General features: G+C 69.9%; 52 protein-coding genes (2 of these 52 only partly in view). 22 read left to right on the forward strand and 30 right to left on the reverse strand.

Going from position 1 to position 55,885, the window contains the following annotated elements:
- On the forward strand, positions 1–636 hold the end of the coding sequence (locus ACLJPX_RS02960) for a M20 family metallopeptidase (RefSeq protein WP_410598598.1). Its footprint begins 798 nt before the window's first position; only the last 636 of its 1,434 coding nucleotides appear in the window; its start codon lies off the left edge, out of view; it ends in the stop codon at positions 634–636.
- On the opposite strand, the gene ACLJPX_RS02965 is transcribed toward ACLJPX_RS02960, so the two are convergent.
- Positions 572–2,155: an AMP-binding protein gene (locus ACLJPX_RS02965; protein WP_410598599.1), complete on the reverse strand. Its 1,584-nt coding sequence runs from the start codon at positions 2,153–2,155 to the stop codon at positions 572–574. The two genes, ACLJPX_RS02960 and ACLJPX_RS02965, sit on opposite strands and share 65 nt — an antisense overlap.
- A gap of 135 nt (positions 2,156–2,290) precedes the next feature.
- Here ACLJPX_RS02965 and ACLJPX_RS02970 point away from each other — a divergent pair, with 135 nt between their 5' ends.
- Positions 2,291–2,743, forward strand: coding sequence for a hypothetical protein (locus ACLJPX_RS02970; RefSeq protein WP_410598600.1), 453 nt, complete (start codon positions 2,291–2,293; stop codon positions 2,741–2,743).
- Here ACLJPX_RS02970 and ACLJPX_RS02975 read toward each other — a convergent pair.
- Complete coding sequence (locus tag ACLJPX_RS02975; protein WP_410598601.1) at positions 2,724–3,284, reverse strand: TetR/AcrR family transcriptional regulator; 561 nt, start codon at positions 3,282–3,284, stop codon at positions 2,724–2,726. The genes ACLJPX_RS02970 and ACLJPX_RS02975 overlap by 20 nt on opposite strands.
- Positions 3,285–3,410: 126 nt before the next feature.
- Between ACLJPX_RS02975 and ACLJPX_RS02980 the strand changes: the two genes are divergently transcribed.
- The 3 genes from ACLJPX_RS02980 to ACLJPX_RS02990 all read left to right on the forward strand — a co-directional run bounded on the left by ACLJPX_RS02980 (position 3,411) and on the right by ACLJPX_RS02990 (position 5,860).
- A complete protein-coding gene (locus tag ACLJPX_RS02980; RefSeq protein ID WP_410598602.1) occupies positions 3,411–4,115 on the forward strand; it encodes an alpha/beta fold hydrolase in 705 nt (234 codons plus the stop codon).
- A gap of 77 nt (positions 4,116–4,192) precedes the next feature.
- Positions 4,193–4,837 (forward strand): flavodoxin family protein, encoded by a 645-nt coding sequence (locus ACLJPX_RS02985; RefSeq protein ID WP_410598603.1) that lies wholly within the window; start codon positions 4,193–4,195, stop codon positions 4,835–4,837.
- On the forward strand, positions 4,838–5,860 hold the full coding sequence (locus tag ACLJPX_RS02990; RefSeq protein WP_410598604.1) for a LacI family DNA-binding transcriptional regulator: 1,023 nt from the start codon (positions 4,838–4,840) through the stop codon (positions 5,858–5,860).
- A gap of 31 nt (positions 5,861–5,891) precedes the next feature.
- Here the strand turns inward: ACLJPX_RS02990 and ACLJPX_RS02995 are convergent, their stop codons facing one another.
- From ACLJPX_RS02995 to ACLJPX_RS03035, 9 genes are all read right to left on the reverse strand, one after another.
- On the reverse strand, positions 5,892–7,199 hold the full coding sequence (locus ACLJPX_RS02995; protein WP_410598605.1) for a protein kinase domain-containing protein: 1,308 nt from the start codon (positions 7,197–7,199) through the stop codon (positions 5,892–5,894).
- A 57-nt stretch (positions 7,200–7,256) separates the two neighbouring features.
- Complete coding sequence (locus ACLJPX_RS03000) at positions 7,257–7,895, reverse strand: SGNH/GDSL hydrolase family protein (protein WP_410598606.1); 639 nt, start codon at positions 7,893–7,895, stop codon at positions 7,257–7,259.
- Complete coding sequence (locus ACLJPX_RS03005) at positions 7,892–8,653, reverse strand: sugar phosphate isomerase/epimerase family protein (RefSeq protein ID WP_410598607.1); 762 nt, start codon at positions 8,651–8,653, stop codon at positions 7,892–7,894. Before ACLJPX_RS03005 ends, ACLJPX_RS03000 begins: the two co-directional genes overlap by 4 nt.
- Positions 8,650–9,687, reverse strand: coding sequence for a LacI family DNA-binding transcriptional regulator (locus ACLJPX_RS03010; protein WP_410598608.1), 1,038 nt, complete (start codon positions 9,685–9,687; stop codon positions 8,650–8,652). Before ACLJPX_RS03010 ends, ACLJPX_RS03005 begins: the two co-directional genes overlap by 4 nt.
- A gap of 65 nt (positions 9,688–9,752) precedes the next feature.
- Positions 9,753–11,195, reverse strand: coding sequence for a chondroitinase-B domain-containing protein (locus ACLJPX_RS03015; RefSeq protein ID WP_410598609.1), 1,443 nt, complete (start codon positions 11,193–11,195; stop codon positions 9,753–9,755).
- Between the two features lie 13 nt (positions 11,196–11,208).
- Positions 11,209–12,510 (reverse strand): alpha-L-fucosidase, encoded by a 1,302-nt coding sequence (locus ACLJPX_RS03020; protein ID WP_410598610.1) that lies wholly within the window; start codon positions 12,508–12,510, stop codon positions 11,209–11,211.
- A gap of 28 nt (positions 12,511–12,538) precedes the next feature.
- Complete coding sequence (locus tag ACLJPX_RS03025; RefSeq protein WP_101608308.1) at positions 12,539–13,405, reverse strand: carbohydrate ABC transporter permease; 867 nt, start codon at positions 13,403–13,405, stop codon at positions 12,539–12,541.
- Positions 13,402–14,358, reverse strand: a complete 957-nt coding sequence (locus tag ACLJPX_RS03030) for a carbohydrate ABC transporter permease (protein WP_410598611.1) — start codon at positions 14,356–14,358, stop codon at positions 13,402–13,404. Before ACLJPX_RS03030 ends, ACLJPX_RS03025 begins: the two co-directional genes overlap by 4 nt.
- Complete coding sequence (locus tag ACLJPX_RS03035) at positions 14,355–15,683, reverse strand: extracellular solute-binding protein (RefSeq protein ID WP_410598612.1); 1,329 nt, start codon at positions 15,681–15,683, stop codon at positions 14,355–14,357. Before ACLJPX_RS03035 ends, ACLJPX_RS03030 begins: the two co-directional genes overlap by 4 nt.
- 181 nt (positions 15,684–15,864) lie before the next feature.
- On the opposite strand from ACLJPX_RS03035, the gene ACLJPX_RS03040 reads away from it, so the two are divergent.
- From ACLJPX_RS03040 to ACLJPX_RS03050, 3 genes are read left to right on the forward strand one after another with little or no spacing between them, the layout of a single operon-like run.
- Positions 15,865–16,872: a hydroxyacid dehydrogenase gene (locus tag ACLJPX_RS03040; protein ID WP_410598613.1), complete on the forward strand. Its 1,008-nt coding sequence runs from the start codon at positions 15,865–15,867 to the stop codon at positions 16,870–16,872.
- Between the two features lie 9 nt (positions 16,873–16,881).
- Positions 16,882–17,535: an alpha/beta fold hydrolase gene (locus ACLJPX_RS03045; protein WP_410598614.1), complete on the forward strand. Its 654-nt coding sequence runs from the start codon at positions 16,882–16,884 to the stop codon at positions 17,533–17,535.
- A complete protein-coding gene (locus ACLJPX_RS03050; RefSeq protein ID WP_410598615.1) occupies positions 17,532–18,554 on the forward strand; it encodes a hypothetical protein in 1,023 nt (340 codons plus the stop codon). Before ACLJPX_RS03045 ends, ACLJPX_RS03050 begins: the two co-directional genes overlap by 4 nt.
- A 336-nt stretch (positions 18,555–18,890) precedes the next feature.
- Here the strand turns inward: ACLJPX_RS03050 and ACLJPX_RS03055 are convergent, their stop codons facing one another.
- Positions 18,891–19,349, reverse strand: a complete 459-nt coding sequence (locus ACLJPX_RS03055; protein WP_410598616.1) for a DUF6130 family protein — start codon at positions 19,347–19,349, stop codon at positions 18,891–18,893.
- 158 nt (positions 19,350–19,507) lie between these two features.
- Between ACLJPX_RS03055 and ACLJPX_RS03060 the strand changes: the two genes are divergently transcribed.
- Positions 19,508–19,741, forward strand: a complete 234-nt coding sequence (locus ACLJPX_RS03060) for a hypothetical protein (RefSeq protein ID WP_410598617.1) — start codon at positions 19,508–19,510, stop codon at positions 19,739–19,741.
- A 76-nt stretch (positions 19,742–19,817) separates the two neighbouring features.
- Here ACLJPX_RS03060 and ACLJPX_RS03065 read toward each other — a convergent pair whose 3' ends face one another.
- The 4 genes from ACLJPX_RS03065 to ACLJPX_RS03080 all read right to left on the reverse strand — a co-directional run bounded on the left by ACLJPX_RS03065 (position 19,818) and on the right by ACLJPX_RS03080 (position 24,675).
- The gene (locus tag ACLJPX_RS03065) at positions 19,818–20,819 is read right to left on the reverse strand and encodes a LysR family transcriptional regulator (protein WP_410598618.1); all 1,002 of its coding nucleotides are present in this window, start codon (positions 20,817–20,819) and stop codon (positions 19,818–19,820) included.
- Complete coding sequence (locus tag ACLJPX_RS03070; protein ID WP_146044326.1) at positions 20,816–21,457, reverse strand: sigma-70 family RNA polymerase sigma factor; 642 nt, start codon at positions 21,455–21,457, stop codon at positions 20,816–20,818. Before ACLJPX_RS03070 ends, ACLJPX_RS03065 begins: the two co-directional genes overlap by 4 nt.
- Complete coding sequence (locus ACLJPX_RS03075; protein ID WP_410598619.1) at positions 21,442–22,788, reverse strand: alpha-lytic protease prodomain-containing protein; 1,347 nt, start codon at positions 22,786–22,788, stop codon at positions 21,442–21,444. Before ACLJPX_RS03075 ends, ACLJPX_RS03070 begins: the two co-directional genes overlap by 16 nt.
- Before the next feature lie 351 nt (positions 22,789–23,139).
- Entirely contained in the window at positions 23,140–24,675 is a 1,536-nt protein-coding gene (locus ACLJPX_RS03080; RefSeq protein ID WP_410599083.1) for a tannase/feruloyl esterase family alpha/beta hydrolase, read from the reverse strand.
- A gap of 135 nt (positions 24,676–24,810) precedes the next feature.
- Between ACLJPX_RS03080 and ACLJPX_RS03085 the strand changes: the two genes are divergently transcribed.
- Positions 24,811–27,522 (forward strand): helix-turn-helix transcriptional regulator, encoded by a 2,712-nt coding sequence (locus tag ACLJPX_RS03085; RefSeq protein ID WP_410598620.1) that lies wholly within the window; start codon positions 24,811–24,813, stop codon positions 27,520–27,522.
- A gap of 53 nt (positions 27,523–27,575) precedes the next feature.
- Here the strand turns inward: ACLJPX_RS03085 and ACLJPX_RS03090 are convergent, their stop codons facing one another.
- Positions 27,576–28,007, reverse strand: a complete 432-nt coding sequence (locus ACLJPX_RS03090) for an Ohr family peroxiredoxin (protein WP_410598621.1) — start codon at positions 28,005–28,007, stop codon at positions 27,576–27,578.
- A gap of 139 nt (positions 28,008–28,146) precedes the next feature.
- Here ACLJPX_RS03090 and ACLJPX_RS03095 point away from each other — a divergent pair, with 139 nt between their 5' ends.
- On the forward strand, positions 28,147–29,721 hold the full coding sequence (locus tag ACLJPX_RS03095) for a BTAD domain-containing putative transcriptional regulator (RefSeq protein ID WP_410598622.1): 1,575 nt from the start codon (positions 28,147–28,149) through the stop codon (positions 29,719–29,721).
- Here the strand turns inward: ACLJPX_RS03095 and ACLJPX_RS03100 are convergent, their stop codons facing one another.
- From ACLJPX_RS03100 to ACLJPX_RS03125, 6 genes are all read right to left on the reverse strand, one after another.
- Positions 29,722–31,320, reverse strand: a complete 1,599-nt coding sequence (locus ACLJPX_RS03100) for a glycoside hydrolase family 13 protein (RefSeq protein WP_410598623.1) — start codon at positions 31,318–31,320, stop codon at positions 29,722–29,724.
- A gap of 47 nt (positions 31,321–31,367) precedes the next feature.
- A complete protein-coding gene (locus ACLJPX_RS03105; protein ID WP_410598624.1) occupies positions 31,368–32,237 on the reverse strand; it encodes a carbohydrate ABC transporter permease in 870 nt (289 codons plus the stop codon).
- Entirely contained in the window at positions 32,234–33,208 is a 975-nt protein-coding gene (locus tag ACLJPX_RS03110; protein WP_101608292.1) for a carbohydrate ABC transporter permease, read from the reverse strand. Before ACLJPX_RS03110 ends, ACLJPX_RS03105 begins: the two co-directional genes overlap by 4 nt.
- Positions 33,186–34,565: an ABC transporter substrate-binding protein gene (locus tag ACLJPX_RS03115; protein WP_410598625.1), complete on the reverse strand. Its 1,380-nt coding sequence runs from the start codon at positions 34,563–34,565 to the stop codon at positions 33,186–33,188. Before ACLJPX_RS03115 ends, ACLJPX_RS03110 begins: the two co-directional genes overlap by 23 nt.
- A gap of 200 nt (positions 34,566–34,765) precedes the next feature.
- Positions 34,766–35,767, reverse strand: a complete 1,002-nt coding sequence (locus ACLJPX_RS03120) for a LacI family DNA-binding transcriptional regulator (RefSeq protein WP_101608290.1) — start codon at positions 35,765–35,767, stop codon at positions 34,766–34,768.
- A gap of 32 nt (positions 35,768–35,799) precedes the next feature.
- Positions 35,800–37,008 carry an MFS transporter gene (locus ACLJPX_RS03125; protein ID WP_410599084.1) on the reverse strand — a complete coding sequence of 403 codons (1,209 nt, stop codon included), beginning with the start codon at positions 37,006–37,008 and terminating at the stop codon, positions 35,800–35,802.
- A gap of 114 nt (positions 37,009–37,122) precedes the next feature.
- Between ACLJPX_RS03125 and ACLJPX_RS03130 the strand changes: the two genes are divergently transcribed.
- From ACLJPX_RS03130 to ACLJPX_RS03150, 5 genes are all read left to right on the forward strand, one after another.
- Positions 37,123–38,115, forward strand: coding sequence for a helical backbone metal receptor (locus ACLJPX_RS03130; protein WP_410598626.1), 993 nt, complete (start codon positions 37,123–37,125; stop codon positions 38,113–38,115).
- A complete protein-coding gene (locus tag ACLJPX_RS03135; RefSeq protein ID WP_410598627.1) occupies positions 38,108–39,190 on the forward strand; it encodes a FecCD family ABC transporter permease in 1,083 nt (360 codons plus the stop codon). Before ACLJPX_RS03130 ends, ACLJPX_RS03135 begins: the two co-directional genes overlap by 8 nt.
- Positions 39,187–39,978, forward strand: a complete 792-nt coding sequence (locus tag ACLJPX_RS03140) for an ABC transporter ATP-binding protein (RefSeq protein ID WP_410598628.1) — start codon at positions 39,187–39,189, stop codon at positions 39,976–39,978. Before ACLJPX_RS03135 ends, ACLJPX_RS03140 begins: the two co-directional genes overlap by 4 nt.
- 97 nt (positions 39,979–40,075) lie before the next feature.
- Positions 40,076–40,615, forward strand: a complete 540-nt coding sequence (locus ACLJPX_RS03145) for a hypothetical protein (protein ID WP_410599085.1) — start codon at positions 40,076–40,078, stop codon at positions 40,613–40,615.
- A 114-nt stretch (positions 40,616–40,729) separates the two neighbouring features.
- Positions 40,730–42,127, forward strand: coding sequence for a PepSY-associated TM helix domain-containing protein (locus tag ACLJPX_RS03150; protein WP_410598629.1), 1,398 nt, complete (start codon positions 40,730–40,732; stop codon positions 42,125–42,127).
- Here ACLJPX_RS03150 and ACLJPX_RS03155 read toward each other — a convergent pair.
- The gene (locus tag ACLJPX_RS03155; RefSeq protein ID WP_101608284.1) at positions 42,117–43,028 is read right to left on the reverse strand and encodes an SDR family NAD(P)-dependent oxidoreductase; all 912 of its coding nucleotides are present in this window, start codon (positions 43,026–43,028) and stop codon (positions 42,117–42,119) included. The two genes, ACLJPX_RS03150 and ACLJPX_RS03155, sit on opposite strands and share 11 nt — an antisense overlap.
- 82 nt (positions 43,029–43,110) lie before the next feature.
- Between ACLJPX_RS03155 and ACLJPX_RS03160 the strand changes: the two genes are divergently transcribed.
- Both ACLJPX_RS03160 and ACLJPX_RS03165 read left to right on the forward strand, forming a co-directional pair.
- On the forward strand, positions 43,111–43,686 hold the full coding sequence (locus ACLJPX_RS03160) for a TetR/AcrR family transcriptional regulator (protein WP_410598630.1): 576 nt from the start codon (positions 43,111–43,113) through the stop codon (positions 43,684–43,686).
- 17 nt (positions 43,687–43,703) lie between these two features.
- Positions 43,704–44,819, forward strand: coding sequence for a helix-turn-helix domain-containing protein (locus ACLJPX_RS03165; RefSeq protein WP_410598631.1), 1,116 nt, complete (start codon positions 43,704–43,706; stop codon positions 44,817–44,819).
- Here the strand turns inward: ACLJPX_RS03165 and ACLJPX_RS03170 are convergent.
- From ACLJPX_RS03170 to ACLJPX_RS03180, 3 genes are all read right to left on the reverse strand, one after another.
- Positions 44,816–45,757 carry an alpha/beta hydrolase gene (locus ACLJPX_RS03170; RefSeq protein WP_410598632.1) on the reverse strand — a complete coding sequence of 314 codons (942 nt, stop codon included), beginning with the start codon at positions 45,755–45,757 and terminating at the stop codon, positions 44,816–44,818. The two genes, ACLJPX_RS03165 and ACLJPX_RS03170, sit on opposite strands and share 4 nt — an antisense overlap.
- Before the next feature lie 64 nt (positions 45,758–45,821).
- Positions 45,822–47,129 (reverse strand): MFS transporter, encoded by a 1,308-nt coding sequence (locus tag ACLJPX_RS03175; RefSeq protein WP_410599086.1) that lies wholly within the window; start codon positions 47,127–47,129, stop codon positions 45,822–45,824.
- 112 nt (positions 47,130–47,241) lie between these two features.
- Positions 47,242–47,883, reverse strand: a complete 642-nt coding sequence (locus ACLJPX_RS03180; protein ID WP_101608279.1) for a TetR/AcrR family transcriptional regulator — start codon at positions 47,881–47,883, stop codon at positions 47,242–47,244.
- Between the two features lie 110 nt (positions 47,884–47,993).
- Here ACLJPX_RS03180 and ACLJPX_RS03185 point away from each other — a divergent pair, with 110 nt between their 5' ends.
- The 3 genes from ACLJPX_RS03185 to ACLJPX_RS03195 all read left to right on the forward strand — a co-directional run bounded on the left by ACLJPX_RS03185 (position 47,994) and on the right by ACLJPX_RS03195 (position 51,838).
- A complete protein-coding gene (locus ACLJPX_RS03185) occupies positions 47,994–48,842 on the forward strand; it encodes a shikimate dehydrogenase (RefSeq protein WP_410598633.1) in 849 nt (282 codons plus the stop codon).
- The gene (locus ACLJPX_RS03190; protein ID WP_410598634.1) at positions 48,832–50,568 is read left to right on the forward strand and encodes a bifunctional sugar phosphate isomerase/epimerase/4-hydroxyphenylpyruvate dioxygenase family protein; all 1,737 of its coding nucleotides are present in this window, start codon (positions 48,832–48,834) and stop codon (positions 50,566–50,568) included. The genes ACLJPX_RS03185 and ACLJPX_RS03190 overlap by 11 nt, the downstream gene beginning before the upstream one ends.
- A 73-nt stretch (positions 50,569–50,641) precedes the next feature.
- Positions 50,642–51,838: a DUF222 domain-containing protein gene (locus ACLJPX_RS03195; protein WP_410599087.1), complete on the forward strand. Its 1,197-nt coding sequence runs from the start codon at positions 50,642–50,644 to the stop codon at positions 51,836–51,838.
- A 590-nt stretch (positions 51,839–52,428) separates the two neighbouring features.
- On the opposite strand, the gene ACLJPX_RS03200 is transcribed toward ACLJPX_RS03195, so the two are convergent.
- From ACLJPX_RS03200 to ACLJPX_RS03210, 3 genes are read right to left on the reverse strand one after another with little or no spacing between them, the layout of a single operon-like run.
- On the reverse strand, positions 52,429–53,604 hold the full coding sequence (locus ACLJPX_RS03200; RefSeq protein ID WP_410598635.1) for a 4-hydroxybenzoate 3-monooxygenase: 1,176 nt from the start codon (positions 53,602–53,604) through the stop codon (positions 52,429–52,431).
- Between the two features lie 32 nt (positions 53,605–53,636).
- Positions 53,637–54,410 (reverse strand): IclR family transcriptional regulator, encoded by a 774-nt coding sequence (locus tag ACLJPX_RS03205; protein ID WP_410598636.1) that lies wholly within the window; start codon positions 54,408–54,410, stop codon positions 53,637–53,639.
- Positions 54,411–54,435: 25 nt separating this feature from the next.
- Positions 54,436–55,668, reverse strand: coding sequence for an SLC13 family permease (locus ACLJPX_RS03210; protein ID WP_410598637.1), 1,233 nt, complete (start codon positions 55,666–55,668; stop codon positions 54,436–54,438).
- Positions 55,669–55,739: 71 nt separating this feature from the next.
- Between ACLJPX_RS03210 and ACLJPX_RS03215 the strand changes: the two genes are divergently transcribed.
- A protein-coding gene (locus ACLJPX_RS03215; RefSeq protein ID WP_410598638.1) for an FAD-binding protein crosses the window boundary here: on the forward strand, positions 55,740–55,885 show its 5' end (the start). The gene runs 1,078 nt beyond the window's last position; the window shows 146 of its 1,224 coding nt (coding positions 1–146); it begins with the start codon at positions 55,740–55,742; its stop codon lies off the right edge, out of view.

Below are 55,885 nucleotides of genomic sequence, written 5' to 3' on the forward strand. Positions count from 1 at the left end.
GAGGCGCTCGCGGAGATCCGGATCGCCGGAAATCCGGGAGATCCTGCGCTGGAGGAAAGCTGGGGCGACACCGGGCTTTCGGCCGCCGAACGGCTCTACGGCTGGAACACCCTCGAAGTCCTTTCACTGGGAGCCGGCGACATCGACCGGCCCGTCAACGCCATCCCCGGCAAGGCCCGCGCGGTACTGCAACTTCGCTACGTCGCCGGGACCGAGGTCTCGGACGTCGCGGACACGATCAGGAAACATCTGGCCTCGCACGGGTTTTCGATGGTCGAGGTCACCGTCGAAGCGAGTTTCCAGGCCAGCCGCACCCCGGTCGGGAACCCGTGGGTGGGCTGGGCGAAGGGCGTCCTCGACGAGGTTTCCGACCGGCCGGTGGCGATCCTGCCGAGTTTCGGCGGCGGCCTGCCCAACCACGTGTTCACCGACATCCTCGGCATCGCGACCCTGTGGCTGCCGCATTCCTATCCGGGCTGCCTGCAACACGCGCCCGACGAGCATCTGCTCGCACCGATCGTCAGGGAAGGCCTCGTGCTCGCCACCACCCTGTTCCACGCGCTCGGCCGGTTCACAGCTCCCGCAACAGGTACCGCTGAAGTTTCCCGCTCGCGTTCCGGGGCAGCGCCTCGATGAACCGGACCCGCCGCGGGTACTTGTACGGCGCCGCTGTCGCCTTCGCGTGGTCCTGCAACGCCTGTGCGAGGCGCGATCCCCGCTCGGCACCGGGCTGAAGCACGACGAACGCCGTCACGACCGATCCGCGATCCGGGTCCGGCGTCCCGATCACCGCGCATTCCGCGACATCGGGATGCGTGAGCAGGACTTCTTCGACCTCGGGGGCGGCGATGTTGTACCCCGACGAGATGATCATGTCGTCGCTCCGCGCGACGAACGTGAAGTAACCGTCGGAGTCGCGGACGTAGGTGTCGCCGGTGATGTTCCAGCCGTCGCGGACGTAGTCACGCTGACGAGGGTCTTCGAGGTAGCGGCAACCTGTCGGGCCTCGGACGGCGAGGAACCCGGGAGTGCCGTCCGGCACGGGTGACCCGTCGACGTCGAGGATCACGGCCTGGTAGCCGGGTACCGCCTTCCCAGTCGCGCCGGGACGCGCATCGTCGTCTGCGGCGGAGATGAACACGTGCAACATCTCGGTGCTGCCGAGCCCGTCGATGAGCGGACGGCCGACGACTTCGCGGTACTGCTCGGCCACGTGGGCGGGGAGCGATTCGCCCGCCGACACCGCCCGGCGGACACCGGACAGGAGTCGTCCGCCGCCGGAGTTGAGGATCGCCCGGTATGCGGTCGGAGCGGTGAAGAGGACGGTGACGCCCTTCTCGGCGACGAGGGCGGCGAGCTCCGCCGGAGTGGCGCGTTCCACCAGGAGCGTGGCCGCGCCCGCTCGCAACGGGAAGACCAGCAGCCCGCCGAGGCCGAAGGTGAAGGCCAGCGGTGGCGTGCCACAGAACAGATCGCCGGACGCCGGGCGCACGATGTGCCGGGAGAAGGTGTCGGCGATCGCGAGCAGGTCGCGGTGGAAGTGCATCGTCGCCTTCGGGGATCCCGTCGTACCGGAGGTGAAGGCGAGCAGGGCGACGTCGTCGGCCGCGGTCGGGACGTCGGCGAAGGTCGCCGGATACCGGTCCGCGCGGGCGGCGAGGTCCGTCCCGTAGGACACGACGGGCAGTTCGGGCGGGAGTTCGTCCAGCAGGCGTTCGTCGCAGACGGCGATCGCGGGCTGCGCGCGGCCGACGATCTTGTCGAGTTCGGCGCGGCGCAGCATCGGCATGGTCGTGACCGCCACCGCGCCCGCCTTGAGCACGGCCAGCCACGCCGCCGCGAGCCACGGCGTGTTGGCGCCCCGCAGGAGTACGCGGTTTCCCGGAACCACCCCGAAGTCGTTGACGAGAACTTGCGCGATCCGGTTGGCGCGGGCCAGGACGTCGCCGTACGTCCACGTTTCGGCGGGGGACAGGAGGCATGGCCGATCCGGGCCGAAGCGCGCGACGGTGTCGTCGAGCAGCGCTGTCGCGGCGTTCAGCCTGTCGGGATAGCGCAGTTCGGGGAGGTCGAACTCCAGCCGGGGCCACTGGTCCGCGGGCGGCAGCCGGTCACGGCAGAACGGGTCGACGTGCGCGCTGGGAGAAAGCCTCATCGTCGCCGCTCCTCGGTCCGGCCGTGCCCCCTTCCGCGAAGGTAGCACTTGTTACGACCGTCGAGAAGGCGCGATGTCCTGTCCGTGACGACGGCGGCGGACAAGACAGGGACAAGAACGGGCAGAATGTCCCCTGTGGACGACGAACCGCCCGAACACGCGCGCTATGAACGCCATCGGCTCGCTTTGGCGGCGGTATCCGAGCACGACGAGGCCGCTTTGGTGGGCGCCGTGCTCGACGATCCCGACCGCGTGATGGTGGAAGCGGCGATCGCCGGGCACATCGATGCCAGGGCCGCGGCGCTGCACCCTCTGCCGTCGTATCCGGCCTGGTCGGAGACGATCGCGGAGCTGATCGAAGATCGCCCGTTCCTGGTGCGCAGGCTGGGGGAGTGGACGCTGTTCCGCGCGATCGTGCTCGGCGCGCCGTGGCGGACGGAAGACCTGACCGAAGCCACGGATTGGCTGCAGCGCAAGGTTTCCGAAAGCTCCGCCTCGGCGGAAGCGCTGGCCGTCCTAGCCGAGCGCGGCCGGACCAAGCGGGTCCGGAACGCGGCCGCGAGGAAGGTCAGCTCACGACGTCGGTGACCGCGCGGCGCAAGGTCGTGCGCACGGTTTCGGCGTCGTCGAGGCTTCCGCCGTGCAGCGCGCCGTCGCGAAGGAGGACGAGGGCGCGGGCGGCGTGCTCGGGGTCGGCATGACCGGCGTCGCGCGCCAGGTCGCGAAGCACGCCGAAGAACCAGTCCCGGTGGTCGTCGATGACCTGGCGGACCTGGTGCGCGGGATCGGGGTACTCGGCGGCCGCGTTGAGGAACTGGCAGCCGCGGAAGTCGTCGTCGAGCGTCCGGTCGCCGACGATGCCCAGCGCGGCGAGCAGCGCTTCGCGGGCGGGTTTGCCGCGCGTCACCGCGCCGACGCCCGCGCGGATCTGCTCGCTCGTGGCGCTCAGGTACGCGGCGACGAGGTCGTCCTTGGTGGGGTAGTGGCGATAGAAGGTCGCCCGGGTGACGGCCGCCTCGGAGACCAGGCGCTCCACCCCGACGGCGTGGATGCCCTCGGCGTAGAACAGGCGTGAAGCGGTCTCGAGCAGCCTGACCTTCGGGTGAACGTCCCGGTCGACAGTCGGCATGGCCCCACCTTAGAGAAAGAACGGTCATTCCACCAGGTCGCCTTCGTCACGTTGCGGAAGGCATCCGCGGCGAGCATGGTTCATGGAGAAAGACCGATCATTCTCCCTAGCTCTGAAGGAGCCACCATGAGCAACCAGAAGCCCACCGTCATCCTGGTCCACGGTGCTTTCGCCGACTCGTCCAGCTGGAACGGCGTCGTCCCGAAGCTGCGCGAGCAGGGCTACCGGGTGCTGGCGGCGTCGAACCCGCTGCGCGGGATCGAGTCCGACGCGGAGTACGTCGCCGACGTCGTCAACGGCGTGGACGGCCCCGTCGTGCTGGCCGGGCACTCCTACGGTGGCGTCGTGATCAGCCGTGCGGCCGCGGCGGCATCGAACGTGAAGGCGCTCGTCTACATCGCCGCCTTCCAGCCGGACGCGGGGGAGAGCGTGTTCGAGCTGTCCGGCCGGTTCGAGGGAAGCAAGCTCGGCCCGGACACCACGAACGTCCTCGCCTCGCAGGGTGAGCTCTCGATCAAGCCCGAGAGCTTCTCGGACGTGTTCGCGGCCGACGTCCCCGCGGAGACCGCCGACGTCATGGCGGTCACCCAGCGTCCGGTCACCGAGCGCGCGCTCGCCACGCCGTTCGACGGCGAGCCGGCGTGGAAGAACGTGCCGTCCTGGGCGCTGATCGCCGAGCAGGACCACGCGATCCCCGCCGCCGCGCAGGCGTTCATGTCCGAGCGCGCCGGTTCGGAGGTCACCCGGGTCGGGGCCTCGCACGCCGTCTCGGTGGCACGGCCGGACGTCGTCGCGGAGGTCATCCTCGCGGCGGCAGCCAAGGTCGCCTGACCTCGGCCGCTTGACAGGGGAAACCTCCGCCGGAGAGACTGCAAAAGCGTTTTTGCAGTCTCTCCGGGGAGAACCACGTGAAGGTCTTGGTGCTCGATTCGAGCCCGCGTCGTGAAGGCAATTCCTGGGCACTCGCCCAAGCGCTGGCCAAGGGGGCGGAAGAAGCCGGGCACACGGTCGGCTTCGCCCACCTCTCCGATTTCGTCGAGTCGCCGCTGGGGGACTGCCGTGGTTGCCGGCTGAGCGACCGGTCCTGCGGGATCGCCGACGGCTACGAGCGCCTGCTGTTCGACCACGTGCTCCCGGCGGACGCGATCGTGTACGCGACGCCGCTGCACTGGTACGGCATGACCGGGCGGCTCAAGTCCTTCTTCGACCGGCTTTTCTGTTACACGTCCGGCAGTTCGCCGCATACCGCCGAGGTCGTGCCGGGGCTGATGGGCAAACGCGCCGCGGTGCTGATCTCCTGCGAGGAGAGCTATCGCGGCGCGACACTCGGCCTCGAAGCCCAGTTCCAGGAGCTCACCCGATACCTCCGTCAGGACCTCGCCGGGATCGTGGTCGGCGTCGGCAACAGCCGGGGCGAGGTCGAGCGCGATCCCGCGCGGCCGCTGGAGGCGGCGGCCGACCTCGGACGTAGGCTGGGCGACGCCCACGTCACCGACTATCGGCTGGACACCGACCGGCCGAACCGCGTTTGGGGACCGCCCGTGGAGGCATGAGTGTCGCCGACCATCCGTGACGTCGCCGCCGCCGCGGGGGTCTCGATCACCACCGTGTCCCACGTGCTCAGCGGGCAGGGCCGGATCTCCGAGGACACCCGGCGGCGAGTCGCGCGGGCGGCGGCGGAACTCGGTTACCAGGCCAGCGTCCACGCCCAGCAGTTGGTCACCCGGCGCAGCCGGACCCTGGCGATCCAGCTCGCGAATTCGGTCGACGCGAGCAGCGCTTGTGCGCTCGTGCCGAACTCGGACTACTTCCTCGAAGTCCTCAACGGGGCGGCCGAAGCCGCGTCGAAACGGTCGTACGCCCTGCTTCTCACGCCGCCGGACGCCGATCTCGACCGGCTGAACGCCTTCGCCGTCGACGGCGCCATCCTCGTCGATCCCCGCGGCGACGAGCCGTTCTTCGCCACGGGCTGGTGCCGCGACCGGCCACTGGTGACCACCGGCCGCCCGCTGGCCGCGCCGTGCCCGGTACCGGTCGTCGTCGACAACGACCTGGTCGCGGCCGCCCGGCTGATGCTGGATCACCTGGCGGACAACGGTTACGAGCGACCGGCCATGATCACCACCGACACCAGCCGCTCCTACGCGGCCGACCTCGTCGCGGGATACACCGGCTGGGCGGAAGACCGGGGGCTGGAGCCGGTGGTGGCCGAGATCGACGAACCACCGACCACCGAAGGCACGGCCGAAGCCTTGGGCAGGCTGCTCGATCGGCGTGTGTGCCCGGACGCCGTTTTCACGACGTCGGAGAACCTCGCCCTCGGCGTACTCCACGAGGCTCGTCGCCGTCGGCTCGCGGTCCCGGGAGAACTCGGGATCTGCAGCGCGGTGGACAGCGGTTCGCTGCGGCTCACTTCGCCGCAGGTGACCGGGATGTTCGTCCACCCGCGTGAGGTGGGCGGCCGCGCGGCGACGGCGTTGATGGACCTCATCGAGGGCGGCACGCCGGAGGGTGGGCCGCGCCGGATCGAGGTGCCCGTGCGGCTGAACGCGCGGGAATCCACCAATCGCAAGTAGTCCTCTGGTTGCGATAGGTCCCGAGCTTGGCTCAGGAACTCCGGCACACCGCGACCGGCGCGTCCCCGCCGTCGTCGCCGGTGGTCGAGATGAAGCCGAAGGTGGTCGTCCCGCCGGCGGGCAGGACCGCGTTCCAGTCGAGTTCGGACACGCGCACGCGGTCGCCGTCCTGGGCCAGGGAACCGTTCCACAGATTGGCGATGCGGGTCCCGGGCGGCAGAGTCCAGCTCACCTCCCAGCCGGTGAGCCGTGTGTCCTGGGAGTTCCGCACGGACACCCGGATCTCCGAGCCGCCGGGCCAGCGGTTGGTCACCTCGTAGCTCGCTTCGCACACCGGCTTCTCCGCCACCGTGCTCGCGGGTGGAGCGGCCGCCGCCGGGGCGTCGGGGGTGTCGCCGTCGAACAGGAGGATCCCCGCCAGGACACCTCCCGCCACCACCACGCCGCCCGCGATGGCGAACGGCAACCGTGAGCGGCGGGTGGGCGCGGGAAGCCGTTTCGTGCCGGACAGGATCGCCGGGCGGCCGTCGGCGACCGCGGTGAGCATCCGCTCGGCTTCGGCCATGTCCGGCCGTTCCGCGGGATCGCGCCGGAGCAGCCGCAGCAGGACGTCCGTGAGCGGGCCGGTGGTCCGCGGCGCGGTGAACTCGCCGCGGGCGACCCGTTTGAGGAGCGCGATCTGGTTGCCGTCGGTGCCGAACGGCGGCGCGCCTTCCAGCACGGTGTAGAGTGTGGCACCGAGGGAGAAGACGTCCGACGGGTAGCCGGGCTCCTCGCCGTCGGCGACCTCGGGGGAGAGGAACGCCGGAGTGCCGACGACGAGGCCGCCGCCGGTCATGGTCCCTTCGCCGGTGGCGTGGGACAGGCCGAAGTCGGCGATCTTCGCCCGGCCGTCCTCGGTGATCAGCACGTTGTTGGGCGTGACGTCCCGGTGCAGGATCCCGTCCGCGTGGGCCGCGGCCAGCGCCGAGGCGATCTGCGCGCCGAGTTCCGCCACCCGGCCCGCCGGGAGCGGACCGTCGTCCGCGAGGAGGTCCGTCAGCGGCCGGGACGGCAGGAACTCCATGACCAGGAACGGGGTTCCGTCCTGCTCCGCGACGTCGTACACGGTGACGGCGTGCGGATGCTTGAGCCTCGCGGCGACCCTGGCCTCCCGCATCGCGCGCACGATCGAACGGAACGGGGCGTCGTCCGGCGAGTTGTCCGGCAGCAGTTGCTTGACCGCGACCGTCCGGCCGAGCCGTTCGTCCCGCGCCCGCCACACGACGCCCATCGCGCCCCGGCCGACCTTGCGCTCCAGCCGGTAGCGCCCGGCGACGAGCTCACCTTCTCGTGTCACGCCGCCCCCTTTGCGCCGAACACGGATCCGATGGCGGTCCGGTTCACGGGGACGACTTTATCGGCTAGGGCGTGGAGCCTCCTCGACCGGCGCACCGGCCGCCGTGAGCCAGGCTTCGGCGAGGAGCCGATGGCCGAGCGGGCTGGGGTGGACGCCGTCCGGGGCCAGCGTCGCTGCCCCGTGTTCTTCGGCCGCCCGCGGCATGAACAGATCCGCGCGGACCAGGCGAGCACCGAACTCGGCCGCCACTTCCAGCGCGACCTCGATCCGGGGCGCCAGATCGGCCACCCAGTCGCGTTGCTCCGGTTCCACCGGCAGCAGGAACGGGGTGATCACGTACAACTCGGCCGGAAGGTGCTGTCGTGCGCCTGACAGCAGCCTGCGGTAGGCGCCCCGGAACTTCCCGATCGGGCTCGGCAGGCCACGGTCGAAGGTCCGCCACGTGTCGTTGATGCCGATCTTCACGGTCAGCACCGTCGGGCGCAGCGCGAGGACGTCGGTGGTCCAGCGGGCTTCCAGATCGTAGATCCGGTTGCCGTTGAGTCCCTTGTTCAGCACTTCCGGCCCGTCGGGCAGGAACTCGGCGATCTGCCGGACATACCCCTTGCCCAGCGACGCGGGATCGGCGCGGTCGCGGCTGGAGTCGGTGATCGAATCGCCCGCGAACAGCAGCCGGTCGGCTTCGGTGAACCTCACGAGCCCGCCTCGATCAGCTTGCGCAGGGAGTCGGCCTCGCCGGGGATCAGGTCCGGATCGTTGTCCGGGACGAACTCCAGCAGCGCGTCGAGCGGCCGTCCCGTCTTCGCGAGCAGCCCGAACGCGCGCGTCCACAGCTCCGTCCTGGCGGTCAGCGGGTGCCGTTCGTTGCTGGGCCACCACGAGAACACGTGCACCGCGCGAACCCGGTCGAGGACCACTTCCAGCCCCGCCAGCGCCTGCTCGTCCGGAAGATCCTGCGGCGGCTGCCAGTAGGTGCCGAGGTTGTCGCGGCCGACCTCCTCCAGCAGTTGGACCGTCGAATCGGCGGTGTCGGTCAGTGTGCCGCCGTGGAACTCCAGCGCGACTTCCAGGCCGTGTTCGTTCGCGACGTCGGCGGCCTCGCGGAGACCGGCGACGACCTGCTCACGTTCTTCGGGGTCGACGTCCGCGGAGCCCGCTTTGCCCGCCCATACCCGGATTCGCGAGGCGCCGAGCCGGGCCGCGGTGGCGGCGATGTCGCCGAACTTCCCGGCCTCCATCGGGGTGGCGCGGAAGTAGGATCCGTAGGAATCGCAGGCCAGCCCGTGCCGTGTCATGGCCTCGAACGCGCGGTCGGCCGCCCAGTCGTCGCCGGGGCGGACATGGACGTCGGCACCCCACTCGATCACCTGCAGCCCCGCCTCCTCGGCACGGCGGGCGACCTCGTCGGCGTCCAGCCGCCGCAGCGTCACCGAACACAGTCCCGGGCGGATCATTTTCCCTCCAACAGTCGAGTACTTTCCCGCAGCACGACCTCGCCGGTGATCGGCAGGACGCGAGGGTTGTCGGCGCGAGTGTCGAGGACGAAGTCGAGCGCCCGCTCGCCCATCCGCTCGATCGGGACGCGCACGGTGGACAGCGAAGGCCTGATGTCGCGCAAGGTGATGATGTCGTCGAATCCCGCGATCGCGATATGTGCGGGGACGAGCACGCCGTGGTCGCGACAGGCGGCCATCGCGCCGACGGCCATCACGTCGTTGACCGCGAAGACGCAGCCGCGGAAGTCGTTCTCGATCGCCCTCACCATCGCCGCGTAACCGCCGTCGCGAGTGAACTCCGCGCGCAGTACCTGGCTCTCGGGCAACGGGATGCCCTGCCGGGCGAGGCCGTCACGGAAGCCGAGGACCCGGTCTCGCGAGGTCATCAGGCCAGGTGGCCCAGCGAGGACGAGGAACTCGCGATGCCCGAGTGCGGCGAGCTGCCCGGCCAGGTCCGCCGCCCCGGCCCGGTTCTCCAGCATGACGGTGTCGAACGGCAGTTTCCGCTGGCCGATCACCACGACCTGCCCGTCGGCGGCCTCGAAAGCCTTGAGTTCCTTGGTCAGATTCCTTTGCAGGGCAGTGTCCTCGTTGCGCGACCCGGCGAGGATGACCGCTCGCGCCCGTTGCCCGCGCAGCGTCGTGACGTACTCGAGCTCCTTCTCGGGGCGGTTTTCCGTGCTCGCGATGGTGACCGTCAGCCCGTGCCGGGCGGCCACGCGCATGACCCCGGACGCGATCGAGGAGAAGTACGGGTCGACGATGTCGTGCACCAGCAGCCCGACGACGTTGCCGCGGCCGCGGGCCATCGCCTGCGCGGGCACGTTCGCCGTGTACTGCAACCGTTCCGCGGCCCGCAGCACCGATTCCCGCAGGTCCCCGCTGACCTGTCTGGTCCCGCCGTTGAGCGCTCGCGACGCCGTCGCGAGCGACACTCCCGCCTCACGGGCGACGTCGGCAAGGGTGACCGAACCCGCGGCACGCTGCGGCATGGTTCCTCCTCGGGTGGTACGGGCTCACGCCGGCGAGGACGGCCGCCGGCGTGAGCCCGGGCTTGCTACGGAGCGGCGGGGCCGACGTCCGCGGTGGTGAGCGGCCGGTTGGCGATGGCCGCCGTCGAGTACTCGTCGGCACCGACGTCACGCTTGCTGCCACGGGCCTGGCCGTCGATGTCCAAAGTGACCGGCGCCGTGGCGAGGGTCGCCGTGTCGATCGCGGGGCTGCCCGAGGCGAGCCGTGAGACGCCGTCCGTGCCCTGCACGAGCTTCGGGTCGATCCGGCGGAAGGTGCCCGCCGGGATGTTGCCGTCCCCGCCCGAACCCCACAGGATGTTGCCGGACCAGGTGAAGTTGCCCGTGGTGCTCATCGCGACCAGGTCGCCGTTGCTGCCGACGAAGAGGTTGTCCGAGATCGTGCAGTCGCGCGGTTCGATCGTCCGTTTGGTCTCGCCGGAGAGCGTGCCGCTGTTGTTCAGCAGCGTGTTGTGCGCGATGAGCACGCGGTCCGCCGCGTCGTTGCCGCGCCGGGATTCCTTCGACTCACCCGGGAAGTGGTCCCGGACGGAGCCGCTGCCGACGACCAGCGCGCTGCTGGAGAGGCCCGCGATGTAGTTGTTGACGATCTTGTGGTCGTTGCCGTAGATCCGGATGCCTTCCTTGCCGCCGAGGATGAAGTTGGATTCGACGACGGACTTGTTCCCGTGGCGCAGCACGATGCCGCCCAGGCTGTTCCGGATGGTGTTGTTGCGGATGAAGTTGCCCGACGACTTGACCGAGATCGCCTCCGGGTCGCCGTTCGCGCGTTCGAAGAGGTTGAACTCGATCTTGGCGCCGGCGGTGCTCAGCGCACGCGGGCTGACACCGAGCCGGATCGGCTCGCCGCCGTTGTCGCCGGGGAAGGTGTGGTCGGAGAAGTAGTTCCGGAAGACCTCGACGCCCGACGCCATCTTGTCTTCGTCCGCGCCCTCGATGCAGAGCATGACGCCGAGCGTGGTCTTGTGGTGGAAGTGGTTGCGGTCGATCTTGCTCTTGTCGGCGCGGACCATCACCCAGTGCAGGCCTTCGATGTCGGCCAGCTGGAAGTCGTTGCGGGTCAGGCGGATCACCGAACAGTTCGGCGGGATCTCGATCGTGGTGCTCTGGCGGAACTTGAACCCGCTGATCGTGACACCGGTGGAGTCGTCGAAGACGAAGCTCTGCTCACCGTTGAGCGTCACGCCGCCGCGGGACTGCGCGACGATGGTGATCGGGTTGTCCTTCGTGCCGCGCCTGCCCTTGATGCTGATCGGCTTGCCCGTGGGCACGGTGTACGTGCCGTTGTTCAGGGTGATGACGGCACCGGCGGCGGCCGAGTTGATGGCGTTCTGCAGTTCGGTCAGCGAGCTGACGTTCAGCGCGCACAGCCCCTGCGGTTTGGCCGACGCCGTTCCCGCGGTGACCCAGGGGACGGTGATCAGCGCGGCGCCGAGAGTGGCGCCGCTGAGGAACCTTCTGCGATCCATGATGCCTCCGTGCTCAATCGGTGGGGAGGGTGGCGGCGGCGGGGCTCTCTGTGTTCAGGAACAACTCGATCACCGGGACCGGGGTGTCCGGTTTCCGGATGGGGAGCTTGAGGGTGAGCGTGCCTTCCGGCTGCCCGCCCATCTGGGTGTTCTGCGCGGTCTGCCCGGGATCGGTGTGCACCTGCCGGATTTCCGAGGCGTCGTCGAGCAACTGGGCGTAGCGCACCCGCCCGGCCATCCCCGGCAGGTGGACGTGGTTCATCGGCCAGCTGAAGAGGTGCAGGTACAGCCGGTCTCCGCGCTGGGTGTAGCGGCCGTCCGCGGGGGCGGTGAACTCGGAAGGACCGCAACCGCGGATGGAGCGTTCGTGCCGGTCCATCCAGCGACCGAGTTCGGCGAGGACCGCGTGTGCCCGCGGGTCGATCTCACCCCGGCCGTTCGGCCCGACGTTGAGCAGCAGGTTGCCGTCCTTGGACACGCCGTCGACCAGCATCCGGATGAGCAGCTCGGGGCTCTTGTAGTCGAGATTGTCGCGGTCGTAACCCCAGCTGCCGTTGAGGGTCTGGCACGCTTCCCACACCACCGGGACGCCGTCGCGGGTCATCGGCCCGGACGGCTGGTACTGCTCCGGGGTGATGAAGTCGCCGGGGATGCCGGTGCGGTCGTTGACCAGGATGCCGGGCTGCAGTTCGCGGACCAGGTCGAGCAGGCCGGGGGAGTCCCAGTCGTCCGGTCCCTTGCCGCCCCACCACTCCTTGCGGCCAAGGTACGAGAAGTCGAAGAACAGGTAGTCGATCGTGCCGAAGCGGGTGAGCAGTTCGCGGATCTGCCCGTGCAGATAGAGCCGGTACTCGGCGATGTCGGCGTACTGGTGCGCGGCGATGTACTCCGCGTCGTCACGGCGGGGATGGGTGCCGTCGACGGGGAACGCGGGATGGTGCCAGTCGATCAGCGAGTGGTAGAAGCCGACCTTGAGACCTTCTTCGCGGCAGGCGTCGACGAACGGGCCGAGCAGATCCTTGCCGTAGGGCGTGTTCGTCACCTTGAAGTCGGTGAGATCGCTGTCCCACAGGCAGAAACCGTCGTGGTGCTTGGTGGTGAGCACGACGTAGGTCATGCCCGCGTCCTTCGCGGCCCGCGCCCAGGAGCGCGGGTCGTACTTGTCCGGCTCGAAGTGGTCGAAGTAGACGCGGTACTGCTCGTCAGTCAGCTTTTCGCGGTTCTGCACCCATTCGTGCCGGGCGGCCAGCGAATACAGTCCCCAGTGGACGAACATCCCGAACCGGTCGTGGGTGAACCAGGCGGTGGAACTCACTTCAGGATCTCTCCTCGAGAACGGTGGGTCAGCCCTTCAGTGCGCCCGAGGCGAGGCCGCGGACGAACGAACGCTGGAAGAACAGGAACGCGGCGACCGAGGGCAGCAGCGCCAGCAGCGACGCCGCCATGATCACGCCGGGCGTCACGTCCGCGTCGATGCGCAGGGTGCGCAGGGCCAGCGGCAGCGTGTAGGTCGAGGCGTCGGACGAGACCAGCATCGGCAGCAGGTACTGGTCCCAGATCATCGTGAAGCCGAAGACCCCGATCACGCCGAGCGCGGGCTTGCACATCGGCAGGATGATCTGCGCGAAGATCCGCAGGTCGCCGGCACCGTCGATCCGCGCGGCTTCTTCGAGCTCGCGGGGGACGTCCTTCATGAACTCGGTCATCACCAGGATCGAGAAGGCCCACGCGCCGAGCGGCACGATCATCCCGGCGAGGCTGCCGATCAGGTTGATGTGCACCACCGGCAGATCGGACAGGATCAGCGACAGCGGGATCGCGAGGATCTCCTCCGGCAGCATCAGCGTCGCCAGGATCGCGACCAGCACGAACGTCATGAAGCGGAACTTCTTGCGTGCCAGCGCGTATCCGGCCAGCACCGAGATGACGACCTGCAGCAGCAGGCCGAAGCCGACCACCAGGAACGAGTTGAGCAGGTACAGCCCGACGCCGTGGTCGAACGCGATGCCGAAGTTGTCCAGGGTGGGGCTCGACGGGATGACGCTCAGCGCCGTCGGGTCGGACACGTCGCTGAACGCGCTGACCAGCAGCGCCAGCAGCGGACCGGCGAACACGATCAGCAGCAGGGCGTACACGGCGTACTTCAGGATCCGTCCGCCCGGCGACTTGACGGCGTCGAGGCCGAGTGCCGAATCGTTGGCCGCGGTCATGCGTCTCGCCTCCGTCGGAGCACCTGGACGAACAGGGTCAGCACGAGCGTCGCGAGGAACAGCAGGACCGCTCCCGCCGCGCCGACGCCCAGCCGGTTCTGTTCCAGTCCGAGTTTGTAGATCAAGGTCATCGCCACTTCGGTCGAGCCGTTCGGCCCGCCGTTGGTCAGCAGGAACACCTCGGTGAACACCCGCAGGCCGCGGATCGCCGCGAGGACGAACAGGATCGAGAACACCGACCGCAGACCCGGCAGCGTGACGTGGAGGATCTTGCGCCAGCGGGAGGCACCGTCCACAGTGGCCGCTTCGTAGAGCCCCCGGTCGATACCGGCCAGGCCCGCGAGGAAGATCATCATGTCGTACGGGGCGCCGCGCCAGATCCCGGTGATGATGACCGAGATCATCGAGGTGTCGGGATCGTTGATGAAGCCCGACGGGCCCAGCCCGACCATGCCGAGGATGGAGTTGAGCATCCCGTCCTCGGTCGGGTGGTACATGATCCGCCAGAGTTCGGCGACCACCGCGATCGGCACGACCACCGGCAGGAACGCCGCGGACCGCAGGAACTTCAGCCGCTTGCTCTGGCCCTCCATCAGCAGGGCGAGCGCGAGGCCGATGACCATCGACCCCACGGTCTGCCCGACCGCGATCACGACGGTGTGCCAGATCGCGGAGTGGAACGCCTCGTCACCGAGGACGGTGCTGTAGTTCTCCCCGCCGACCCACTGGTTGCCCAGGTACGGCTGGACGTCCTGGAAGGACATCGTCACCGCGGTGATCATCGGGATGAACTTGAAGTACACGAACAGGATCAGGGCGGGGGCCAGGAACAGCCACGGCGTCCACCACTTCCCGTCGCGGTCGCTGCGCCTGCGGGCCTTCGGCGCGGGCGCCCGCTTCACGGCGGGACGGTCCGCGCCGACGGCCGCCGGCTTGGCGTGATCTACGGTCATGACGCGCTGATCCCCTGTTGCTGCAAGGTCGCGGTGAGCTTGGTGTCGAGTTTGGACAGTTCCGCCTTGGTGTCGAGCTTGCAGTCGGCGACGAGCGCGCTGACCGTGTCGGCGGTGTCCTGGCGGACCGGCGTCCAGTTCGGGATGGACGGCGCGTAGTGGCCGGACTTGGCGTAGATCTCGGCGTAGGTCTTCCAGCGCGGGTCCGAGCGGACCTGGGTGATGTCGACGTTCTTGTTCACCGGGAGCTGCACGATGAAGGCCGATTCGCCCTCCATGCCGATCTTCTGGCCGTCGGTCGAGATCGCGAAGTCACCGAAGGCGTCCTGCCCGGCCTGGTTCGGCGAGCCCGCCATCATGTAGATCGAGAGACCCTCGGCGAGGACGTCGGCGTTCTTGGCGCCCGCCGGCATCGGGACGACCTCGTACTTGTCCTTGCCGAGCGACTTGTCGAACCGCGGCAGCAGGTACGGGCCGACGACGTACATCCCGGCCTTGCCCGCTTCGAAGGTCTCGTTGGTCGCCGGGGTGGGCATGGTGACCGAACCGGGCTGGATCACGTTGTCCTTGCAGCCGAGGTCGCGGAACCACTGCACCGCGGCCACGGATTCGGGCGTGCTCATCGACGGCTTGTACTTGCCACCACCGGTTTCGGTGATGAAGTCGCCGCCGCCCGCCCACAGGAAGTTGGAGAAGTACCAGGAGGCGTAGCCCCGCTTGGTCGACAGTGTCGCGGTCAGCCCGGCGGTGTCGTTCTTGCCGTTGCCGTCGGGATCGCCGGTGGTGAAGGCCTTGGCGAGATCCGCCAGTTCGGCCCAGCTCTGCGGCACGGCCTTGCCGAGCTTCTCCCGCCAGTCCTTGCGGATCAGCAGCGCCGAAGCCTGTGCGCTGTAAGGCAGGCCGTACAGCTTGCCGTCCGGGGTCTGGTTGGACTTCAGCGCCTGCTCGGTGAGTTCCGAGGCGTGCTTGATCTTGCCCGGCTCGACCTCGCGGACGAGGCCCTGGCTCTTGAGGGTGCCGACCTGCGTGACGTCGTTCATCACGATGTCCGGCAGGTCGCGCTGGGCGGCGCGCTGGGCCAGCTTCGTTTCGAAGTCGTCGAAGATCGCGGTGACCTGCACCTTGAAACCGGTCGCCTTCTCGAAGGCTTCCGCGAGCCGCTTGGTGGCCTGCTCGCCGGCGCCGCCGGGGGTCGTCCGGGTCCACAGTTCCAAGGGTGCCTTGGTGTCCTGCGCGACGTTCGTTCCGGCGGGGCCTGCCGAGCAGCCCGAAAGGACCAGCGCTGAGACAGTGAGTCCCACGCCGATCCACCGCGATTTCCGCATCGCATCTCCTGTTCACTGTGGACCACGCTGTCTACTCCGGTGGGACGGTAAGCGCTTTCCCGGCGTCTGGTCAATGGTCCGATGATTACGAATTTCAATCGGCCGGGTTCGCCTCTGCGTGGCACTCGCCGCGCGTGGACCGGCTTAAGCATCCGATGTATGGTCGCCGACGGAGGTAGGGATGACCGAGCTGCAACACCGCCCGACGGCACTTCTCGTGATGGAGGAACGCCGCCGCGACGACGTTTACCCCGAGGCGGTGCGCAAGGAGATCGGGACGCTGGTGGACCTGCGTGAGCCGCTCACCCGCGAGCGCCTGGCGGAGGATCCGGCGGCCATGGAGGGCGTCGAAATCCTGCTCTCGGGCTGGGGAGCGCCGGTGCTGGACTCGGTCCTGTTGGGACACGCGCCGAACCTGCGCGCCGTCCTCGTCGCCGCCGGCTCGGTCCGGCCGCTGACCACGCCCGAGTTCTGGGCTCGCGAGCTCCCGATCGTGTCCGCCGCGGCCGCGAACGCCGTCCCGGTCGCGGAGTTCACCCTGGCCCAGGTCCTCTTAGGACTCAAGCAGGTGCACCGGATCTCCCGCGAGATCCGCGAACGAAAGGCCTATCCGCCGGATCCGAGGGTCGCCGGGGCGTACCGCTCCCGGGTCGGCCTCCTCGGTCTCGGTGAGATCGGTGCTCTCGTCGCGTCCCATTTGCGGCGTTTCGACGTGGAAGTGCTCGCGAGCGACCCCGTCGTCGGCGCCGCGGCCGCCGCCGAACTCGGCGTGCGGCTGGTGGAACTGAACGAGCTGTTCGCCACGAGCGCCGTGGTCAGCCTGCACGCGCCGCTGCTGCCGGAGACCGAGGGGCTGGTGAACGGGGAGCTGGTGGCCAGGATGGGCATCGGGGCGACCCTGATCAACACCGCCCGCGGCGCCGTGGTCGACGAGCCGTCGGTCGTCCCCGTGCTGGGCGAGCGGCCGGACCTCACGGCGATCCTCGACGTCACCTGGCCCGAACCGCCCGCGCCGGACTCGCCGCTGTACACGCTGCCGAACGTCGTCCTCACCCCGCATCTGGCGGGCGCGCTGGGCGCCGAACGCGCGCGGATGGGCGAGCTCGTCGCGCGCGAGCTGCGGCGGTTCGTGCTTGGTCAGCCGCTTCAGCACGCGGTCGCGCCGGACCGGGCGCACCTGCGGGCCTAGTCTGGCGAAGTGACACTCGCCTTCCGGGACACCGGTCCACGAACCGGTGTCCCCGTGGTCCTGCTGCACGCCTTGGGCAGCAAATCCGGCACTTGGGACGATTTCGCCTCGCGCCTGGATCGCCGTGTCCTGGCTGTCGACCTGCCGGGACACGGCGACAGTCCGTGGACGGAGAAGTACTCGCTCGACGCCATGGCCGACGACGTGGCCGATCTCCTCGGGGACCAGGCCGACCTGGTGGGCCACTCGATGGGCGGACGGGTCGCCGTCCTGCTGGCCCAGCGCCTGCCGCCCGGACGCGTGCGGCGGCTGGTCGTCGAGGACGCCCCGCCACCTCCGGCCTCGGTGAAGGAACCGCTGCCTCCGACGCCGGAGCCGCCCGAGCCGCTGCCGTTCGACTGGCGGCTGATCGACCCGATCATGGCCGGACTCCGCACGCCCGACCCCGGCTGGTGGGAGCGCCTCGCCGCGATCACGGCGCCGACCCTGCTGGTCAGCGGCGGGCCTTCCAGTCACGTCACGCGCGAGTCGCTAGAGCGGATGAACGGGCGGATCCCCGACTGCCGCCTGGTGACCATCGAGGACGCCGGGCACCGGGTGCACGGTTCGAGGCCGGAGGAGTTCGCGGCGGTCGTGGGGGACTTCCTGGGGGCAGGCCGGTGACTGTGTTCGCGTGCGCGGGGTGCGCCGCCGAGCTGAGCGTCCCGGTCTCGCGGGTGGCGCTTCCGGTCCATGCCCACAACCGCTACGGGCACATGCTGCTTCCGCCGCTCATGCCGTCGGGAACCTACGCCGTCGATCCCGAGCCGTTCGGCGCGCCGAGGCGGCCGTGGAACGAGACCGAAGCCGAAGCCCGCGGGATCTTCGCCCCGAACGGCTTGCTTTCGGACGGGCCCGCCGGATCGATCGTGCTGGCGCCGGGCGACACCCGCGGAACCGAGCTGATCCCGGAGCGATGCGGCGGCTACTGCTACGGAGTGGACGGGCGGGACGGCCCCAACCTCGCCTGCGCCCGATGCGGTCTGGAGGTGGGGACCCGCATCGACGACTGCTCGCACTGGCAAGTGGTGCGCTTCGTCCCGGACGCCGTGAAGTTCGACCCTGCCGGAGAGCCTCCGGAAGCACTCGACTGGACGTTCGAGGGCGTGCCGCCGGTCGAGCCCGGCGGAGCGTGGAGCCCGTATTGGGAGGCGGCCGCCGGGGACGCGCTGGCGCATCTGCTCGCGGTGTCGGGCGGCGGGGCGATCGGCGTCCACGGTGGCCTCGTCGCCGCGATCTTCGAACCGACGCTCGCCCTGCTCACGTCCGGCCCGGCGCGCCGGACGCTGACCCTCGCGGGACCGGGTCTGCCGGACGCCGAGGACATCGCGCTCATACCGCGGCATCCGGTGACCGGGCGACCGTGGCCGCGTTCCGGCGCCGTCGACACGGTGCCGGTGGCTGCCGAAGTGTGGTCGTGGCTCGCTTTCGGCCACGACCAGGTGACCGCTCCCGTCTCCGGGGCCATGCCGGACGGCGTCCTGCGGGACGATCCGCTGCCGAAGCACCCGCGTGGGCTCTTCATGCCCTCGACGGACGTCTTCCTGCACACCTTGGCGCGGCTTCCCGCCGTCCGGCAGCCTTGGCTGCGCGCGATCCACGACCGCGTGAGCGCCACTCCTTGGGGCTGGTCTCGCGGTTAGGCGTCGTATAACGCCCTATACCGCGAAGCTTTTGGCGGATCGGGGTGGCGTGTTGCCGCGAAACGGCGACGGTGCGTCCTGGCCAGAACCCTCGGGGAGGGCGAGCGGTCCGTGAAGGCCTCCTTCCCTACGCTCACAGTAGGCAAGGAGGCCTTCACGACCCACTTGATCGACCGCTCACGCACGTGGGTCACCGCCGCCGGTTCGCCCGCTGCCTCTGCGCGGGCGCGCCGCCAACCCCACTCTCGTTCCTCGCGGCAGGTGCTCCCAATGTGGCATTGGGGACGTTCAGCGTCTCCAATGCCACATTGGGAGCACCACTTGGCGCGCCGTCGGTCAGTGGTGTCCACTGTGGACCGGAACGACGAAGTTCACGGTCTTCTCGGCGAGGATCTTGTGGGTCGGATCGGCGAGGCCGATCCACACCTTGTGCGGTCCGGCAGGCAGGGACTGGATGATGAGCGGCTCGCCGCTGCCGTCTGCCCAGTGCCACGCCGCATCGTCGACAGTCACGTGGATGTGGCCGATCCGGGGCGAGACGTCGAGGGCGGCCGGGCCGTAGACCGGCACGATCCGGAGGTTCTCCGCCCGGTAGCGCAGTACGACCAGGCCCATCGCGAGCTGGTCGGGCAATGGCGCGTCGACGATCAGCGCGGGTGGTGGCTGTGACGGCAGCGGCACCACGGGAGCGGGCGACCAGTCGACGGCGGCAGGGGGAGCGGCCGCAGGCGGGGGAGCACTACAGGCGGCGGTGAGCAGAATGGCGGCGAGGGCGAACTTCCCAAGAGCGGGCATGAAATCACGCTAGGACGGCCAGGGGGACCGCGGCGGCCGTCGGACGACGTCATCGGTGTACGTCACCGTGACACGTTCCGGTGATGTCCAGGTGAAACGGCGGGATCCGGGGAATATCCAGAACACCGACCATAGGGCCGCAGGAAAAGGAGAGCACGATGAAGTCTCGTATCGCCGCCTTGGCGGCCACTGTCACGCTCATGGTTGCCGCGGGTGCGATGGCCGCCTCGCCCGCCTACGCGGAAAGGGTGCCCTGTAGCCCGAACCAGTTCTACGCCTACTGCGCCGTCGACCCTCTCGGCTGCACGGAGACCGAAAAGGACAACGCGTCCCATATCTGCCAGTACGTGGTGACCGGTTTCGGCCTCGGACTCGACTGTATCCAGCGCTGACGGGACGTGCCGTCCCGGACCTGTACCGATCCTGGCTCGCCGAAAATCCACTGTGGACTCGTTCGGCGAAGCGCGGTCAGGTGCCGAGCCAGCCGGGGTTGGCCGCGGCCCACTCGGGGAGCCGATGCCGGATCGCGGCCAGCTCGGTGATCGCGCGCACCAGTCCACTCCGGACGGCCGGGACGTCGATCGTTGAGCCGTCGCGCCACAGCAGGAGATGCCGCGTCCTCAGCGGCACACCCCGCAGGGCCACCACCGAACCGGGCATCGTGGAGCCGGAATCGAGGGACTGGGCGAGCGCCACCGCACGCGGATCCCGCTGGACGGTCTGCCGCAGCACCATCGGTTCCAGTTCCTGCACGGTGATCGTGCCGAGACCGGCGCGGGCGCACTGGTCCGTCAGATGGTCGTGGAACTCGTCGTCCCCGCCCGCCACCGCCAGCCAGGCCGACCCGGCGAGCTCCGCCAGGGACACCTCGCCTCGACCGGCGACGGGATGTTCCGGGGACACGATCACGAAGACCGGTTCCGTTCCGACCGGGAGCACGTGGACGCCGTCCGGCGGCACGAGCTCCTGGCCGGGGTGATCCACGTACAGCGCCAGTTCCACGGTGCCGTCGAGCAACGCGGAGAACAACGCCGTCCTGCTGGTCAGCGTGAGCAGTTCGACCGGACGGCCGGGGGTCGCCGAGGCGACCACGCCGCTCAGGGTCTCGGCGAAGACCGTCGGGAGCGCGCCGATCCGGAGCAGGCCGTCGGCCGGGGCGCGGTGGAACCGGCGGATCGCCAGGTCGAGGTCGTCCGCCGCGGCCAGGACCCGCCGCGCGTGCTTCAGCAGTACCTCGCCCAGCGCGGTGGGCCGCACGCCGTTGCGGTCCCGTTCGAACACCGTCCGTTCCAGTGCCCGCTCGACGCGATGGAGTTGCGCGCTCAGTGCGGGCTGGGAGAGCCCGAGCGAGGTCGCGGCCTTCGCGATGCTGCCCGCCGACGCGATCGCGTCGAGGAGGCGCAAATGCCGGACGTCGATTTCCACCGGCCAGGTATGGCCGTCACCGGGGCCGATCAGGGGACTGATCACCGGTCGTCCTCGCTGATGATCGTGCGGAGTTTGTGCAGCGCGCGGTGCTGGGCGACCCGGACCATGCCGGGGCTCACCCGCAGGACCGCGCCCGTCTCGGGCGCGGACATGCCGACCGTGATGCGCAGCCGGAGGATCTCCCGCTGGATGTCGGGCAGGACGCTCATCAACCGGGTCAGGTGTTCGTGACCGTCGGCGGCGAGGGCCTGCCACTCGGGCTCGTTGGGCTCGGGTGTCGCCCGGTCGGGCGGATCGGGCGTGGGGTCGGATCTGTCCCGTGCTCGCCCCCGGAAGGCGGCGGCGACCTTCCGGGCGGCGATCCCGAGGACGGCGGCGAGGAAGGAGCCGCCGGTGACCCGGGCGGTGGGCAGCGCGGTGAGCACGGCGAGACAGGTCTCCTGCGCCACGTCCTCCGCGGCGATCACGCGTACGTCGGATCCGCCCATCCGGCTCCGGCAGTAGTTCGCGACGACCGGCTGGACGATGCTCATCAACTCGTTGGTCGCGGCGGGGTCGCCGCGACGGGCGCGGGGGACGAGGGATTCGAGATCCGCCGTCAGCGCGCCTTTGTCAGGGGGAGGAGCCGCCCCCGGCGAGGTGAGTGCGCCGGGGGCGGTCCAGGTCAGGCGAGTTCCCAAAGCGCGGGCACGTTCGGCGGTTCCCAGCCGGGCATGGAGGTGTGCGGCTGGATCACGCGGTAGGTGCTACCGCCGTAGGTGGTGGTCGCGCCGGAGCCGTAGTAGGTGTACGGCGCCCAGGTGCCGCCCGGCGGGTTCGAGGTCGTCGGGCTGGTCGGCGTGGTGGGAGTGGTCGGCGTCGTGGTGGTGCTGGACGGCGGGTTCCCGCTGACCGTCAGGCGCAGGCTGTAGACGCTCAGGATCTCCGTGATCGGCTGGAAGTAGATGGTGCCGCCGGAGGTGCAGTTGCCGGAGCCACCGGAGGTGACGCCCTGCGCCTGGTCGCCGGTGATCCACGAGCCGCCCGAGTCGCCGGGTTCGGCGCAGGCGTTCGTCCGGGTCAGGCCGGTGATGGTGCCCTCGGGGTAGGTGACCGAGGTGTTCTTCTGCAGGATGGTGCCGCAGCGCCAGCCGGTGGTGGAGCCGGAGCGGCACACCGACGAGTTGACCGGGGCCTCGGTCGAACCGGCGACCGGCACGGTGCCGGGGTAGCGGTTGACCAGTGCGCGCGGGGTGTTGCCCGCGTCGGCGCGGACCCAGGCGTAGTCGTTGCCGGGGAAGCTGGAGCCGGCCACGGATCCGCTCGGGTTCGAGGTGCGGGTGCCGGTGGTGCCGCAGTGGCCCGCGGTCACGAAGCCGCCTTCGACCGCGAAACCGATGGAGCAGCGGCCCGAGCCGAAGGTGTAGGCGTTGCCACCGATGATGTCGATCAGCGGACGCGGGTCCTCCGTGCTGCCTTCGACGCGGACCAGGTCGGCCTTGACGCCGGACTCGGCCGCCCAGGACTTCGCGGCGGCCTCGCCACCGGCGTTGGCGAGCACGACGATCGAGTTGGTGGTGACGTCGGTGTACCAGCCGGGCACGGTCGCCGGTGCCTTGGTGGACTTGGCGTCCAGCCGCAGCTTCGCCGCGTCGAGTTCGGCGGCGCTGCGGGCGAAGGTCTTCGGGGTCGCGCCCGCGGCGCGTACCAGGTCGGCCTGTGCCGCGTCGGTGACCGCCACGGTGAGCGTGGTTCCGGTGGCGTCGAGCCAGGATCCGGCGTACGACGTGCCGAGTTGCTTCTTCAGCGTGTTGTCGGCGACCGCGGCGCGCTGTTCGCTGGCGAGCCGGAGCTTGGCCTGCTCCGGGCTGATCTTCAGGTCACGCGACAGGGCGGCGAGCATTTCGGACTGTGCCTGGTCGGCCGGGGTGGCTTGCTGACCGGCACTCGCGCTGGGGGTGAGCGCGATGGCGGTTATCAAGCCTGCCCCGGTTATGGCCGCGGCCGTGGCGGCGAGGATCTTTCTATTCATGTCAACGCTTTCCTCGAACTGGCGGGGGAGGGAGATTCGTTCCCGACCGTACGAGGCGCATCACGTGACTGGTACATACCATTTGGGTCATATCGCCCGGCTTGAGCGTGGGGTGATATGGCGGTCCGGCATGGTGATCCTGCCGGTAATTCCGTTGCCGCGCAAAGGTTTCAGTCGCCGGGAAATGCGGGATGTCCGTCGTGTCCGATTCGGTTCGCCGCAGTGCTCCAGACGTCAATACCGTACTTTTGAGGGGTAGGGCAAAGGGTGCGCAGGAACTTCTCACAGGGTGAGGAAGTGCCCGTCGTGCCGGAGGGGGCGCCGGCACGACGGACACGGGTGTGATGGACCTCAGTGAGCGGCGCAGCGGTAGCTCGTGGAGACCGCGGGATCACCGTGGCCCCGGTACCGAGAGACCTGCGGATACGGGCAGAGATCGCGGGTGAGGGTCTTGTCGCCGTTCGCCGCGGGCAGGGTCGACGGCGCCTTGCCGTGTTCGACCCAGTCGACGAGCGCGCCCAGCGCGTTCGTCGGCGCGGCACCCGCGCCGCCGGCGCAGTGCGTGACACCCGGAGCGAAGAACAGCCGGTAGAACTCGTTGACCCGCTTCGGGCCGCCCAGCTCGCGCTCCACCTCGTGGCGGTACCGCAGCGTGCCGCCCGGCGGGATCAGCTGGTCGTCGGTGCCCACGAAGGTGATCAGCTTGCCGCCCGCCCGGCGGAAGTCCGACAGATCGGGGTCCGAGGTCCCGATGACGTCGTCGTACTCCCGCACCGACTGGCGGAACAGCTCGGCGAACTGGCGATAGGTGATCTTCGAGGCGTCGAACCCGGGCTGCTTCTTCAGGAAGGTCCGCACCCAGCCCAACGCCACCGGGAAACCGGGGGCGTTCGTCACCGGGCCGAATTCCGCGCTCTTGGGGAGACCCGGCCAGAGCCGCCGTCCGTGTTCGTCGGTCGGACCGGCCCAGATCTTGCGGACCACCTCGGCGTCCGCCGCGGTGACGACGACCTCTTCGTCGCCGCAGCGCACCTTGGTGCCGATGAGCGAACGGGGGTCGTAGCCGCATTCGTCGGGCCGGTCGACGATGCCGTTGGTGACCCCGTCCCGGCCGTCGCAGGCCTTGATCGCGGCCTGCCGGAAGGTGGAGAAGACACAGTCCGAGGGGAAGGTCTTGTCCTGGTTCATCACGACCCGCGGCCACAGGGTCGCGACCGCGAACTCCGCCCAGTGCACGGCGGGCGCGTTCGCCAGGACGCCGTCGAAGTCCCCGGGATACCGCTGCGCTTCGGAGTAGCCCTGACGACCGCCGGTCGAGCAGCCGTTCCAGTACGAGTAGGAGACGGCTCGCTGATAGAACTTCCGCGTCACGTCCTTCCCGATGACGGCGGCCTCGTGCACGGAACGGGTCGCGAAGTTCGTCACCAGCGGCTTGTTGATCTCGCCTTTGCCGGTGAGTGCCCATGAGGTGTCGAGGAAGGTCAGGGGGACACCGGCGTCGGTCGTCACGCCGCTGTAGCCGTCCTTGACCGCCTGGACGAGCGGCGCGCCGAAGTCGCCGGCGGTGTAGGCGCTGCCGCCGACCGCCTGGAGCCTGCCGGTCCACCCGGTCAGGGGCAGCGCGACGGCGACCTTGACGTGGTCGCCCGCCGATCCGTGGGTCAGCGTGACGGTGATTTCGCAGTAGGCGGGTACATCGGCTTTGGCGGGTTTCGCCGCCGCCTGGACCGATTCGATCCGCGCGCCCGCCGGTGCCGGAACGGGAACGGCCGCACACGATGACGACGTCGCCGCCTCGGCGGGCGCCGTCTGGATGACCGAGGTCAGCACCAGCGGCAGCAGGGCGGCCAGTGGGGCCGCCGCGAGGAACATCTTCTTGCGTCTCATCACTTTCCCGAAGCTAGGCCGATCGTGTTGACAGGACGTCTACATCCTGTGGACGCCGCTCGAGAGTCCTAACCGGACGGTTTGGGTATCGTCGGACGGGCGGCCAGCCATGGCCGAGGGGAGGAATGCCGCACCATGCCGCTTTTCGGACGGGAAGCCGAGCTGAAGGACCTGGGCGAGCTCGTCGACGGGCCCGCCGCGGGCTGCGGTGGCGTCCTCGTCCAGGGCGAACCCGGGGTCGGCAAGTCCGCCGTCGTCGCGGAGGCCGTCGCCGCGGCGACGCTCGGGGGCCTGCGGGTGCTGCGCACGACCGGGGTCGAGGCCGAACGGAACTTCGCCTACGCGGCCCTGCACCAGTTGCTCTTTCCGCTCCGGGCCGGTGCCGACACCCTCCCCGCGCCGCAGCGCTCCGCGCTCTGGACGGCGCTGGGGCTCGCCGAGGCCGCGGAGCCCAACGCGTACCTGGTCGGCCTCGCCGCGCTGACGTTGCTCTCGGAGGAGGCGGCCGCCAAGCCGTTGCTGATCGTCGCCGAGGACGTGCATTGGCTGGACCGCGAGAGCGCCGACGTCCTCGCGTTCGTCGCCAGGCGCGTCGAGACGGAACCGATCGTCCTGATCGCGACCCTCCGGGAGGGCGAGCCGTCGCCGCTGCGTGACGCGGGACTGTCCTCAATGGACCTCGAACGCCTGCCCGGTGAGGTCGCGGCCGAACTGCTCGACTCCGTCGCCCCCGGACTCCCGTCCGCGGTCCGGTCGCGGCTGCTCGCCGAGGCCGCCGGGAATCCGCTCGCCCTGACCGAACTGCCGTCGGCCATGAGCGGGCAGGCCGATTCCGTGCTGCCGCTGACCGAGCGGCTCGAGCGCACCTTCGGCGCCCGGTTCACCGCCCTGCCGGAACCCACGCGCACGACCTTGCTGGTCGCCGCGCTCAACGAGACCGGCTCGCTCACCGAGACGCTCGCGGCGGCCGGGGCGCTGCTGGGTGAAGACGTTGAGCCGGAGGCCCTGGCACCCGCCGCCGAGGCGAGGCTCGTCGACCTCGAACCCCGGACGGTCTCGTTCCGGCATCCGCTGATGCGCTCGGCCATCCCCGCGTCGGCGTCGCCCGAGGAACGGCGACGCGCTCACCTCAGCCTCGCCGAGATCCTGCGCGAGCAGCCGGACCGCCGAGCCTGGCATCAGGCCGCCGCGGCGACCGGTGCCGACGAAGACGTGGCGGGCGCGCTGGAGAGCGCGGCCGACCGCGCCCGGCATCGGGGCGGAACGACGGCCGCGGTCGCCGCGCTGGAGCAGTCGGCCCTTTTGAGCGCCGATCCGGAACGCCGCGCGGACCGGTTGCTGCGCGCGGCCGAGCTCGCCGTCGAGTCCGGTGGCCGCGAGACGGCGGAACGGCTCGTGCGGGATGCCCGCGCGGGCGAGCTCACACCGCGGCAACGGTCGACGGCGAGCTGGTTGCTCAGCGGCTTCGAGGACGGCGTCCGCGAAGACCTTTCCCGGGTCACGGAGCTGGCGCGACTGGCCGAGTCGGTCGCGGAGGTGGGACGCCCGGACCCGGCGATGCGCGTCCTGTGGGGTGCCGCCATGCGCTGTTTCTGGGCCGAACCCGGCCCGGAGACGCGGCGGACGCTGCTCGCCGTCGCGGACGGCCTCCCGATCGAGAACTCCGATCCGCGCCTGGTCGCCGTCGCCGCGTACGTCGCGCCGTTCGACCGGGCCGAGTCCGTACTCGGCGAGCTACGGAAACTCGCCGCCGCCACCGGAGCCGATCCCGAGGTCGACCGCTTTCTCGGCAGCGCGTCGCTGCAGGTCGGCGCGGCCGACCTGGCCGCCCGGTTCTCCGCGGCCGCGGCACCGGGACTGCGTGCGCAGGGCAGGCTCGGGCTGCTGCCCCGAGCCCTGGCGGTCCAGGCGTGGAGCCGGGTCCGGCTCGGCGACCTCGCCGCGGCCGTACCGGTCGCGGCGGAAGCGGCCAAATTCGCCAAGGAGACCGGGCAGCCGTTCATGTACGGCCTCGCCACCGCGGTCCAGGCCGAGATCGCCGCGCTGCGGGGCGAGCACAAACAGGCCAAGGCGCTGGCCGACGAGGCCGAACGGGCCGGGCTCGCCGCCGGTGCCCGGCCGGTACTGGCGACCGTGCAGCTCGCGAGGGGCATCACGGCGTCGAGCGAGGGCCGCTTCGACGACGCGTTCGCCGACCTGCGGCGGTTGTTCGACCCCGCCGATCCCGCCTTCCAGCTGGCGCTGCGCGTCTACTTCGTCGCGGACCTCACCGAGGTCGCGATCCGGGCGGGCCAGGTCGAGGCCCTGCGCGAGATCGTCGAAGAGATGGAAGAACTGGCGCTGTCGACCCCGGCACCCGCCTTGCACATCGGACTGCGCTACACCCGTGCCGTGCTCGATCCGAGCGACGAGCTGTTCGAGACCGCCTTGCGGGCCGAGCTGGACGGTTGGCCCGCCGAACGGGGGCGGCTGCGGCTGGCCTACGGCGAATGGCTGCGGCGTCAGCGCCGCGTCGTGGACTCGCGGGCGCATCTGCGCGTCGCGCGGGAGACGTTCGACGCGCTCGGCATGACCGCGTGGGCCGAACGCGCGCGTCGCGAACTGCGGAGCGCGGGGGAGTCCAGTCCGAATCGCGGCCCGGACGCGCGCGAGAAGCTGACCCCGCACGAGCTGAGCATCGTGCACCTGGCCGCGGAGGGCCTGACGAACCGGGAGATCGGGCAGCGGCTCTACCTGTCGCACCGGACGGTCGGCACGCATCTGCACCGGATCTTCCCGAAACTGGGCGTCAAGTCCCGGGGCGAGCTAAAGGATGTCGTGAGTGCCCTGCCGCAAGTAGTCCTCTAGTCGCGGTAGTTGCACGCGCAAGGACCGCGACTAGAGGACTACTTGCCGGGGTTTCAGGCGACGGTGGCGTCCAACGTGACCTCGACGTTCTCCCGCGTCGCTTTCGAGTACGGGCACACCTGGTGCGCGCCCTGGACCAGCTCGTCGGCGGTGGCCTGGTCGATGCCGGTCGCTTCCAGGTGCAGCGCGGCGCTCAGGTGGAACTCGCCCGCGCCGGTGTCGTGGTGCAGCGTCACCTCGGCGACGACCGCGAGGTCGTTCAGCGGCACCTTCTTCACGCCCGCGACCCGGCGGACGGCGCCGACGAAGCAGGACGCCCAGCCCGCGGCGAACAGCTGCTCGGGGTTCGTGCCGTCGCCGGCACCGCCGAAGGCCTTCGGGACGGCGAGGCCGACGTCGAGCGCGCCGTCGTCGGAGGTCGCCCGGCCGCCGTTGCGGCCTTCCGCGGTCGAAGTGGCGACGGCGGTGTACGTGGTTTCAGACATGCCGCAACCGTAGGAATCCGGCCGGGATCGCGGCGACCGTCGGACGACGTCAGTTCTGTACGTCATCGTCGGACGACGTACGCCGACGACGTCGTCCGACGGTCGCGAGGGCCGCTCGGGCGAGCCTAGCTTTCCGCTCATGTCCCACCTGCCGCAGGAAGTCCGGTATCGCTTCACCGTCCTCGGCCCGCCGGGCTTCACCAGCGGCGGCACCAGGCTCGACCTCGGCTCGCCGCAGCAGCAGGCCGTCTTGATGCTGCTGCTGGCGAACCCGGGCAGTTTCGTCCGGACCGGCGAACTGATCGACGGGCTCTGGGGTGAGCGGGCACCCGCGACCGGCGAGGCCGTCATCCGGACCTACATCTCCCGTCTCCGGCGGCTTCTTTCCCTGCAGGGACTGGGATCCGCGATCGTCTCCCAGTCCGGTGGCTACAAGCTGGACCAGGATTCGTTCGAGGTGGACGCCACCGAATTCGCCCGGCTGGTCGAGAGCGCCCGTCAGGCGCACAACGTGGAGACGGCGGCGAACCTGCTGGAGCGTGCGCTCGGGCTCTGGACCGGAACGGCGCTGGCCGGCGTCCCCGGCGAGGCCGCCGAACACGAGCGTTCGCGGCTGGAACGGCTGAAGCTGACCGCCACCCAGGAGCTGCTCCGGCTGCGACTGGAGCTCGGGGACCACGCCGAGGTGATGGCCGAGGCACCCGCGCTGATCGAGCGCAACCGTCTCGAGGAACCGCTGTACGAGATCTATCTCCTAGCCCTCCATCGCGGCGGGCGCCGGGCCGAGGCGCTCGAGCTCTACCGGGCGGTCCACGACCTGTTCGACGAGGAACTCGGGGTCCGTCCGGGGCCGAAACTGCGGGCGCTCCACGAGAAGGTGCTTCGCGCCGAGGACGAGCAGATGCCCGGTCTCCGCGAGCCGGATGCGTTGTTCGTCGGCCGCGAGCGTGAACGCGCCGAGTTCCGGCGGTTGCTCGCGAGGGATCCGGCCAAGGGCGTCGAAGTGCTGTTCTTCACCGGCGCCCCCGGCATCGGGAAGTCGACGCTGCTGCGGAGGCTCGCCGACGACGCGGCCGCCCTGGGCAGACCCGTCCGGGTGGTCGACGGGTTCGAGGACGTCGAAGATCCCGCCGCCTTCTTCCGCCGCCTGCCCGGAACCGCCACCGTCGTGATCGCGGGACGGAACGCTCCGGACGCCACGGTGCTGGTCGATCCGGCCTGGTCGAGGCGGATCAGGCTGCGCAGACTCGAAGCCTTGAGCGAAACCGAGTCCGCGGCGCTGCTCGAAGCCCGCGACGTCGATCCGGGCCTCCGCCAGTCCATTGTGGACTTCGCGGCGGGCAACCCGTTCGCGCTTTCCCTCGCCGCCGAGGTGAGCAGGTCACCGCGAGCGGACGCGGCGCGCTACGTGATCGACACCGTCTACGCCCACCTGGCCGGAGATCCGCCGACGGAGGCACACCGGTGGGCGCTGTACGTGTGCGCGCAAGCGGAACACACGACCGAAGACCTCCTCCGGTCCGTGCTGCCGGGAGGACGGTCGTCGGAGCTGTTCGACTGGCTCCGCGACCACCCCTGTGTCGAGGCCGCCACCCACGGCCTCGTCCTCGGCGGCGTGCTCCGCGAGGTGCTCGACAGGCACCTCCGGTGGCGTGACCCGGCGGGCCGCGCGCGGATGCGCGGCCGGATCAGCCGGGTCACGGCCGCCCGCTGATCAGGTGCGCAACCACACCGCCGTATCCGTCGGAAGTTCCGTCTCGACCGGGCCGCTGGCCAGGAGGACGCCGAGATGCGGCGGAAGAGGCACCGGCGCGTCCGAGAAGTTCAGCACGAAGGTGAACCCCGGCTCCCGGGTGAACGCGAGCACCCCGTCGCCCAGCGGCAGCCACTCCAGCTCGCCGGGTCCGAGCGCGGGAAGTTCTGCCCGCAGGCGCAGACCTGTGCGGTAGAGCTGGAGCATCGACGCCGGATCGGCCGCCTGCGCTTCCGCGGTACCGGAGCGCCACTCCTCCGGCTGGGGCAGCCACGTTCCGCCGGTGCCGAAACCGAACGGAGGAGCGTCGCCGGACCAGGGGAGCGGTACGCGGCAGCCGTCACGGCCGGGGTCGGCGCCGTTCGTCCGTGCCCACACCGGGTCCTGACGGAGCTCGTCCGGGATGTCCTCGATCTCCCACAGGCCGAGCTCTTCCCCTTGGTAGACATACAGACCGCCGGGCAGCGCCAGGGTGAGCAGCGCCGCCGCCCGCGCCCGCCGCGTCCCGAGTTCCCGGTCCACCGGAGTGCCGTGCAGCCGGTCTGCGAAGGCGAAGCCGGTGTCACCGTCGCGCCCGTACCGGGTCACATGCCGGGTGACGTCGTGGTTCGACAGGACCCAGGCCGCGGGCGCGTCGACCTCCTCGTGCGCCGTCAGCGTCCGCCCGATGACGTCCCGGAACCGCGCGGAATCCCAGGGGCACACCAGGAAGTCGAAGTTGAACGCCGCGTGCAGTTCGTCGCGGCGGAGGTACCGCGCGGCACGCGACATGTCCGGCAGCCACATCTCGCCGACCAGCACGCGGTCACCCGGGTAGCTGTCGGCGATCTTGCGCCACGACCGGTAGATCTCGTGCAGCCCCTCCTGATCGGAGAACGGCGTCTCGTCGCCGGGATCGACGTCGGGCAGCCGGGGATCCTTCACCAGCCCGTCGGCGACGTCGATGCGGAAGCCGTCGACCCCGCGGTCGAACCAGAACCGCAGAATGTCCTCGAAGTCCGCGCGGATGTCCTGGTTGTCCCAGTTGAAGTCCGGCTGGCGCGAGCTGTACAGATGCAGGTACCACTCGCCGTCGGGCACCCGCGTCCAAGCGGAGCCGCCGAAGCGAGACTTCCAGTTGTTCGGGGGCTCGGAGCCGTCCGGGCCGCGGCCGGGACGGAACCAGAACCGTTGCCGCTCAGGCGATCCCGGCTCCGAGGCGAGCGCATCCTGGAACCAGCGATGCTCGTCGGAGCAGTGATTGGGCACGATGTCGATGATCACGCGGATACCCCTGGCGTGGGCCGCGGCGATCAGCTCCTCCGCCTCGGCGAGCGTGCCGAAGAGCGGGTCGATCTCCCGGAAGTCGGCGACGTCGTATCCGCCGTCGTCCATCGGCGACGGATACCACGGGGTGAACCAGATCGCGTCGATCCCGAGCTCGGCCAGGTAGTCCAGCCGCGAGCGGACCCCGGCGAGATCGCCGACGCCGTCACCGTTCGCGTCGGCGAAACTGCGGATGTAGACCTGGTAGATCGCCGCGCTCCGCCACCATCCGGCGGACTGCCCCAATGCGGTCACGGAAATGCCCTCCTCGATCGTTGTGGAAACCCCGAATGCGGCGGAAATCAGCCTTTGACACTGCCGGCGGTGAGCCCGGCGAGGATGTGCCGCTGGAAGGTGAGGAACAGCGCCACCATCGGCAGACTGGCCAGCACCATGCCCGCGACCAGCACGTTCAGCGGCATGTCGATGGCCACCCGCTGCAGCATCACCGACAGCGTCTGCTTTTCGGTGTCCGGGAACACCAGCAGCGGCCAGATGAAGTCCTTCCACGCGGCCACCACCGCGAGGATCGAGACCACGGCCAGGATCGGCCGCGAGATCGGCAGGATGATGCGCCACAGCGTGCGCACCGGCCCGGCGCCGTCGAGCCGCGCGGCCTCGATCAGCTCGTCCGGGATCTGGTCGAAGAACCGTTTCAGCAGATAGATGTTGAACGCGTTGGCGGCGGCGGGCAGCCAGACCGCGGCCGGTGAGTTGATCAGGTTGACGTGCAGCAGCGGCAGATCGGTGATCGTCACGTAGGTCGGCACCAGCAGCGCCGCCGCCGGCAGCATCAACGTCGCCAGCATGAGCCCCAGGACGACGTTGCCGAATTTCGGCCGCAACTTCGACAACGCGAACGCCGCGGGGACGTCGATGGCGAGCTGGGCCAGCCAGGCGCCGCCCGCGACGATGATCGTGTTGAGGAAGTACTTGCCGAGACTGAGCTGGTCCCACGCGTCGCCGAAGGTCTCCGGATGCCACTCGTTCGGAATGAACGTCGCCGGTGTCTGCGCGAGCTCCTGCGGTGACTTCATCGCCCCGGTCACCGCCCAGTACAGCGGGAACAGGAACGCGATGACGAACAGGAGCAAGGTGCAGCCGAAGATGACGGCGTACCCGATCTTGCCGCCGGGGCTCCGGAGCGTGCCGGGGGAGACGAGCGTCCTCACGACTGATCCGCCTTCCTGGTCAGGCGCACGTACAGCGCGGAGAACACCCCGAGCGCGACGAACAGCAACAGGCTCAACGCGCTGGCCGAGCCGAAGTCGTTGTAGACGAAGGCGTAGCGGTACAGCAGCAGGAGCACGGTGACGGTGGAGTCGTCCGGTCCGCCGCCGGTCATCACGTACGGCTCGGTGAATACCTGCATGGTCGCGACGACCTGCAGCAACAGGAGCACCAGCAGGACGAACCGGGTCTGCGGCAAAGTGACGTGGATCAGGCGTTTCCACAGTCCGGCGCCGTCGAGTTCCGCGGCTTCGTAGAGCTCGCCGGGGATCGTGCCGAGCGCGGCGAGGTAGATCAGCGTGGTGCTGCCCATGTTCGCCCACGTGGAGACGAACACGAGCGACAACATCGAGGTGTCGCTCGAGTCGAGCCATTGACCGCCGGGCAGGCCGACGGCGCCGAGCGCGGAGTTGAACAGACCGGAACCCGGGTCGTAGAACCACTTCCACATCAGGGCGGTGACGACCGGCGGCAGCATCACCGGCAGGTAGACCGCGAGCCGGAAGAACGCCTTGGCGTGGCGCAGTTCGTTGAGCAGCACCGCGGTCAGGAACGGCACCACGAACCCGAAGACCAGCGCGAGCACGGTGAACAGCAGGGTGTTGCGCCAGGCGACCCCGAACAGGGGGTCTTCGAACAGGCGGGTGAAGTTGTCGAACCCGACCCACGACGGCGGGTTGACGAAGTCGACCTGCTGGAAGCTCAGCAGGACCCCGCGCACGATGGGGTACCAGGAGAACAACGCGAACACCACGAGTGCGGCGCACAGCAGGCCATACGCCGTGAGGTTCTCCTTGAGCTTGCGGCGCAACCGGTTCCGGCGGCGTTCGGCCGCGGACGCGACCGGGCGACCGGCCCGCGACGAGGACGTCGCGGGCCAGTCGAGGAGGCTACTTGACCTGGGCGAGGACACTGTTGACCTTCGACTCGGCCGACGCAAGCTGCTGGTCGATGTTCGCGTTCCGATCGGTGAGCACCGCCTGCATCACGCTGTCGAGGACGGCGTAGACCTGCTGCGCGTTCGGCGGTTCGATGCTGCCCTTGATCCGCGAACTGGCGTCCACATAGGACTGGAAGTTCTCGGCGGGGACGTTGGCGTGCTTGGTCTTGAGCGCGAGCTGCTGATCGCGGACGGCGCCCTGCCAGATGTCCGGCGTCGGCTCGGCGGGCAGCCCGACCGGCTGCTTGCCGTCGACGTACTGCTGGACGTGCTTCTCGAAGCGCTCCGGGTTGAGGTACTTCCAGCGGACCCATTCCAGGCCGGCCTTGATCTTCTCCGGCGAGGCCTTGGGGTTGACCATGTAGCCCTCGCCGCCCAGCAGCGTGCCCTGCCCGCCCGGCATCCCGGCGACGCCGTAGTCCTCGTACTTGCCGTTGAACTGCTTGACCAGCACCAGGACGTTGTCCGGGGCGGCCATGTACATGCCGAGCTGGCCCGCGCCCATCATGCGCTGGACGTCCTGGGCTTCGAGCAGCTGCTTGCTGCCCATGGTGTCGTCGTCCCAGCGCATGGCGCGAAGCTGGTTGAGCGCGGCCTTGCCCTTGTCGTTGTTGAAGGCGGCGACCCATTTGTCGCCGTCCTTGCGCGCCACCTCGCTGCCCATCGAGTACAGCCAGCTGGTCAGGTGCCAGCCGCCCTGGTTGTTCTTGCTGTAGTCGGCGTACCCGACGGTGCCGTTGCCCAGCGCGGCGATCTTCTTCGCGGCCTCGCGGACCTCGTCCCAGGTCTGCGGCGGTTTGTTGGGGTCGAGCCCGGCCTTCTGGAACAGCGGGCGGCTGTAGAGCAGGCCCATGCTGTAGTTCATCGTCGGCAGGCCGTAGAGCTTGCCGTCGGCGCCGCGGAAGTTGTCCAGCAGCTCGGGCTTGAGGTCGCCGAAGTTCTTCAGGCCCTTGGCCGCTTCGGTGATGTCGGCGGCCTGGCGGCGCGCGATGATCTGCGCCGGGTCGGTGAAGTAGACGTAGTAGACGTCTTCGAGCTGACCGCCGGCGAGCTTGGCGGAGAACGTCTTCGGGTCCATGAACCCTTCGTGCGGCTCGATGTCGATGTCCGGATGCGTCTCCTCGAACTCCTTGACGTCGGCGTCGAACACGCTGCGCTCGAACGGCTGGCTGGTCGGGGGCTGGCCGGTGACGGTGATCTTGACCTTGCCCCCGGCCCCGGTGCTTTCGCCGGAACCGGAACCGCAGGCGGCGACCCCCAGGGTGAGTCCACCCGCAAGGAGCAGGCAGAACATCCGGCGGCGCACGGCAGGGGACCAAGTGCTGCTCATCTTCAAGCCTCATCTCGGGATCGCGACGGCTGTCACGTGATTGCGGTCACTCTAAAGTGAAGCCCCAGATTTACGCAATAACTCGATGAGAACTTGCAACTTGCCGACAATGACTCTCGTTGGGCGACCGCAAGCGCGTGAAGGCCCCCTTCCCTCGGGCTCAGCCGAGGGAAGGGGGCCTTCACGCGCGAACGGTGTGCCTACCGGCGGGCGGTGGACCCCCGCACCACGAGCTCGGGCGCGAACAGCAGTTCCTCGGCCGCCACCTCACCGCCGTTTATGCGCTTGACCAGTAGTTCCACCACGGCGCGGCCCATCGCCTCGATCGGCTGGCGGGTGGTGGTCAGCGGCGGATCGGTGCAGTTCATCAGGGCAGAATCGTCGTAGCCGACCACCGAGATGTCGTCGGGCACCGACAGTCCTTGCCGCCGGGCCGCGCGGATCGCGCCCAGTGCCAGCAGGTCGCTCGCGCACAGGACGGCCGTCGCACCGCGCGGGTACAGCCGGGCCGCGGCCGCGTGGCCGCCTTCGATGGAGAACATGCCGTGCTCGATGAGTTCGTCCAGGACCGGGAGCCCGAGTTTCCCGGCGTAGGCGCGGAACGCCTCGAGTTTGCGCTGGGAGGGCACGTGATCGGTCGGGCCGAGGACGAGGCCGATCTTCTCGTGCCCGAGCGAGCTCAGATGCCCGACGACCTGCTCGACGGCGACGGCGTCGTCGCACGAGATCTGCGGCAGCCCGAGGTGGTCGACGGCGGCGTTGATCAGCACCGTGGGCAGGCGGCGCTCGGCGAGATGGTGGTAGTGGGAGTGCACCGCGTCGGCCTGGGCGTACAGCCCGCCGGCGAACACGACGCCGGAAACCTGTTGCTGCAGAAGCAGTTCGACGTACTCCGCTTCCGAGACCCCGCCTGCCGTCCGCGTGCACAGCACCGGGGTGAAACCCTGCTGGGCGAGGGCGTTGCCCATGATCTCGGCCAGCGCGGGGAAGATCGGATTCTGCAGTTCGGGAAGGACCAGCCCGACCAGGCGCGCGCGGTCGCCGCGCAGCTGGGTCGGCCGTTCGTAACCCATCACGTCCAGTGCGGTGAGGACGGCGGCCCGGGTACTGGCGGAGACCCCGGACCGGCCGTTGAGCACCCGGCTGACCGTGGCTTCGCTGACCCCGACCTTGAGGGCTACTTCGGCAAGACGACGCGTCATGCGTGAAACTTTACCGCAAGCGAGCGCAAGACCTAGACATTCTTGATCGGTGCGGTGGGCTCCTTCGCGACCCGGAAGTCCCGAGAAGAAGGAACGAGCGCGGCGGCGGCAGGAGCGGCGAAACAGACCACGGCGCACACCGCCAGCACGGGCGCCGCCCCGAACTGGCTGATCGCGGGCGCGATGAACGCCAGCCCGGCGGGCGCCAGGCCGTAGGAGAACAGGAAGTCCAAAGAGGACACCCGCGCGAGCTTCCCCGGCTCGACCTCCCGCTGCGTCGCGGTGAACCACGGGACGTTGAACAGTTCGATGCCCAGACCGGCGACGGCGTAGGCGGCGATGACGAAGGCCGGGTGCACCGGGAACAGCAGGCTCAGTGGCGCGAAGCCGTAACAGCCGAGTCCGATCAGTGCCGCCCAGCCTTGCCGCTTCGGGCGCCAGCGCGCGATGACGACGGCGCCCGCGAGCGCGCCGAGCGTGTACGCGGTGAGTCCAGCGGCCAGGACGGCTTCGGTGTCGTAGCGGTCGCGGCTGACCAGCGGCAGGACGACGCCGGTCGCGGAGTAGCCGGTCGCGATCACGGCGGTCAGCGCGCCGAGCCCGGCCAGGAACCAGGGGTGACGGCGGGCTTCGCGGAGTCCGTCGGCGAAGTCGCCGAAGAAGCGGGTCTTGGTCGTGGACGGGGTGGGCGTGAAGGTGCCTCGCGGCGGGATCAGCGCCGCGCCCAGCCAGAGCACCCCGGTCCCGATCACCAGGACCGGCGTCGAGGCGAACGCGGCGAGTAGAGCAGTGAGGCCGGGGGCGACCAGCGTCGTGACCCGGACGGCCAGCGTCATCGCGGCGTTGGCCTGCTGGCGCTGGTCCTCGGCGATCACTTCGGCGGTCAGCGCCTGGAACGCCGGGCGGCACGCGCCCTGGCCGACGCCGACGACGGCGGCCGAGACGGCCATCAGCAGAACGGACCGGCCCATGCCGACCGCGATCAGGGGAGTGGCGAGACCCGCGATGAGACCTGCCCAGAGCACGACCTGACGGCGGGAATGCCGGTCCGCGAGCACCCCTGCCACGGGTACGGCCACGAGGAATCCCGCGGTGCGCGCGGCCAGCACGATGCCGAGGTCGACGGCCGAAAGCGACCGTTCGAGCACCGCCAGCCCCAGGATGAACGGCAGCGCCCAGGTCGCCAGCCCGGAGGCGGTGTTCCCGGTCCAGAGCCGTACGAACGACAGGCTGCGGAACACCGGGGTCCGGGTCTGCACGGTGTCGTCGGTCACGCGGATCGCACCTCAACTCACTTGAAATCGGTAATCGTTGTCGGTAAGCCTATCGGGTGACACTCGAAGGCTGGAGGAACCATGGCATTTCCCGTACGGCTGGCGACCGCGTCCGTCGTCATGGCGTTGGTCGCGGGCTGCGCCACCGGCACATCTGATCAGGGCGCGCCCGGCGCCGCCGCACCGGGCGCGATCGAAAGCTGCGGCAAACGCTCGACGTTCGCCGCCGTGCCGAACCGCGTCGTCGCCTTGGACCAGTCCTCGACAGAGACCCTGCTGGCCTTGGGAGCGGGCGCCAAGATGGCCGGGACGGCCAACTTGAAGACCAAGGTTTCGCCGGAGCACGCCGCGGAGTACGCGAAGATCCCGGTGCTCTCACCGAAGGTCCTCACCGCAGAACCGTTGCGCGCGGCGAATCCCGACTTCGTGACGGCCTCCTTCAAGGAGCTCTTCACCGCAGACCGCGCGGGCACCCGTGACGAACTGGAGGCCCTCGGCGTTCCCACCTACGTCAGCGCGGTCAACTGTCCCGACGGCACTGCCGACGCGTTCGAGCGGCTGTTCCGCGACTACGAGAACCTCGGCAAGGCCCTGGGCGTCGCCGATCGCGCCGGTGAGCTGGCCACCGCTCAGCGCGCACTGCTCGCCGAAGCCCGGGGGAAGGCCGCGAAACGACCGCAGGGCCTCAAAGTCGTGTGGGTCTACTCGGTGTTCAAGGACGTCCCCTACGTCGCCGGCCGGACCGGGATGCCGAGCGAGATGAGCCGGATTTCCGGCGTCACCAACGTCTTCGACGACATCGACCAGGAATGGCCGGAGGTCTCGTGGGAGGCGATCGCCGACCGCGCCCCCGACGTCGTCGTGATCGGTGATCTGTCCGAACGGGGCAACCCCGGCGACACCGCCGACGAAAAGCTCGCGATGATGCGCGCGCATCCGGTCCTCTCGAACCTGCCCGCGGTGCGCGACGGCAAGATCATCAAGCTGCCGGGGATCGAACTCGACGCCTCCGTCCGGACGGTCAACGCCTTGCGCGCCTTCGGTTCCGGGCTCGACGCCCTCGGTCATGGCTGACCCGGCGCTGCTCGACCCCGCCGTCGATCCGGTCGTCGAGGACCGCCCCGCCCCACCGGCGAAGACCCGGCGTCACGGACTGCTTTTCGCGGCCTGGCTGGTCCTGCTGATCGTGTCGCTGGTCGTCGCGACGCGCGCCGGGCTGGGGAGCGGCATCGGCTGGGCGGAACTCGGCCGGGCCGCCGGCGTGCGGCTCGGTCTTCCCGTCCAGCCACTGCCCCGGCTGGCCGATTCGCTGATCTGGGATCTCCGGGTGCCGAGGGTGCTGCTGGCGGCGTTGGTCGGAGCGGTGCTGGCGGTCTGCGGCGCGGCCCTGCAGAGCGTCACCCGCAACGCGCTCGCGGATCCGTACCTGCTGGGTGTCTCCTCGGGCGCGTCCACCGGCGCGGTCGTCGTGGTCGTGCTCGGGTTCGCCGGTTCCCAGCTGGGCGTCACCGGTGGCGCGTTCGCCGGGGCGCTGATCTCGTTCGGGCTGCTCATGCTCCTGTTGCGCCGCCGGGGCGTCGACTCGATGCGGATCGTGCTGACCGGGGTCGTGGTCGCCGAACTGTTCGCCGCGCTGACCTCGCTGGTGATCATGTCCTCCGGTGACGCGGACAGCACGAGGGCGCTGGCCCACTGGCTCCTCGGTTCGCTGGCGCCCGCCCGGTGGCAGTCGGTCGTCGTCTGCGCCGTCGCCGCCGCGATCGGGCTGCTGGTGATCTGGTCGTGCTCGGCGGCGCTGGACGGCTTCGCGTTCGGCTCGGACACCGCCGCGTCGCTGGGTATCGACGTCCGTACGACCCGGACCGTGCTGCTGGTGACGACGTCCCTGCTGACCGCGGTCGCCGTGGCCGCGGTGGGTGCCATCGGGTTCGTCGGGCTGATCGTCCCGCACGGGGTCCGGTTCCTGGCCGGGCCTTCGCACCGGCTGCTGCTGCCGCTTTCGGCGATGGCCGGGGCGGTGTTCCTGGTGTGGACCGACGCGGTGGCGCGAGTCCTGTTCACGCCGCTGGAAGTGCCGGTCGGGGTGTTCACCGCGCTGGTCGGCGTTCCGTTGTTCCTGCTGGTGCTGCGGAAACGAGGAGAACTGTGAGGATCGAAGCCCGCGGGGTCGCCTGGGGTGTGCCCGGCAAGGCGATCGTGCGCGACGTCGATCTCGTCGTCGAGGCGGGGGAGACCGTCGGCATGATCGGGCCGAACGGCTCCGGCAAGTCGTCACTGCTGCGTTGTCTCGCGGGACTGCGGGCCCCGACGGCGGGCGCGATCCGCTACGACGGCGCCGACATCTCCACCTGGTCGGCGCGGACGAGGGCGCGGCACACGGCGTTCGTCGAGCAGAGCGCCGAGACCGACAACGACCTGTGCGTCGCCGAGGTCGTGATGCTCGGCCGGACGGCCTTCCGGTCCCGGTGGCGGGCGCCGGACGCGACGGACCGGGCGATCGTCACGGCGGCGCTGGAGCGGCTCGACCTCGGAGCGCTGGCCGACCGGCCGTGGAAACAGCTCTCCGGCGGGGAGCGCCAGCGCGCCCATCTGGCGCGGGCGCTCGCGCAACGTCCCTGGGCGCTGCTGCTCGACGAGCCGACCAACCATCTCGACGTCCGCCATCAGCTGGAATTGATGGATCTCGTCGCCGGGACCGGGCAGACCGTCGTGATCGTTCTGCACGACCTCACACTGGCCGCGCGATACTGCGATCGTCTGGTCTTGATGAGTGCCGGAACGATCGTGGCGGACGGCCCGGCCGAGGACGTCCTCACCGCGTCTTCGCTGCGGGAAGTATTCGAAGTGGACGCCGAAATCGGCCCTGACCAGGACGGCCGTCTCTCCGTCCGCTACCGGGGAGCGAGCCGAAAGGATAACGAACAGGTAACACGGTGATCCGCGGCTGATCCCAGTCCGTAGTACCGGATATGCCCGGGGCGTCATCGATGCGCGACAGAGGGCCCGGTCGCGCTCTACTCTGCCTCCCGTGCGCATGCTGACCCCGGCCCGAGGCCCGGTCCGGCGCCTCCGGGGCGGGGCCGTGGGGGTGCTGACCGGCATCTTGGCGACCGGTGCCCACTTCGGCACCAGCGGCCGCGTCCCCGACCTGGGCGTGATCGTGCTGCTCGTCGCCCTGCTGAGCTGGGTGGCGTACGCGTTCGCGGGACGGCAGCGCGGTCCGCTCGCCATCCTCTGCCTGGTGGCGGGCGGGCAGGCGGCGATGCACGTCTCTCTCGCCTTCCTGACCTGGGAATCGCATGCGCACCACGCCGAAACCCCGGACAACGGCCTGCTCATGACGGCCGGGCACGCCGCCGCGACCCTCGTGGTGGTCACGGTGCTGGCCGGCGCCGAGCGCATGCTGTTCGCCTTGACGACGCTGATCGCGTCGGTCCTCCCGCGCCGCCTGACGCCGCGGCCCGCGACAGCGCCGTTGCGCATCCACGTCCCGCTCGCGGTGAAGTACCCCGCGACCGAGGCACTCCTGCGAGACGTGCTTTCGCGGCGCGGCCCGCCGGTGTCGTTCGCCTGATCCCCGAAACCCTGCCGAGACCCCCGTCCAGGCAGGGCTCAGCACGCGTGCCGTGACGACCCCGGCGCGCGGCGCAGGCGCACGCCTCCCCACCGACGCCTCAGGAGTTCCCCCATGGCAACACAAACCGAACCGACCACGAGCCCACCGCGCGCGTCAGCCTGGCGCGGACTGTTCCTCCGGCTCCACTTCTACGCCGGCGTTCTCGTCGGCCCGTTCGTCCTCATCGCCGCACTCACCGGTGTCCTGTACGCGGCCACCCCTCAGATGGAGTCCTGGGTCTACTCGGACCAGCTACGGGCACCCGTCGGGCTGAACCAGGTCTCGCTCGCCGATCAGGTCAAAGCCGCACAAGCGGCCAACCCCGGCGGTGATCTGGTCGCGGTCCGTCCCGCCCCCGAACCGGGCGACACGACCCGCGTGCTGTTCGCCGAGGAAGGACTCGGCGAGTCCGAACGACGCGCGGTCTTCGTCGACCCCGCCACCGCGCAAGTACGCGGTGATCTCGTCGCGTACGGCTCGAGCGGCGCCCTGCCGCTCCGGACCACGCTCGACCAGCTGCACCGCAACCTGCTGCTCGGCGAACCGGGACGGCTCTACAGCGAACTCGCCGCGTCCTGGCTGTGGGTGGTCGCGCTGGGCGGCCTCGTGCTGTGGGTGAGCCGCCGTCGGACCCGCCGCGCCGAAAAGGCCGCGAAAGCGGAGTCCCCGCGCGGAAAATCCGTGCGCCGTCACGGATCCGTCGGCCTGTGGGTGCTGCTCGGCGCGTTGTTCCTGTCCGCGACGGGATTGACGTGGTCGACGTACGCGGGCGAGAACGTCTCCTCGCTGCGTGAATCCCTCGGCTGGTCCACGCCCGCGTTGAAGGTGACGGGCACCGATGAGCACGCCGGTCACTCGGGGCACGGGGAAGCGCCCTCCACGCCCGCTCCGGCGCGGCCCGAGAGCGTGGACGCGATGCTGGCCTCCGCCCGCGCCGCCGGGATCGACGCGGCCTCGGTCGAGATCGGGCTGCCCACGAAACCCGGCTCTCCCTGGCAGGTGGCGGAAGTCGAACGCGGCTGGCCGACGCAGGTCGACGCCGTCGCGGTCGACGGCACCACCGGCCAGATCCTGGGCGAGGTGCGGTTCGACGACTACCCGCTGATGGCGAAGCTCGCCCGCTGGGGGATCGACGCGCATATGGGCGTGCTCTTCGGCTGGCCCAACCAGATCGCGCTGCTCCTGCTCGGCGCCGGTCTGGTCACGCTGGTCGTCCTCGGCTACCGGATGTGGTGGCAGCGAAGGCCGACCCGGGCCACCGGGTTGACCTTCGGGCGGCCCATCCCGCGCGGGCAATGGCGGAAGGCGCCGCCCGCGCTGGTGGTGGGACTCGTCGTCCTCGCCGCCGCGATCGGCTGGTTCGTGCCGTTGTTCGGCATCAGCCTGCTGGCGTTCCTGGTGATCGACCTGCTGCTGGGCCTGCGGTCCGGCCGCCGGTCCAAACCGGACACCACCGACGTCACCGTGTGACCTCGACGCCGGTGAGACCGACGCTCGCCGCCCACGACCGGGCGGCGAGCGCGGTGTCGGCCAGCTTCCCGCGAACCGGTTCCAGTCGGGGTTCGCCGCGCAGCCCGAACACGCGGGGGCCGAACATCTCCCCGCCGCGCACGGCCGGGTCGAGCACCGCCCTGACGGCGGGCCACGCCCCGGCTTCCTTGCCCTGCAACAGAAGCCCGGCCGGGAACTTCCGCCCGCCCGGCGCCGGGTGCACCGGCCTCGACGGGGTCAGGGAGTCGAGCGCGCCGCCGGGATGGTCGACGACGCTGAGCACCGTGCTCCCGGCCGCGCGCAGCCGCCGGTCGAGTTCGAAGGCGAACAGCATCTGCGCCAGCTTCGAGCGCGCGTAGGTGCGTTTGGGCTGGTAGTCCCGCTTGGTCTGGAGGTCGTCGAGGTCGAGTTCCGCGGACTTGCCCACGAAACTGCCCGTGGTGACGACGCGGCCCGCCTCCGCCGCTTCGAGCAACGGCATCAGGTGGTGCACCAGGACGAAATGCCCGAGATGGTTGGTGGCGAACGTCAGTTCGTGGCCCTCGGCGGTCTCTTGCCTGGGCTGCTCCTCCAGGAGCACGCCCGCGTTGCAGACGACGGCGTCGAGCCGCTCGATCCCCAGAGTGTCCACAGAGGACTTGATGGAGGAGAGATCCGAGAGATCGAGCCGCAGGTGCCCGAGTTTCGCGTCCGGCACCTGGGAGCGGATCGACGCCATCGCGGCGTCGGCCTTGGCGGCGTTCCGGGAGCCCAGGAGGACGGTGGCGCCGGTTCCGGCGAGCTGTTCGGCGGCGAAGTAGCCGATCCCCGCGTTGCCGCCGGTGACCAGGAAGGTCTTGCCGTCGGCGCGAGGCAGGTGGTGGACGTCCCAGTGCGTCATGCTGGCCCCTGTTCAAAGTCGAAGTCATTCCGAATATACACACGCTCCGAGTTCGGAGTCGGTTCGATGTATTGTGGGTCGCATGGGACAGACCGAGCCGGGCAGGCGTGAACGCAAGAAAGCGGCGACCCGTCAGGCCCTCTCCGTGGCGGCGCGAGAACTCTTCCTGGAGAGGGGCTTCGACAACGTCACCGTCGCGGAGATCGCCGATGCCGCGGACACCGCCGTGTCGACGCTGTTCGCGCACTTCCCGGGTGGCAAGGAGGCGCTGATCCTCGGCCACGGGCAGGAACGGGAAGCAGCGCTGGCCGCGGCGGTGCGCGACCGCGCCGAGGGCGTCTCGATCCTGCAGGCGTTGCGGGACTTTCTCGCGACGCGCGGCCCGTTCGACCCGGCTCGCGACCCGCTGTCGCGCCGGGTCGCGGATCTGGTGATCGCCACACCGGCGCTGCGCGCCTATGCCAGGACACTGTGGACTGGCTGCGAGGACGCGCTCGCGAAGGTCATCGCCGAAGAGTCGGGCCAGGACGACTTCTCCGTCCGGCTGCTGGCCCGCTATGTCCTGGAGATCCCGGACCTGGCGGGCACGGAGCCCTCTCCGGCCGCCGCGCTGGACGCCGCCTTCGTCTTTCTGAGGAGGGGCTGGCCGGGGTTCTGAGCGGCTAGCCTGGCGGGATGAAGGGTCTGCTTTTGCGGCTGTCCGCGGTGGACGCCGACGCGGAAGCCGCGGTCCGGGTCATCGCCTATTTCGACGAACTCGTGGCCCGGCAGGCCCGCCTGTCCGATCTGGTGCGTGCCACCGCGTCGCTCGCGGACTGTGTGGCCGGGCTGAGCCGGGACGGCCTCCCGGCGCCACTGCGATTCACCCCGGACGGCGAGCGCGCCGCCGACGCGGTGGCCGAACCCGCGTCGGCCGATCTCGGTGAGCCACCGGGGAAGGTCTGGCTGGAGCGGGCCGGTTCGCCGGGACCGCTCGACGATCTCGTGCTGGAACGGTTCGCGATGGCCGCCCGTGTCCTCGGCCGTGCCGAACCCAGCGGAAGTGCGCCGCAGTTGGCGGATCCCGCGCTGGTCGAGTTGCTGCTGGGGGAGCGAGCCGCCGAGGAAGACCGCGCCAGGGCGCTCCGGCTGCTCGGACTGGACGCCGGGCGGCCGGTCCGGGTGGTGGCCGTCGGCACCGAAGACGAGCGTGATCCCGGGGTGGCCGCGGTCGGGCTCCTGGCCCGGGGCGGTTCGTTGCCCCGGCTGCACGTCGCGGCCGTCGGAGAGGTCGCCGCGGTCCTGATGCAACCGCGGGACGACTCGGCGGTCGCCTCGCTGCGGTCCGCGCTCGCCGACCGGGCACGCGAACGCGACACCTCCGGCGGTGTGCGGGTCGGTGTCGGGGACGCGGTGCCCGGCCTCGAAGCCCGCCGGTCGTGGCTGCAGGCCCGGCTGGCCGAACGCTTCGCCGTCCCCGCGGTGGAGCCGGTCGTGGTGCACGGTGACCTGGGTTCGCTCACCCTGCTCGCAGAGGTCCCGGTGGCACGGTTACGCGAGCAGGACGACGTCCGGGCACTGGACGCGCTCGCCGCGACACCGACCGGGGCGGCCGATGTCGCGGCGCTGGAAGCGTTCTGCCGCACGGGATCGCTGCGGCAGGCGGCCGTCGCGCTGCACCGCCACCACAGTTCGGTGTCGGCGCGCCTGGCCCACGTCGAGGACGCGCTGGGCTGGCGACTGGACGAACCCGGCGACCGCTTCCGCGCCCGTCTCGCGTTGCTCGCCCGCCGCCTTGCCCAGCGAGGCTAGACGTCGAGGGCGCGCGCGAGCACGGCGAGTGCTTCGGCGGCCTCACGTTTGCTCACGGTGGCGTGCTCCACCGCCGACGAACCGTGGAACGTGCCGGGGAACAGGTGCAGTTCGGTGGTGACCCCGGACGCCAGCAGCGCTTGGGCGTAGGCGATCCCTTCGTCGCGCAGCGGGTCGAACTCCATCACCGAGACGTACGCGGGCGGCAGGCCGCTCAGGTCCACCGCCCTGGCGGGCGCGGCGTAGACCGGGACGTCCGCGCCGCCGCGGACCCCTTTGCCGAGGTAGGAGTCCCAGCTGACCTCGGCCCGCGGCCGGTTCCACTGTGGAGTGTCGAGGAACGCCCGCATGCTCGGCGTCTCCAGCCTGTCGTCGAGTTCCGGCACCCCGAGGTACTGGAACAGGATCGCCGGGCCGCCCCGGTCGCGGGCCAGCAATGCGAGGGCCGCGCACAGCCCGCCGCCGGCACTAATGCCGTGGATCGCGATCCGGGCCGGGTCGACACCGAGTTCGGCAGCGTTCTTCGCGACCCAGGTGAGCGCCGCGTAGCAGTCTTCGAGCGGTGCGGGGTAGGGCGCTTCCGGTGCGAGCCGGTAGTCGACCGCCACCACCACGACGCCGAGTTCCCTGGCGAACCGGACGTTGTTCGAGTGGTCGATCTCGAGGTCGCCGACGATGAATCCGCCGCCGTGGACGTCGAGGATCGCGGCGGGCGCGGCGATCCGGTCGGGGGTGTAGATCCGCACCCGGACCTCAGGAGCACCTTCGGGACCGGGAACCAGTTCGTCGCGGACGGCGACTCCCGTCGTGTCCACCTCGCCCCGCATCTCGGCGAACACGGTCTTGAGCAGTTCGCGGGCGGCCGGGATGTCGTCGAGGGACACCTTGGGCAGCAGCGGGACGGCCGGGGCGATTTCCGGATCGAACGCGTAGGTCATCGGTCGCACTCCTGACGTGGCATGAGGTTCTGCCACCGAGTGTGGCCGCCCCGGCCGCCCGGTTTCATCCGCCACGCGTCGCGGAAGCGGGCTCTTTCACCCGCCGGACGTGCGCCGTGCCGAGGTCCTCGGTCGGGACGTCGTGCGTCTCGCGCGCGGTCACCGCGGCGGCCGCGCTGAGCAGGCAGACCGCGGCGGTGAAGACGGCGACGCCGAGCCAGTCGTCCTTCCCCGAGCCGATCGCGGCCACCACACTCGGGGCGAACCCGGCGATGGCGAACCCGATCTGGGTGCCGATCGCCATCCCCGAGAGGCGGACCTTGGCGCTGAACATCTCGCCGTAGAACGACGGCCAGACCCCGTTGACGGCACTGTAGGCCACGCCGAACAGCAGGATGCCGAGGGTGAAGATCAGCGGATACGCACCGTCCGAAATCGACCACAGGTACGGGAAGATCAGCACCGCGCAGGCGAGACAGCCGGCGATGAAAACCGGTTTGCGCCCGATCCGGTCGGAAAGCCCCGCCAGGAAGGGGATCGCGAGCAACGCGGCGACGTTGGCCAGTACGCCGACCCACAGGATCGGCCCGCGCTCCAGCCCGATCGTGTTGACCGCGTAGCTCAGCGCGTAGACGGTGAAGATGGTGCTGACGGAGGCGATCGTGGCCGCGGCGACGACGCGGAGCACATCCCTCCAGTGTGTCCGGAAGAGCACGGCGACCGGCAGCTTGGCGACGTCGGCCCTGTTCTGTTCGAACACCGGGGTCTCGTCGATCTTGCGGCGGATCACGAACCCGACCACCACCACGACCGCGCTGCACCAGAACGGGATCCGCCAGCCCCAGGTGAGCAACTGGTCCTGGGGGAGCGCGGCGATCGGCAGGAAGACGGCGGTGGCGAGGATCTGGCCCGCCTGCGTGCCGCTGAGGGTGAAACTCGTGTAGTAGCCGCGGCGGTGGGGCGGCGCGTGCTCCATCGACATCGAGTTGGCACCGGCCTGCTCGCCCGCGGCCGAAAGTCCTTGCAGCAGGCGGAGAACCACCAGCAGGACCGGGGCAAGGACACCGATCGAGGCGTACGTCGGCAGGCAGCCGACGAGGAACGTCGTGGCGCCCATCAGCAACAGCGTGAACACCAGGACCTTCTTGCGGCCGAGCCGGTCGCCGACGTGCCCGAGCACGAACGCGCCGACCGGGCGGGCGAGGTACCCGACGCCGAAGGTCGCCAGCGCGAGCAGTGTTCCGGTGGCGGGGGAGGAGGCCGGGAAGAAGACCTTGTTGAACACCAGTGCGGCGGCGGTTCCGTAGATGAAGAAGTCGTAGTACTCCAGCGCACTGCCGATCCAGGCGGCGAGTGCGGCCTTGCGGGGCATGCCTTGCGTGACAGGGGAGGGAGGGACCACGTCGGCGCTCCTGAGTTTATGTACGATCTAGTTAGTTAATACAGCGTGCGAGACGGTGCTCCGGTTGTCAAGAGCCGGGGCTTCAGGCCGTCAGGTACTCGATCACCAGGTCGCCCAGCATCAGGCGATAGTGATCCCGGCGCGCCGGGTCGAGCATGTCGCGGCCGAAGATCGCGGAGAAGGTGTGCCGGTTCGCGAGGCGGAACACGCAGAACGAGCTGATCACCATGTGCACGTCGAGCGCGTCGACGTCGTCGCGGAACCGGCCGGCTTCACGGCCGCGGCCGAGGATGCGGGCGAGGACGTCGAGCGCGGGGTTCGCCATGCCGGACAAGGCTTCCGAGCGTGCGATGTGCTCGCCGTGGTGGATGTTCTCGATGCTGACGAGACGGATGAAGTCCGGGTTCGCCTCGTGGTGGTCGAAGGTGAGCTCGGCCAGCTGGCGAATCGCGTCCTCGGGTTCGAGGTGGTCGACGTCCAGGTCCTGTTCGAGGGCGCGGATGGTGGCGTACGCCCGCTCGAGCGCGGCGACGTAAAGCTGTTCCTTGCCGCCGAAGTAGTAGTAGATCATCCGCTTCGTGGTGCTCGTGCGCGCGGCGATCTCGTCGACCCTCGCGCCGGCGTAACCCTTGTCGGCGAACTCCCTGGTGGCCACCGCGAGGATTTCGGCGCGGGTGCGTTCCTTGTCGCGCTGGCGCTCGACCTCGGACGACGGTGCGGCCACCTGACTCCCTTCGAACCGCTGGTGGGGCCCCACTCTAGCGCAGCCCTTCTCGCGTCGGCCCGTTCGAGCTACAGTGAACTCACTAGTTCGTACATTAAAGGAGGATCTTGGTGACCAGTCATCTCATCGGCCTGGTCGGCACCGGCATCGGGCCGTCGCTGAGCCCCGCGCTGCACGAACGGGAAGCCGATGAACTCGGGCTGCGCTATCTCTACCGGCGGCTCGACCTCGACGTGCTGAGGATGCCGATCGGCGAGGTACTGGCCGCCGCGCGGGCCACGGGTTTCGACGGGCTCAACATCACGCATCCGGTGAAGCAGCGGGTGCTGCCGTACCTCGACGAGATCGCCCCCGACGCCGCGGCGCTCGGCGCGGTGAACACGGTGGTGTTCCGCGAGGGGCTGGCGACCGGGCACAACACCGACGCGACCGGGTTCGCCCGCAACCTCACCCAAGGGCTGCCCGACGCCGACATGGACACGGTCGTCCTCCTCGGCGCGGGTGGCGCGGGCGCGGCCGTGGCCCACGCCCTGCTCTCGCTGGGAACCGGGCGGCTGATCGTCCACGACGTCGACTCCGTGCGCGCCGGGACCCTGGTGGCCGGACTGCGGAAGCGTTTCGGTGACGACAGGGCACTTTCCGGCTCCCTTGACGACGTCCGGGTCGCTGACGGTCTCGTCCACGCCACCCCGACCGGGATGGCCGCGTATCCGGGATCGCCGGTTCCCGTCGGGTCGCTGCGCCCGGGGATGTGGGTCGCCGACATCGTGTACCGGCCGCTGGAGACGACGTTGCTGAAACAGGCGCGGGAGCGCGGATGCCGGACGTTGCACGGCGGCGGCATGGTGGTCTTCCAGGCGGCGGACTCCTTCCGCCTGTTCACCGGCGCGGAACCGGACGCCGACCGGATGCTCCGGCATTTCGAAGCGCTGGAAGGGAAACCCGCCCATGTCTGGTGACACCGCCATCGCCACCGTCTGCCTGTCCGGCACCCTCGAGGACAAACTCACCGCGGCCGCCGCGGCCGGGTTCGGCGGTGTCGAGATCTTCGAAAACGACCTGATCGCGTCACGGCGGTCGCCGTCGGAGATCCGGCGGCTCTGTGCCGATCTCGGACTCAGGATCGATCTCTACCAGCCTTTCCGCGATTTCGAGGCGGTGCCGCCGGACGTGCTCCGGGCGAATCTCCGCCGGGCGCGCCGGAAGTTCGACCTGATGGCCGAACTCGGGGCGGACACCGTCCTGGTCTGTTCGTCGGTATCGCCCGACGCTGTCGATGACGACGACCTCGCCGCTTCGCAGTTGCATGAGCTCGCCGAAGCGGCAGGGGAGCGCGGAATCCGCGTCGCCTACGAAGCGCTGGCGTGGGGCCGGTTCGTGAACACTTACGAGCACGCGTGGCGCATCGTCCGGCGGGCCGATCACGCGGCCCTGGGGGTCTGCCTCGACAGTTTCCACATCCTTTCGCGACGCAGTGATCCCCGCGCGATCCGGACGATCCCGGGGGAGAAGATCTTCTTCCTGCAGCTGGCCGACGCGCCCCTTCTGGACATGGACGTGCTGCACTGGAGCAGGCATCACCGGCTCTTCCCGGGCCAGGGCGCGTTCGACCTGGCCGCGTTCACCGGTCATGTGCTGGCAACCGGTTATCAGGGGCCGCTTTCGCTGGAGGTCTTCAACGACGTCTTCCGGCAGGCGGATCCGCGTCCCGCGGCCGTCGATGCCATGCGCTCCCTGATCGCCTTGCGGGAATCCATTGGCACGCTTGAGGTTCCCGCGGCGCCTCGCTTGGACGGGCACGCGTTCGCGGAGCTCTCCGTTCCGGGAACGGTGCTCGCGGCTCTCGGTTTCACGCACGCCGGAACACACCGCACGAAGCCGGTTCAGCTGTGGCAGCAGGGATCGGCGCGGGTATTGGTGAACGAGACTACCGAGGGCGGCGCCATCAGCGCTCTTGGCTTGGTGAGTGCGGACCCGGCCGGATCCGCGCGGCGTGCGGAGACGTTGCTCGCGCCCGTGTCGTCCCGCTCCGCCGTCGCCGCGCCGGACGGGACCGAAATCGTTTTCTGCGACAACGATGAATGGCTTCGCGACTTCGTTCCGGCCGAGACGGCTTCAGCGGGCATGGGAATCACCGGCATCGACCACGTCGCTCTGACACAACCCTTCGACCACTTCGACGAGGCGACACTGTTCTACCGTTCGGTGCTGGGGCTGAGGCCTGACGCGGTCTCGGAGTTCGCGGCGCCGTTCGGCCTCGTGCGCAGCCGGTCGGTCGGCGATCAGGACGTTCGTCTGACGTTGGACAGCGCCCTGGTGCGGCGAGGGGAGTGGGCGCCGGGAGTGCCTTCGCCGCAGCACATCGCTTTCGCCTGCGAGGACGCTCTCGCCGCCGCGCGCGCCATGAGAGAGTCTGGTGCGCCTTTGCTGGAGATTCCCGGGAACTACTACGACGATCTCGATGCCCGGTTCGATCTGCCTTTCGCCGCCGCATTGCGGGAGAACTCGGTGCTGTACGACCGCGAGTCGTCCGGCGAGTTCCTGCATTTCTGTACCGAGCTGGTCGGGTCACGGGTGTTTTTCGAGGTGGTGCAACGGATCGGCGGGTACCGTGGGTACGGCGTCGTGAACACGCCCGTCTACATGACCGCGCATCGGGAACGACGACTGAGTCTGGCGCGCTAGTTTTGTCGGTGGCCGGTTGTAGGTTCCGTCCGTGGCTAATTCCAAAGCCGAACTCTCGGCCGTACTCCAGGAAATGACCGATCCGGACCGTTTGGAGGAGATCAATGCTTTAGTGGGTTCCTTGGACGACAAGGATTCCGTGCAGGTCGCGAAAGAGGTCGGTGCCGCTCTCGCGCGCCTTGAGGCCGTCCGGTTCCGGGCTTTGTCGCGGTTGAGCGAGCTGCGTGGCGGCGCGCGGAGTGTGGTGCAGGAAGTGGCGATGAACCTGTTCCTCGTGGACGGTTTCGCCGGCTCCCTGGTGGCGACGGGAGTCGCGCTGACGTCACGGTTGCCGCAGACGTTGTCCTTGATGGATCAGGGAAAGGTAGGCGGTTTCGCCGCGCAGAAGGTGGCCGAGGCGACCGCGTGGCTGTCCGATGAGGACTCCTTGCTTGCGGACGCGACGCTGGAGTCGAGGCTGCCGGAGAAGAACAGCGAGCAGGTCCGCAAGGCGGCGAGCTACGCGGCGATGAAGGCCGACCGATCCGGTGCCGACAGGCACGCGACCGAACGCCGGAAAGGCCGTCGCCTGTCCGTGTCGCAAGGTGAGGCCGGAGTCGCGTCGATCGAGGTGGTGGACGGCCCGGTCGAGAAGGTCACCGCCGCCCACAAGCGAATCCACCGGGAGGCCCGCGCGCTGCGGAATCAAGGTGACACGAGGACGATGGACCAGCTCCGGGCCGACATCGCCTTGGACCTGCTTCTGGGTGGTCAGGGCGGGGTCTCCGAGCGCACCGAGGTGTTCCTGTACATGGACCTCGCCACGTATCTGGGCATGAACGACGATCCGGTGAAGATGGCCGGGCACGGCTACCTCCCCGCGGAGCTGGGCCGCCACATCGCCGGCGGGCCGAACACCGTGCTCCGGCGCATCATCACCGACCCGCTCAGCGGCCAGGTCCAAGACCTCGGCAGAACGCGGTATCGCCCCGACGCGGCGACGGCCGAGTTCGTGCGCGTGCGGGATCGCGAATGCCGAAGACCCGGCTGCGACCGGGCCGCCCACTCCTGCGAACTCGACCACTCGATCCCCTGGCAGTTCCAGGGTGAGACGAACGTCGCCGACCTGGTCAGCTACTGCACCCGTGACCATCGGCTGAAGGACGAACCCGGCTGGATCCACCGCCTCGACCCCGATGGCAGCCTCACCGTCACCACTCCTACCGGACACACCCACACCAGCACACCCCCGCCGCTGCACGAACCACGGCAGGGACGGCCGCCGTTCTGAGCCGTTGCCGCTGGACGGCGAATCGAGGGCTGGATATTGCTTTGCTGCTGGCTGTTGAGCCGTTGCCGCGAAACGGCGACGTTGAAGGCGGGATTCCGTGTTTCGAGCGCGCTTGGGTTCCTCTGCCGCATGGGTGAGTGCGTTGCCGCGAAACGGCTACGTGCGCGCGACTTGCCTGAGGCGCGTTGGGTGGCTGACGCAACCTTGGCCGCCGCCGGGTTCAAGCTCGGCGTTGTGGGCTGCGCGAAACGGAAAAGCTGCGGTTGGTTCACGCAGTGCGGGTGGCGTGTTGCCACCAAGTGGCGAAACTTGGATTCCGGTTCTTTGGTCGTCGCCGCAGAACGGCAACATCGGGCAGCAGGGCTTCCACCTCTGGATCCGTGAACGAGTTGCCGCGAAATGGCAACGGTCACGGGACCTTCCTGGCTTGCTCTGCGTTTGCCGACTACTTCACGCTGCGCGGCCGTTCGCAGCCACGAGAGGCGACACCGTGGCTGCCTGGTCGTTGCCGCGGAACGGCAACATCCCCATCCGAGACCAGCCGCGAGCCCTCCAGGACCAGCCCGCGTCCGGAACCCGGGCCCGCCAGGTCAGAACCCGATCGGCAGCCCCGCGTAGTTCTCCGCCAGCCCCGCCCTGCCCGCCTCACTCCGCGCCAGCCAGCGCAGTTGCGATAGCTGCAACTGCCGGTCGAACGGGTCGTCCGATCGGTGCAGCATCGTCGTCATCCACCAGGAGAAGTGCGTACACCGCCAGACCCGGCGCAGTGCGGTGTCGGAGTAGGCGTCGGCGAGCGCGGAGTCCTTGTCCCGCACCAAGGCCGTCAGCGCTGGGGCGAGGAGGGCGACGTCGGCGACGGCGAGGTTGAGGCCCTTGGCGCCGGTGGGCGGCACGATGTGCGCGGCGTCCCCGGCGAGGAACAGGCGGCCGTGGCGCAGGGGTTGCTGCACGAAACTGCGCATGGGCAGCACACTCTTGTCGGTGATCGGCCCGGGCGTGAGGGTCCAGCCGTCCTGGCCGTGGCCGAGCCGGGTCGCGAGTGCCTCCCAGATCCGTTCGTCGGACCAGGTGGCGATGTCGGTGCCGTTGGGCACCTGCAGATAAAGCCTGCTGACGGTGGCCGAGCGCATCGAGTGCATGGCGAAACCGTCGGGATGCCAGGCGTAGATCAGCTCGTCGGTCGACGGGGCGACCTCGGCGAGGACGCCGAGCCACGAGTACGGGTAGGTGCGCTCCCAAGTCTGCTTCGCGGCGTCGGGAATCGCGGTGCGGCAGGGCCCGAAGGAGCCGTCGCAGCCGACGACGACGTCGGCGTCCAGCCTCTCCGGTGTGCCGTCCGGGCCGGTGAAGGTGACGTAGGGCTTGTCGGTTTCGAGGTCGTGCACGGCGGTGTCGGTGACTTCGTAGTAAATCTGCTGCCCGGCAGCCGCGCGTGCCTTGCCGAGGTCCTTGGTCACCTCGGTCTGGCCGTACACGGTGACGCTTCGCCCGACCAGGTCCACGAAGTCGAGATGGTGCCGTTCCTCCGGCCATTGCAGGTAGATGCCGCGGTGTTCGTCGCCCTCGCGGTCGAGCCGGTCGGCGAGCCCGGCCTCGCGGAGGAGATCCACTGTGGACTGTTCGAGGATGCCCGCCCGGATCCGCGCCTCGACGTACTCGCGCGAGCGGGTCTCCACGATCACCGACTCGACTCCTGCCAGATCGAGCAGATGCGACAGGAGCAGGCCGGCGGGGCCGGCACCGACGATGGCGACTGGGGTGCGCATGACCGGAGTCTGGTCGCGTGGCCGACGAACTCCTAGCGTTCGCTTCCGCTCAGTGAAACTCGCAGGCTCCGGCCGATGCCGGCGGCCGCCACCTGGAGCGCGGAGACCAGCCGTGCCCGGCCGCGGCTCAGATCCGGGATGACCAGGCCGAGCGCCGCGACGACGTCGCCGCCGGTGGACGGCCGGATCGGGACGGCGACCGAGCAGGCACCCTGGCTCATCTCCTCGACGGTCTGCGCGTAGCCCTCGCGGCGGATGCGCCGCAACTGCTCGCGCAGCCGCCCGGGCTGCGTGATGGTGTACGGCGTGATGCGGGTCAGTGAGGCGAGCACCTGCCGCTGGACGTCCTCCGGGGCCCAGGCCAGCAGGACCTTCCCGACCCCGGTGGCGTGCAGCGGCAGCCGCCCGCCGATCCGGCTGACCACCGGCACCGACGCGTTCCCGGACAGCCGGTCGAGGTAGAGCACCTGGCCGCCGTCCCGCTCGCCGAGATGCACGGTGGCACCGGTCGCGCCGTAGAGATCCTGGAGGAAAGGGGCCGCGACCTGCCGCAGTTCGAACTGGACGGGGGCGAGCAGGCCGAGATCCCACAGCCGCCTGCCGATGGCGTAGCGATCCTCGCGCCGTTCCAGCGCGTCCAGGCTCACGAGTTCGCGGGCGATCCGGTGCGCGGTGGGCAGCGGCAGACCGGCGCGGTTCGCGAGTTCGGTCAGGGACAGCTCCCGGTGGTCGACGTCGAAGGCGCCGAGCAGCGCGAACGCCCGCGAGGTGACACTGGCTCCCGGCGTGGAGAGATTCCCAGGCATCCGGTCATTCTCTCACTGAGCGGAATCAGGGCAGGAGAGCCAGCCCGACCCACAGCCCGGCGACGGCGAGCACGATGGACGCCGGGACGGTGAGCAGCCCGAGCCGGGTGAACTCGCCCAGCTCGGCCCGGGTGTCGTGCCGGTGCAGGATCCGCCGCCACAACAGCGTGGCCAGCGAGCCGACGTAGGTGAGGTTCGGCCCGAGGTTGACCCCGATCAGCACGGCCAGCACCACCGGCGTCCCGCCCACGGCGGCGAGCGGCAGCAGTACGAGTACCGCGGGCAGGTTGTTGATCAGGTTGGCGAGCACGGCCGCCACCGCGGCGGCGCCGAGCAGCCCGAGGAAGGTGCTGGACGTCGGCACGAGGTGGCTGAGCGCCTCGTCCAGTCCGTTGTCGACGACGGCGCGGACCACGATCGCCAGTGTGAGCACGAACGCGAGGAAGGGGATGCTCGCCGAGCGCACGATCGCGGCGGGGGAGGTCCGCCGCTGCGCGAGGGCGCGGCAGGCCAGGACGGCGGCACCGGCGAACGCGGCCCAAGCGGGGCTGAGATCCAGCAGCGACGTGACCACGAACCCGGCCAGTGTGAGGCCGAGGACGACCAGAACGAACGTGGGGACCTTCCCGGCTGGGACCGCTTGTCCGCCGCGGGGCTTCGCTGCGAGGTCGGCGGCGAAGAACCGGCGGAACACCAGGTACTCGGTGAGTACCGCCGCGAGCCAGGGCAAGGTCATCAGCGCGGTGAACCGGAGGAACGAGATACCGGTCGCGGCGACGGCGAGCAGATTGGTCAGATTGGACACCGGCAGCAGCAACGAAGCCGAGTTCGCCAGATGCGTGCAGGCGTAGGCGTGCGGTTTGGCCCGCGCGCCCATCCTCGCGGCGGTGGCGAACACGACCGGGGTCAGCAGGACGACGGTGGCGTCGAGACTGAGCACGACGGTGACGGCCGCGGCCACGACGAACACCGCGGGCAGCAGCCGCCGCGGCTTTCCCCTGCTGAACCGGGCCATGAGCGTCCCGGCCGCTTGGAACAGCCCTTCGTCGTCGCACAAGCGGGCCAGAACGAGCACCGCGGCGAGGAAACCGACGACGGGGGCGAGTCTGGCCACCTCGTCGAGGGCGTCGGGAACCGAGATCGCCCCGACCGCCAGCACGATCACGGCGGCGGGAACGGCGGCGACGGCCTCCGGCAGACCGCGTGGCCGGATCACCGCGAAGGCCAGGACGACCAGCAGGAGCGCGATGGACACCATCTCGCCGGGAATGCCTGTCAGTGCGAACCTCCTCGGTGTGAAGCCGACTTCGGCAATCTAGGCTGGGCAGGGTGCGCGAGACGAACTGGGCGGGAAATCTGACCTTCACCGCGGAACGGATCCTTCGTCCGCGCACGGTCGAACAGGTCCAGGACGCGGTCGCCGGAGCGACAGCGATCAAGGCGCTCGGCAGCAGGCACTGCTTCAACGACCTTGC

It is taken from the genome of Amycolatopsis sp. lyj-90 (assembly GCF_046549035.1).
In the GTDB taxonomy this organism is placed as follows: domain Bacteria; phylum Actinomycetota; class Actinomycetes; order Mycobacteriales; family Pseudonocardiaceae; genus Amycolatopsis.

Bases quoted from the DNA above. Each gene is read 5' to 3' on its own strand.
- ACLJPX_RS02965 (WP_410598599.1), bottom strand. From the start codon at position 2,155: ATGAGGCTTTCTCCCAGCGCGCACGTCGACCCGTTCTGCCGTGACCGG.
- ACLJPX_RS02975 (WP_410598601.1), bottom strand. From the start codon at position 3,284: ATGCCGACTGTCGACCGGGACGTTCACCCGAAGGTCAGGCTGCTCGAG.
- ACLJPX_RS02980 (WP_410598602.1), top strand. From the start codon at position 3,411: ATGAGCAACCAGAAGCCCACCGTCATCCTGGTCCACGGTGCTTTCGCC.
- ACLJPX_RS03005 (WP_410598607.1), bottom strand. From the start codon at position 8,653: ATGATCCGCCCGGGACTGTGTTCGGTGACGCTGCGGCGGCTGGACGCC.
- ACLJPX_RS03010 (WP_410598608.1), bottom strand. From the start codon at position 9,687: ATGCCGCAGCGTGCCGCGGGTTCGGTCACCCTTGCCGACGTCGCCCGT.
- ACLJPX_RS03015 (WP_410598609.1), bottom strand. From the start codon at position 11,195: ATGGATCGCAGAAGGTTCCTCAGCGGCGCCACTCTCGGCGCCGCGCTG.
- ACLJPX_RS03025 (WP_101608308.1), bottom strand. From the start codon at position 13,405: ATGACCGCGGCCAACGATTCGGCACTCGGCCTCGACGCCGTCAAGTCG.
- ACLJPX_RS03030 (WP_410598611.1), bottom strand. From the start codon at position 14,358: ATGACCGTAGATCACGCCAAGCCGGCGGCCGTCGGCGCGGACCGTCCC.
- ACLJPX_RS03035 (WP_410598612.1), bottom strand. From the start codon at position 15,683: ATGCGGAAATCGCGGTGGATCGGCGTGGGACTCACTGTCTCAGCGCTG.
- ACLJPX_RS03040 (WP_410598613.1), top strand. From the start codon at position 15,865: ATGACCGAGCTGCAACACCGCCCGACGGCACTTCTCGTGATGGAGGAA.
- ACLJPX_RS03055 (WP_410598616.1), bottom strand. From the start codon at position 19,349: ATGCCCGCTCTTGGGAAGTTCGCCCTCGCCGCCATTCTGCTCACCGCC.
- ACLJPX_RS03060 (WP_410598617.1), top strand. From the start codon at position 19,508: ATGAAGTCTCGTATCGCCGCCTTGGCGGCCACTGTCACGCTCATGGTT.
- ACLJPX_RS03075 (WP_410598619.1), bottom strand. From the start codon at position 22,788: ATGAATAGAAAGATCCTCGCCGCCACGGCCGCGGCCATAACCGGGGCA.
- ACLJPX_RS03080 (WP_410599083.1), bottom strand. From the start codon at position 24,675: ATGAGACGCAAGAAGATGTTCCTCGCGGCGGCCCCACTGGCCGCCCTG.
- ACLJPX_RS03085 (WP_410598620.1), top strand. From the start codon at position 24,811: ATGCCGCTTTTCGGACGGGAAGCCGAGCTGAAGGACCTGGGCGAGCTC.
- ACLJPX_RS03090 (WP_410598621.1), bottom strand. From the start codon at position 28,007: ATGTCTGAAACCACGTACACCGCCGTCGCCACTTCGACCGCGGAAGGC.
- ACLJPX_RS03095 (WP_410598622.1), top strand. From the start codon at position 28,147: ATGTCCCACCTGCCGCAGGAAGTCCGGTATCGCTTCACCGTCCTCGGC.
- ACLJPX_RS03115 (WP_410598625.1), bottom strand. From the start codon at position 34,565: ATGAGCAGCACTTGGTCCCCTGCCGTGCGCCGCCGGATGTTCTGCCTG.
- ACLJPX_RS03120 (WP_101608290.1), bottom strand. From the start codon at position 35,767: ATGACGCGTCGTCTTGCCGAAGTAGCCCTCAAGGTCGGGGTCAGCGAA.
- ACLJPX_RS03130 (WP_410598626.1), top strand. From the start codon at position 37,123: ATGGCATTTCCCGTACGGCTGGCGACCGCGTCCGTCGTCATGGCGTTG.
- ACLJPX_RS03135 (WP_410598627.1), top strand. From the start codon at position 38,108: ATGGCTGACCCGGCGCTGCTCGACCCCGCCGTCGATCCGGTCGTCGAG.
- ACLJPX_RS03145 (WP_410599085.1), top strand. From the start codon at position 40,076: ATGCTGACCCCGGCCCGAGGCCCGGTCCGGCGCCTCCGGGGCGGGGCC.
- ACLJPX_RS03150 (WP_410598629.1), top strand. From the start codon at position 40,730: ATGGCAACACAAACCGAACCGACCACGAGCCCACCGCGCGCGTCAGCC.
- ACLJPX_RS03155 (WP_101608284.1), bottom strand. From the start codon at position 43,028: ATGACGCACTGGGACGTCCACCACCTGCCTCGCGCCGACGGCAAGACC.
- ACLJPX_RS03160 (WP_410598630.1), top strand. From the start codon at position 43,111: ATGGGACAGACCGAGCCGGGCAGGCGTGAACGCAAGAAAGCGGCGACC.
- ACLJPX_RS03165 (WP_410598631.1), top strand. From the start codon at position 43,704: ATGAAGGGTCTGCTTTTGCGGCTGTCCGCGGTGGACGCCGACGCGGAA.
- ACLJPX_RS03170 (WP_410598632.1), bottom strand. From the start codon at position 45,757: ATGACCTACGCGTTCGATCCGGAAATCGCCCCGGCCGTCCCGCTGCTG.
- ACLJPX_RS03175 (WP_410599086.1), bottom strand. From the start codon at position 47,129: ATGCCCCGCAAGGCCGCACTCGCCGCCTGGATCGGCAGTGCGCTGGAG.
- ACLJPX_RS03190 (WP_410598634.1), top strand. From the start codon at position 48,832: ATGTCTGGTGACACCGCCATCGCCACCGTCTGCCTGTCCGGCACCCTC.
- ACLJPX_RS03195 (WP_410599087.1), top strand. From the start codon at position 50,642: ATGACCGATCCGGACCGTTTGGAGGAGATCAATGCTTTAGTGGGTTCC.
- ACLJPX_RS03200 (WP_410598635.1), bottom strand. From the start codon at position 53,604: ATGCGCACCCCAGTCGCCATCGTCGGTGCCGGCCCCGCCGGCCTGCTC.
- ACLJPX_RS03205 (WP_410598636.1), bottom strand. From the start codon at position 54,410: ATGCCTGGGAATCTCTCCACGCCGGGAGCCAGTGTCACCTCGCGGGCG.
- ACLJPX_RS03210 (WP_410598637.1), bottom strand. From the start codon at position 55,668: ATGGTGTCCATCGCGCTCCTGCTGGTCGTCCTGGCCTTCGCGGTGATC.